The organism is Polynucleobacter wuianus (assembly GCF_001659725.1).
In the GTDB taxonomy this organism is placed as follows: domain Bacteria; phylum Pseudomonadota; class Gammaproteobacteria; order Burkholderiales; family Burkholderiaceae; genus Polynucleobacter; species Polynucleobacter wuianus.
The window spans coordinates 852345-909769 of record NZ_CP015922.1; the positions used below are offsets into that span (position 1 = coordinate 852345).

The 57425-nt window shown below is 45.8% G+C and carries 57 protein-coding genes and 3 tRNA genes (2 of these 60 cut by a window edge); 52 read left to right on the forward strand and 8 right to left on the reverse strand.

The window, feature by feature from the left end:
• Positions 1-757, reverse strand: partial view of an electron transfer flavoprotein-ubiquinone oxidoreductase gene (locus A8O14_RS04510; RefSeq protein ID WP_099092302.1) — the 5' end (the start) only. The gene continues 914 nt to the left of window position 1, outside the view; 757 of the gene's 1671 nt are visible here — the first part of the coding sequence; the start codon lies at positions 755-757; the stop codon falls past the left edge of the window.
• A gap of 160 nt (positions 758-917) precedes the next feature.
• On the opposite strand from A8O14_RS04510, the gene A8O14_RS04515 reads away from it, so the two are divergent.
• From A8O14_RS04515 to A8O14_RS04590, 16 genes are all read left to right on the forward strand, one after another.
• Complete coding sequence (locus A8O14_RS04515) at positions 918-1619, forward strand: CoA transferase subunit A (protein WP_068948438.1); 702 nt, start codon at positions 918-920, stop codon at positions 1617-1619.
• A 16-nt stretch (positions 1620-1635) separates the two neighbouring features.
• Complete coding sequence (locus A8O14_RS04520) at positions 1636-2286, forward strand: CoA transferase subunit B (protein WP_068948439.1); 651 nt, start codon at positions 1636-1638, stop codon at positions 2284-2286.
• 35 nt (positions 2287-2321) lie between these two features.
• Entirely contained in the window at positions 2322-4199 is a 1878-nt protein-coding gene (locus tag A8O14_RS11995; protein WP_068948440.1) for an alpha/beta fold hydrolase, read from the forward strand.
• Positions 4200-4220: 21 nt separating this feature from the next.
• Positions 4221-6248: a RelA/SpoT family protein gene (locus A8O14_RS04530; protein ID WP_068948441.1), complete on the forward strand. Its 2028-nt coding sequence runs from the start codon at positions 4221-4223 to the stop codon at positions 6246-6248.
• A gap of 18 nt (positions 6249-6266) precedes the next feature.
• Positions 6267-6343: transfer RNA gene (locus A8O14_RS04535), tRNA-Val, on the forward strand.
• Between the two features lie 101 nt (positions 6344-6444).
• A complete protein-coding gene (thrS, locus tag A8O14_RS04540; RefSeq protein WP_068948442.1) occupies positions 6445-8367 on the forward strand; it encodes a threonine--tRNA ligase in 1923 nt (640 codons plus the stop codon).
• 33 nt (positions 8368-8400) lie between these two features.
• The gene (infC, locus tag A8O14_RS04545; RefSeq protein ID WP_394371195.1) at positions 8401-8934 is read left to right on the forward strand and encodes a translation initiation factor IF-3; all 534 of its coding nucleotides are present in this window, start codon (positions 8401-8403) and stop codon (positions 8932-8934) included.
• 139 nt (positions 8935-9073) lie between these two features.
• Positions 9074-9271 (forward strand): 50S ribosomal protein L35, encoded by a 198-nt coding sequence (rpmI, locus tag A8O14_RS04550; RefSeq protein WP_011902674.1) that lies wholly within the window; start codon positions 9074-9076, stop codon positions 9269-9271.
• A gap of 25 nt (positions 9272-9296) precedes the next feature.
• A complete protein-coding gene (gene rplT / locus A8O14_RS04555; RefSeq protein WP_068948443.1) occupies positions 9297-9662 on the forward strand; it encodes a 50S ribosomal protein L20 in 366 nt (121 codons plus the stop codon).
• 29 nt (positions 9663-9691) lie between these two features.
• Complete coding sequence (pheS, locus tag A8O14_RS04560) at positions 9692-10738, forward strand: phenylalanine--tRNA ligase subunit alpha (protein WP_068948444.1); 1047 nt, start codon at positions 9692-9694, stop codon at positions 10736-10738.
• A gap of 23 nt (positions 10739-10761) precedes the next feature.
• A complete protein-coding gene (pheT, locus tag A8O14_RS04565) occupies positions 10762-13218 on the forward strand; it encodes a phenylalanine--tRNA ligase subunit beta (protein ID WP_068948445.1) in 2457 nt (818 codons plus the stop codon).
• Between the two features lie 60 nt (positions 13219-13278).
• A complete protein-coding gene (locus A8O14_RS04570) occupies positions 13279-13602 on the forward strand; it encodes an integration host factor subunit alpha (protein ID WP_068948446.1) in 324 nt (107 codons plus the stop codon).
• Positions 13580-13930: a MerR family transcriptional regulator gene (locus A8O14_RS04575; RefSeq protein WP_068948447.1), complete on the forward strand. Its 351-nt coding sequence runs from the start codon at positions 13580-13582 to the stop codon at positions 13928-13930. Before A8O14_RS04570 ends, A8O14_RS04575 begins: the two co-directional genes overlap by 23 nt.
• 25 nt (positions 13931-13955) lie before the next feature.
• Positions 13956-14032: transfer RNA gene (locus A8O14_RS04580), tRNA-Pro, on the forward strand.
• Between the two features lie 28 nt (positions 14033-14060).
• Positions 14061-14480, forward strand: coding sequence for a PaaI family thioesterase (locus A8O14_RS04585; RefSeq protein WP_068948448.1), 420 nt, complete (start codon positions 14061-14063; stop codon positions 14478-14480).
• A 202-nt stretch (positions 14481-14682) separates the two neighbouring features.
• Entirely contained in the window at positions 14683-14967 is a 285-nt protein-coding gene (locus A8O14_RS04590) for an H-NS histone family protein (RefSeq protein ID WP_068948449.1), read from the forward strand.
• Between the two features lie 55 nt (positions 14968-15022).
• On the opposite strand, the gene A8O14_RS04595 is transcribed toward A8O14_RS04590, so the two are convergent.
• Positions 15023-15721 (reverse strand): excisionase family DNA-binding protein, encoded by a 699-nt coding sequence (locus A8O14_RS04595; RefSeq protein ID WP_068948450.1) that lies wholly within the window; start codon positions 15719-15721, stop codon positions 15023-15025.
• A 301-nt stretch (positions 15722-16022) separates the two neighbouring features.
• Between A8O14_RS04595 and A8O14_RS04600 the strand changes: the two genes are divergently transcribed.
• The 9 genes from A8O14_RS04600 (at position 16023) to bamC (ending at position 27448) form a co-directional block, all read left to right on the forward strand.
• Complete coding sequence (locus tag A8O14_RS04600) at positions 16023-18878, forward strand: 2-oxoglutarate dehydrogenase E1 component (protein ID WP_068948451.1); 2856 nt, start codon at positions 16023-16025, stop codon at positions 18876-18878.
• A gap of 44 nt (positions 18879-18922) precedes the next feature.
• Positions 18923-20134 (forward strand): 2-oxoglutarate dehydrogenase complex dihydrolipoyllysine-residue succinyltransferase, encoded by a 1212-nt coding sequence (odhB, locus tag A8O14_RS04605; RefSeq protein WP_068948452.1) that lies wholly within the window; start codon positions 18923-18925, stop codon positions 20132-20134.
• A 12-nt stretch (positions 20135-20146) separates the two neighbouring features.
• Positions 20147-21583, forward strand: coding sequence for a dihydrolipoyl dehydrogenase (gene lpdA / locus A8O14_RS04610; RefSeq protein ID WP_068948453.1), 1437 nt, complete (start codon positions 20147-20149; stop codon positions 21581-21583).
• Positions 21584-22687 carry a cell division protein ZapE gene (zapE, locus tag A8O14_RS04615; protein ID WP_068948454.1) on the forward strand — a complete coding sequence of 368 codons (1104 nt, stop codon included), beginning with the start codon at positions 21584-21586 and terminating at the stop codon, positions 22685-22687.
• A 9-nt stretch (positions 22688-22696) separates the two neighbouring features.
• A complete protein-coding gene (locus tag A8O14_RS04620; RefSeq protein ID WP_068948455.1) occupies positions 22697-23545 on the forward strand; it encodes a 3',5'-nucleoside bisphosphate phosphatase in 849 nt (282 codons plus the stop codon).
• A 31-nt stretch (positions 23546-23576) separates the two neighbouring features.
• Entirely contained in the window at positions 23577-24779 is a 1203-nt protein-coding gene (locus A8O14_RS04625; RefSeq protein WP_068948456.1) for a tryptophan--tRNA ligase, read from the forward strand.
• A 13-nt stretch (positions 24780-24792) separates the two neighbouring features.
• Entirely contained in the window at positions 24793-25320 is a 528-nt protein-coding gene (locus A8O14_RS04630) for a class I SAM-dependent methyltransferase (RefSeq protein WP_228385109.1), read from the forward strand.
• 110 nt (positions 25321-25430) lie between these two features.
• Positions 25431-26303: a 4-hydroxy-tetrahydrodipicolinate synthase gene (gene dapA, locus A8O14_RS04635; protein WP_068948457.1), complete on the forward strand. Its 873-nt coding sequence runs from the start codon at positions 25431-25433 to the stop codon at positions 26301-26303.
• A complete protein-coding gene (bamC, locus tag A8O14_RS04640) occupies positions 26300-27448 on the forward strand; it encodes an outer membrane protein assembly factor BamC (protein ID WP_068948458.1) in 1149 nt (382 codons plus the stop codon). Before dapA ends, bamC begins: the two co-directional genes overlap by 4 nt.
• A gap of 78 nt (positions 27449-27526) precedes the next feature.
• Here bamC and A8O14_RS11860 read toward each other — a convergent pair whose 3' ends face one another.
• Together A8O14_RS11860 and A8O14_RS04645 are read right to left on the reverse strand one after the other, a co-directional pair.
• A complete protein-coding gene (locus A8O14_RS11860; protein WP_191904673.1) occupies positions 27527-27697 on the reverse strand; it encodes a hypothetical protein in 171 nt (56 codons plus the stop codon).
• Between the two features lie 99 nt (positions 27698-27796).
• Positions 27797-29041, reverse strand: a complete 1245-nt coding sequence (locus tag A8O14_RS04645; RefSeq protein WP_068948459.1) for a cupin domain-containing protein — start codon at positions 29039-29041, stop codon at positions 27797-27799.
• Positions 29042-29093: 52 nt separating this feature from the next.
• On the opposite strand from A8O14_RS04645, the gene A8O14_RS04650 reads away from it, so the two are divergent.
• Positions 29094-29717 carry an FKBP-type peptidyl-prolyl cis-trans isomerase gene (locus A8O14_RS04650; protein WP_068949714.1) on the forward strand — a complete coding sequence of 208 codons (624 nt, stop codon included), beginning with the start codon at positions 29094-29096 and terminating at the stop codon, positions 29715-29717.
• 8 nt (positions 29718-29725) lie between these two features.
• On the opposite strand, the gene A8O14_RS04655 is transcribed toward A8O14_RS04650, so the two are convergent.
• Genes A8O14_RS04655 through A8O14_RS04665 form a run of 3 tightly spaced genes read right to left on the reverse strand, consistent with a single transcriptional unit; the run spans position 29726 to position 31384 of the window.
• Positions 29726-30343 (reverse strand): DUF3106 domain-containing protein, encoded by a 618-nt coding sequence (locus tag A8O14_RS04655; protein ID WP_068948460.1) that lies wholly within the window; start codon positions 30341-30343, stop codon positions 29726-29728.
• A gap of 13 nt (positions 30344-30356) precedes the next feature.
• Positions 30357-30818, reverse strand: coding sequence for a DUF3619 family protein (locus tag A8O14_RS04660; RefSeq protein ID WP_068948461.1), 462 nt, complete (start codon positions 30816-30818; stop codon positions 30357-30359).
• Positions 30815-31384, reverse strand: a complete 570-nt coding sequence (locus A8O14_RS04665; protein ID WP_068948462.1) for an RNA polymerase sigma factor — start codon at positions 31382-31384, stop codon at positions 30815-30817. The genes A8O14_RS04660 and A8O14_RS04665 overlap by 4 nt, the downstream gene beginning before the upstream one ends.
• Before the next feature lie 192 nt (positions 31385-31576).
• Between A8O14_RS04665 and A8O14_RS04670 the strand changes: the two genes are divergently transcribed.
• The 6 genes from A8O14_RS04670 to A8O14_RS04695 all read left to right on the forward strand — a co-directional run bounded on the left by A8O14_RS04670 (position 31577) and on the right by A8O14_RS04695 (position 38307).
• Entirely contained in the window at positions 31577-33361 is a 1785-nt protein-coding gene (locus A8O14_RS04670) for an acetolactate synthase 3 catalytic subunit (RefSeq protein ID WP_068948463.1), read from the forward strand.
• Positions 33361-33852: an acetolactate synthase small subunit gene (gene ilvN / locus A8O14_RS04675; protein WP_011902903.1), complete on the forward strand. Its 492-nt coding sequence runs from the start codon at positions 33361-33363 to the stop codon at positions 33850-33852. Before A8O14_RS04670 ends, ilvN begins: the two co-directional genes overlap by 1 nt.
• Before the next feature lie 55 nt (positions 33853-33907).
• Entirely contained in the window at positions 33908-34924 is a 1017-nt protein-coding gene (gene ilvC / locus A8O14_RS04680) for a ketol-acid reductoisomerase (RefSeq protein WP_068948464.1), read from the forward strand.
• Positions 34925-34977: 53 nt separating this feature from the next.
• The gene (locus A8O14_RS04685; protein WP_068948465.1) at positions 34978-35625 is read left to right on the forward strand and encodes a phosphatidylserine decarboxylase; all 648 of its coding nucleotides are present in this window, start codon (positions 34978-34980) and stop codon (positions 35623-35625) included.
• A 25-nt stretch (positions 35626-35650) separates the two neighbouring features.
• The gene (gene pssA / locus A8O14_RS04690; protein ID WP_068948466.1) at positions 35651-36514 is read left to right on the forward strand and encodes a CDP-diacylglycerol--serine O-phosphatidyltransferase; all 864 of its coding nucleotides are present in this window, start codon (positions 35651-35653) and stop codon (positions 36512-36514) included.
• Positions 36515-36759: 245 nt separating this feature from the next.
• Positions 36760-38307: a 2-isopropylmalate synthase gene (locus A8O14_RS04695; protein WP_068948467.1), complete on the forward strand. Its 1548-nt coding sequence runs from the start codon at positions 36760-36762 to the stop codon at positions 38305-38307.
• A gap of 18 nt (positions 38308-38325) precedes the next feature.
• Here the strand turns inward: A8O14_RS04695 and A8O14_RS04700 are convergent, their stop codons facing one another.
• Positions 38326-38922, reverse strand: coding sequence for a lipid-binding SYLF domain-containing protein (locus A8O14_RS04700; RefSeq protein ID WP_068948468.1), 597 nt, complete (start codon positions 38920-38922; stop codon positions 38326-38328).
• A gap of 215 nt (positions 38923-39137) precedes the next feature.
• Between A8O14_RS04700 and rpsO the strand changes: the two genes are divergently transcribed.
• From rpsO to nuoN, 20 genes are all read left to right on the forward strand, one after another.
• Complete coding sequence (gene rpsO / locus A8O14_RS04705; RefSeq protein ID WP_068948469.1) at positions 39138-39407, forward strand: 30S ribosomal protein S15; 270 nt, start codon at positions 39138-39140, stop codon at positions 39405-39407.
• A gap of 263 nt (positions 39408-39670) precedes the next feature.
• A complete protein-coding gene (gene pnp, locus A8O14_RS04710) occupies positions 39671-41830 on the forward strand; it encodes a polyribonucleotide nucleotidyltransferase (protein ID WP_068948470.1) in 2160 nt (719 codons plus the stop codon).
• 30 nt (positions 41831-41860) lie between these two features.
• Positions 41861-42859: an NAD(P)H-quinone oxidoreductase gene (locus tag A8O14_RS04715; RefSeq protein ID WP_068948471.1), complete on the forward strand. Its 999-nt coding sequence runs from the start codon at positions 41861-41863 to the stop codon at positions 42857-42859.
• A gap of 13 nt (positions 42860-42872) precedes the next feature.
• Positions 42873-43631, forward strand: a complete 759-nt coding sequence (gene tpiA, locus A8O14_RS04720) for a triose-phosphate isomerase (RefSeq protein ID WP_071608671.1) — start codon at positions 42873-42875, stop codon at positions 43629-43631.
• 22 nt (positions 43632-43653) lie between these two features.
• Positions 43654-43998: a preprotein translocase subunit SecG gene (secG, locus tag A8O14_RS04725; RefSeq protein WP_068948473.1), complete on the forward strand. Its 345-nt coding sequence runs from the start codon at positions 43654-43656 to the stop codon at positions 43996-43998.
• A gap of 86 nt (positions 43999-44084) precedes the next feature.
• Positions 44085-44169: transfer RNA gene (locus A8O14_RS04730), tRNA-Leu, on the forward strand.
• 110 nt (positions 44170-44279) lie between these two features.
• Complete coding sequence (locus tag A8O14_RS04735) at positions 44280-44639, forward strand: NADH-quinone oxidoreductase subunit A (RefSeq protein ID WP_068948474.1); 360 nt, start codon at positions 44280-44282, stop codon at positions 44637-44639.
• A 5-nt stretch (positions 44640-44644) separates the two neighbouring features.
• Positions 44645-45127, forward strand: a complete 483-nt coding sequence (locus A8O14_RS04740; protein ID WP_011902891.1) for a NuoB/complex I 20 kDa subunit family protein — start codon at positions 44645-44647, stop codon at positions 45125-45127.
• A 3-nt stretch (positions 45128-45130) separates the two neighbouring features.
• Positions 45131-45730 (forward strand): NADH-quinone oxidoreductase subunit C, encoded by a 600-nt coding sequence (locus A8O14_RS04745; protein ID WP_068948475.1) that lies wholly within the window; start codon positions 45131-45133, stop codon positions 45728-45730.
• Positions 45731-45733: 3 nt separating this feature from the next.
• Positions 45734-46987 (forward strand): NADH-quinone oxidoreductase subunit D, encoded by a 1254-nt coding sequence (locus A8O14_RS04750; protein WP_068948476.1) that lies wholly within the window; start codon positions 45734-45736, stop codon positions 46985-46987.
• 23 nt (positions 46988-47010) lie between these two features.
• Positions 47011-47517, forward strand: a complete 507-nt coding sequence (gene nuoE / locus A8O14_RS04755; RefSeq protein ID WP_068948477.1) for an NADH-quinone oxidoreductase subunit NuoE — start codon at positions 47011-47013, stop codon at positions 47515-47517.
• Positions 47514-48812, forward strand: a complete 1299-nt coding sequence (nuoF, locus tag A8O14_RS04760) for an NADH-quinone oxidoreductase subunit NuoF (RefSeq protein ID WP_068948478.1) — start codon at positions 47514-47516, stop codon at positions 48810-48812. The genes nuoE and nuoF overlap by 4 nt, the downstream gene beginning before the upstream one ends.
• A gap of 31 nt (positions 48813-48843) precedes the next feature.
• Positions 48844-51159 carry an NADH-quinone oxidoreductase subunit NuoG gene (nuoG, locus tag A8O14_RS04765; protein ID WP_068948479.1) on the forward strand — a complete coding sequence of 772 codons (2316 nt, stop codon included), beginning with the start codon at positions 48844-48846 and terminating at the stop codon, positions 51157-51159.
• 8 nt (positions 51160-51167) lie between these two features.
• Positions 51168-52241 (forward strand): NADH-quinone oxidoreductase subunit NuoH, encoded by a 1074-nt coding sequence (gene nuoH / locus A8O14_RS04770; protein WP_068948480.1) that lies wholly within the window; start codon positions 51168-51170, stop codon positions 52239-52241.
• A gap of 11 nt (positions 52242-52252) precedes the next feature.
• Positions 52253-52744 carry an NADH-quinone oxidoreductase subunit NuoI gene (gene nuoI / locus A8O14_RS04775; RefSeq protein WP_068948481.1) on the forward strand — a complete coding sequence of 164 codons (492 nt, stop codon included), beginning with the start codon at positions 52253-52255 and terminating at the stop codon, positions 52742-52744.
• A 21-nt stretch (positions 52745-52765) separates the two neighbouring features.
• Positions 52766-53413, forward strand: a complete 648-nt coding sequence (locus tag A8O14_RS04780; protein WP_068948482.1) for an NADH-quinone oxidoreductase subunit J — start codon at positions 52766-52768, stop codon at positions 53411-53413.
• Complete coding sequence (gene nuoK, locus A8O14_RS04785) at positions 53410-53721, forward strand: NADH-quinone oxidoreductase subunit NuoK (RefSeq protein WP_191904674.1); 312 nt, start codon at positions 53410-53412, stop codon at positions 53719-53721. The genes A8O14_RS04780 and nuoK overlap by 4 nt, the downstream gene beginning before the upstream one ends.
• A gap of 2 nt (positions 53722-53723) precedes the next feature.
• A complete protein-coding gene (nuoL, locus tag A8O14_RS04790; RefSeq protein ID WP_068948483.1) occupies positions 53724-55778 on the forward strand; it encodes an NADH-quinone oxidoreductase subunit L in 2055 nt (684 codons plus the stop codon).
• Positions 55779-55802: 24 nt separating this feature from the next.
• Positions 55803-57269 carry an NADH-quinone oxidoreductase subunit M gene (locus A8O14_RS04795; RefSeq protein ID WP_068948484.1) on the forward strand — a complete coding sequence of 489 codons (1467 nt, stop codon included), beginning with the start codon at positions 55803-55805 and terminating at the stop codon, positions 57267-57269.
• A 10-nt stretch (positions 57270-57279) separates the two neighbouring features.
• Positions 57280-57425 carry the 5' portion of an NADH-quinone oxidoreductase subunit NuoN gene (gene nuoN, locus A8O14_RS04800; RefSeq protein ID WP_068948485.1) on the forward strand. 1354 nt of this gene lie beyond the right edge of the window, so the window shows 146 of its 1500 coding nt (coding positions 1-146); its start codon is at positions 57280-57282; its stop codon lies off the right edge, out of view.

Below are 57425 nucleotides of genomic sequence, written 5' to 3' on the forward strand. Positions count from 1 at the left end.
TATCGCTCTCAAGGGGCCAGCCTGCAGTATGCACGACTAAGCCAGGTTTACTCTTCGAAGGCTCTATTTCCCAGAGTTCCTTGATGCCGATGCCATAACTTTGCGGATCGGAATCTTTATCTAAGGCGAACTTCGCAATAAGCTGTTTGCCCAAGTGACCGCGGGCACCTTCGGCAAAGAGGGTGTACTTGCCGCGGAGTTCCATACCGAGCTGGAATTGATCTGTTGGATTACCTTCTTTATCTAAACCCATAGAGCCAGTGATCACACCACTGACTGCACCTTGCTCGTTGTACAAAATTTCAGCTGCAGGAAAGCCTGGGAAAATTTCTACACCTAGTGCTTCAGCTTGCTCGCCCAACCAGCGAGTCACATTTGCTAAGCTGACAATATAGTTGCCTTCATTTTTAAAGCAGTGAGGCAACATCCAATTGGGAACTTGATAGGAATTATCTGAAGTAAGAAATAGAAATTGATCATGCGTTACTTCCGTATTAAGTGGAGCGCCCAACGCTTTCCAATTAGGGAAGAGTTCTGTAAGTGCCTTAGGATCCATCACTGCGCCAGACAGAATATGTGCGCCAATCTCAGAACCTTTTTCTAAAACGCAAACACTAATTTCTTTGCCCGACTCATTGGCAAGTTGCTTGGCTTTGATTGCGGCTGAGAGGCCAGCAGGACCACCCCCAACAATGACCAGGTCGTAATCCATGGATTCCCTGGGTCCGAATTGTTCTAGTAGCTGTGCCTGGTTCATGCAATTTCTCCGAGATTTCTTTAAAAAATAGGGTATTTCAGCCTAGATAGTTTAGATCCAACTGCCAAAAACCAAATTAGTGCCAGGACTGCCTAGGCTAAAGGGGCGGAGGCGTTATGATTGCTTTTTTACCCTTTTTGGCAATATTAGGACAAAAGTTATGAATAAAACTTACCCATCGGCAGTCGATGCCCTGCGGGATATCTTGAAAGATGGACAAAAGCTGGCGGTTGGCGGTTTTGGTCTGTGCGGTATCCCTGAGGCTTTGATCCAAGCAGTCAAGGATCTTGGCGTACAAAATCTCACTGCAATTGCAAATAATGCAGGTGTTGATGGATTTGGGTTGGGCTTGTTATTGAATTCGCGTCAAGTCAAAAAGATGGTTGCATCTTATGTTGGTGAGAACAAAGAATTTGAGCGCCAATATTTGGCGGGTGAGTTGGAATTGGAATTCACACCACAAGGTACCTTGGCAGAAAAATTGCGTGCCGGTGGTTGTGGCATTCCAGCGTTCTATACCAAAACCGGCGTTGGTACATTGGTTGCTGAAGGCAAAGAAGTAAAAGAATTTGATGGAGAGAAGTACATCATGGAGCGTTCGATCGTTTCTGATATCTCTCTCGTAAAAGCATGGAAGGCTGATAAGTCTGGTAATTTGGTTTATCGCTATACCGCACGCAACTTTAATCCAGTGGTTGCAATGGCAGGCAAGATTACGGTTGCAGAAGTGGAAGAAATTGTTGAGAACGGACGGCTACATCCTGACCAGATTCATACCCCAGGTATTTATGTCCACCGCTTGGTACTCCACAAAACCCCAGAGAAGCGCATTGAACAGCGTACTCTGACTGCAAAAGCTTAATTTTAGGAAGATCGATATGCCTTGGACTAGAGACGAGATGGCAGCACGTGCTGCTAAAGAATTAAAAGACGGTTACTACGTAAACCTCGGTATTGGTATGCCAACTTTAGTGGCAAACCACGTACCAAAAGATATGGAAGTATGGCTTCAATCCGAGAATGGACTTCTCGGAATTGGCCCATTCCCAACAGAAGAAACAATTGATGCTGACTTGATTAATGCAGGTAAGCAAACGATTACGACTTTGCCTGGCTCTTCCATCTTTTCATCTGCAGATTCTTTTGGAATGATTCGTGGTGGAAAAATCAACATTGCAATTTTGGGTGCAATGCAAGTGAGTGAGCATGGTGACCTGGCTAACTGGATGATTCCGGGCAAAATGGTTAAGGGTATGGGCGGTGCAATGGATTTGGTTGCTGGCGTAAAACACGTTGTGGTGCTGATGGAGCACGTGGCCAAGAAAAAAGATGGTACTGAAGAACTCAAAATCTTGCCAAAGTGCACCTTGCCTTTGACTGGCGTAGGCGTAATTAGCCAAATCATTACCGACCTTTGCGTTCTTGATATCACGCCAAAAGGTTTGAAGTTGACTGAATTAGCCCCTGGCATCACCAAAGAAGAGGTGATTGCTAAAACTGGTGCCCCTGTTGATACAACAGGTTTCTAACCGCAGTCACTATTTAATGAAATAATGGGATCACCATGTCGGGATCCCATCATTTTCATTCAAAGCCATCCAATCCTCAGATCTCATCTGAGGTAGATCCTTCTCTGCATGCCCATAAAAAAGGGGATGCAAAGCATTCTCATAGCAAACAAGTTTCCAATCAAAATTTACTGCTGATTGCCTTAATCTTAACTTTGGGTTTTTCTGGGGTTGAGGGTGCGGCGGCTTACTTTGCTAACTCCTTAGCGTTGATCTCCGATGCGGGTCACATGGTGACCGATGCGGCCGCCTTAGGTTTGGCACTTTTGGCACAAATTATTTCTCGCAGGCCGCCATCACCAAAACACTCATTTGGTTTTGGTAGGGCAGAGGCCTTAGCAGCATTTGTGAATAGTATTGCAATGCTTGGGTTAGTACTGTGGATTGTGATTGAAGCAGTAAGTCGTTTTGCCAACCCTCATCAGGTTGACGGATTAACGGTTACGGTAGTAGCTGCAATTGGCCTACTGATGAATATTGTTGTGGCCTATGTACTGTCGCGTGATAAGAAGAGTGTGAATACCCGTGCCGCATTGGTTCACGTGATGGGCGACTTGCTTGGATCCATTGCAGCTTTAATAGCAGGTGTCGTGATTCAGTTGACTGGTTGGATGCCGATTGATGCAATCCTCTCCATTTTGGTCTCGCTACTTATTCTCAAGTCGACGATTTCCATTTTGCATGAGTCCTATCATTTCTTGATGGAAGGTGTACCGCTGCATATTGATTATTTAGAGGTGGGCAAGGATCTTAAAAATGTTCCAGGCGTGTTGGCTGTGCATGATTTGCATGTCTGGGAGATGACTCCTAGCTTTCCTGCCCTGATTGGCCATATTGAAATTGCTGACATCAAAGAGTGGCCCTCTATCATGGCGCGCATTAACACCATGCTGTTAGATAAACACGGCATTGATCACGTCACTCTGCAACCAGAAGAGTACAGTGAGTTACATGATCATGATCATGATCACGGAATTGATGATGCTCCAAGACAAGAGCAATCCAGTAATGTGTTTCATGATGGTGATACCTTTTATGTGCAATGCTCTAGTGGAGAGTCTTCACACCGCATGGCTTATCACGCTTGGGGCAATCCGAATAACTCTAAAGTCTTGCTCTGTGTGCACGGCTTAACTAGACGCGGTAGTGATTTCAAGACGCTTGCCCAAGCAATGTGCAAAGACTATTATGTGGTTTGTCCTGATGTCGTTGGGCGTGGTGACTCGGATCGTCTGAGTAATCCGATGCAGTACGCTGTGCCTCAATATGTTGCTGATATTGCTGAGCTCATTAAAAAGTTGGGCGTATCTCAGGTTGATTGGTTTGGTACCTCGATGGGTGGTTTGATTGGTATGGTGTACGCCGCCATGCCAAATTCCCCAATACGCAGAATGCTGATTAACGATGTTGGACCAAAGATTGAGCCTGAAGCAATTAAACGCTTAGGTTCTTACGTAGGTCAACCATTTGCGTTTGCAAATCGCGCTGATGCACTTACTCGCTTAAACCAAATTTGCGCTTCTTTCGGCGAGCACACCCCACAAGAGTGGGAGGTCTATAACGGTCCTATGCTGGTACGGCACAATGGCACTTGGATCATGCACTATGACCCGAATATCTCTGTGCCATTTGCATCGGTAAACCCCATCATGGCTAAAGCTGGCGAGATGGCAATGTGGCACGCCTTTAAGCAAATTCATATTCCGATGTTAATTGTGCGTGGCGGTAATTCTGATTTGCTTTCTGCGGCGACTGTTGCGGAGATGTGCAAAGTCAATCCTTATGCCCGCAGTATTGAGATACCCAATGTCGGTCATGCGCCAGCCTTTGTAAAGCCAGAACAAATCGCTTTAGCAAAAGAATTCTTTAGTTAACCTTTTAATTCATTTTTGCCGATGGCAAATTCGCCTGCTAAATCCGAAAAAGTATCCGTCTTTCAAGATGCTTGGTATGGCGAGCCTGCTGAGTCACACTCTGCAGGTGTCACTCAAATTCTACAGTCTCTCAATCTGGATGAGGCTACCTTAATCGCAGCAAATAATATTGCTCGTACTCACGGCAAAGATGCGCTGAGTAAACTGATCGGGGAAGAGTCAGCCAAACTCTTAATTGGCTATCGTGGTTTGCGCCAAGCCCAAGCGAAGTTAGTGCGCGAAGATGGCGGGCTAAGTGTTTCCGGTCAAGAAGAGATGCTGCGCAAAATGCTCTTGGCGTTTGGCGATGATTTAAGGGTTGTTCTAATTTATCTTGCCTCACGCCTACAAACCCTGCGTTGGGTTACACAAGAAAAAATGGAGATGCCAAGCGCTTGGGCACAAGAGATTCTCAACATTGATGCCTCGTTAGCAAATAGACTAGGTATCTGGCAAATGAAGTGGGAGATGGAGGATCTAGCCTTCCGTGCACTGTCACCAGTGGTCTACCGTGATATTGCCAAGATGCTTGATGCGAAGCGCATTGAACGTCAAGCATTTATTGAACGCATTGTGCGTGAACTGAAAGAGGAATTAAAGAGCGCTCATATTATTGGTGATGTATTGGGTAGACCAAAGCATATTTACAGCATCTGGAAAAAGATGCAGGGCAAGTCTCTTGATTTTGCAAACTTATATGACGTTAGAGCATTTCGAGTCTTGGTGGAGGATGTCAAGACTTGTTATGCCGTATTGGGAATCGTTCATAACGTGTGGCAACCAGTGCCCCGTGAATTCGATGATTACATCGCAAGACCTAAACCCAACGGTTATCAATCTCTCCATACGGTGGTCATGAATGAAGACGGTACTGCCTTTGAGATTCAGGTGCGTACTCATGAGATGCATCAACAAGCTGAGTACGGCTTGGCAGCTCACTGGCGATACAAGGAAGGTGCTTATGCTGGTATGGCTACTCCGCCTAATCTGTCAAAGACCAATAAGCCCAGCACCCATCATCAGCAGGGCACCCATAGCGCCGAGGTTGCTTATGAAAGGCAGATTGCTTGGGCAAGGCAACTCATCTCTTGGAAGGAAGATGCTTGGGATCAACTCAAGCATCACGAGATCGATGATCACATTTATGTGCTCACCCCTTTGGGCAAAGTGATTTCCTTAGAGAAGGGCTCAACGCCCATTGACTTTGCCTATGCCGTGCATACCAACCTTGGCCATCGTTGTCGTGGTGCGCGCGTCGATGGCGCAATGGTTCCTTTGGAAACTGCTTTACAAAATGGGCAGTCGGTAGAAATCATTGCTGTGAAGCATGGCGGCCCATCACGTGATTGGGTAAGTCCAGATAAAAATTACCTTCGTTCTCAAAGAGCACGTCAGCGTGTTCGTGCCTGGTTCAACGCGCTCGATGATGAAGAAGCTGGACAGATTGCAAAAGCGCCTGAGAATAAAACTGAGGCTAACCCAGAAGCAAAACCCATTACACCTGAAATTGTCCTTCGCAATAGCAGCCGCAAAACTGGACAGGGTGGTGATGTCTTAGTGGTGGGTGTGGACTCTTTATTGACGCAACTTGCGCGTTGTTGCAGACCTGTGCCGCCAGATTCCATTGCAGGATTTGTGACTCAAGGTAGGGGCGTGTCGATTCATCGGCGTTCTTGCAAAACATTCAGAGGTCTTTTGGATAGGGCTCCTGAAAGAGTCATTCAGACTGCATGGACAGCGTCGGCAGCTGACCCTGTAGCAAGCTCAGAGCAAAAACGTGTCTTCCCTGCAGATCTAGTGGTGAGTGGCCTAGATCGACCTGAGCTCATGCGGGAGCTATTTGAGATTTTGACGCGCCAAGGTGTGCATGTGACTGATTTACGCAAATCGGCCAAAAAGGGACTAGCGCAGATCCTTTTGACGGTTGAAGTGAAGGATTCTGAAGTCTTGAGGGTGGTTCAAAATAGCCTAGAAGAGGTCAAAGGGGTCACCCAAGTACGTCGCCGGTGATAAACTCTAGGGCTGTATAGGCTCGTAGCTCAGCTGGTTAGAGCACCACCTTGACATGGTGGGGGTCGTTGGTTCGAGTCCAATCGAGCCTACCAACGAATAATGACCCAAGATGCGCGGTTGGCCACAAGCTACCGCGCTTTCTTTTTAGGTTGATGTAGTTAAGCTGAGGTTCAGTTAATAAGATGGAGTTGTCATGCCAGTAGTTACTCTGCCCGATGGATCAAAACGTGAGTTTGATGCTCCCGTTCGTGTAGCGGATGTTGCCCAAAGCATCGGCAGCGGTCTTGCTAAAGCCGCACTTGGCGGCATCGTGGATGGCAAGATGGTTGATACCAGCTTTGTCATCGATCACGATAGTCAGCTCGCCATCATTACCGATAAGAGTCCTGAGGCGCTGGAAATTGTGCGCCACTCTACAGCGCACTTATTAGCATACGCAGTGAAAGAATTGTTTCCTGAAGCGCAGGTAACTATCGGTCCAGTAGTGGAAAATGGTTTTTACTATGACTTCTCTTATCACCGTCCATTCACGCCGGGTGACTTGGAGGCGCTTGAAAAGAAAATGACTGAGCTCGCTAAAAAAGATGAGCCAGTGGTACGAAGCGTTTTACCGCGTGATGAAGCAGTGAAATTCTTCAAAGATCAAGGCGAGCATTACAAAGCAGAAATCATTGCTAGCATCCCTCAAAATGAAGATGTATCGCTTTATGCAGAAGGCAAGTTCACTGACCTGTGCCGTGGGCCGCACGTACCGTCAACCGGTAAATTAAAAGTATTTAAGCTGATGAAGCTTGCTGGCGCTTATTGGCGTGGCGATAGTAAGAATGAGATGTTGCAGCGTATTTACGGTACTGCTTGGTTGCGCAAAGAAGATCAAGATGCGTATTTGCATATGCTCGAAGAGTCTGAAAAGCGCGACCACCGCCGTTTAGGTAAGCAGCTCGACTTATTCCATTTCCAAGAAGAGGCACCAGGCCTCATTTTCTGGCATCCAAAGGGTTGGTCCATTTGGCAAGAGGTTGAGCAATACATGCGTCGCGTGTATCAACAAGAAGGCTATCAAGAAGTTAAAGCGCCACAGATTTTGGATCGTGCACTCTGGGAAAAATCTGGTCACTGGGAAAACTATAAAGAAAACATGTTCACCACTGAGTCAGAGAATCGTGCTTATGCATTAAAGCCGATGAACTGTCCTGGCCATGTGCAAATTTATAACTCTGGTTTGCACAGCTATCGTGAATTGCCTTTGCGCTTTGGTGAGTTTGGTCAATGCCACCGCAACGAACCATCAGGTGCATTGCATGGCTTAATGCGTGTGCGTGGCTTTACACAAGATGATGGCCATATTTTCTGTACTGAAGATCAGATTCAGTCTGAGGTTGCCCAGTTTGATAAAGCAGTGCGCGCTGTGTACCAAGACTTTGGCTTTACTGAAGTGGCCGTTAAATTGGCTTTACGTCCCGCTAAGCGCGTTGGCGATGATGCGATTTGGGACAAAGCCGAAGAGGCGTTACGTGGTGCATTGAAGGCTTCTGGCCAAGAATGGGAAGAATTACCAGGAGAGGGTGCTTTTTACGGTCCAAAGATCGAATATCACCTTAAAGACTCTATTGGTCGCACATGGCAGTGTGGCACGATTCAGGTGGATTTCTCGATGCCAGCCCGTTTGGGAGCTGAATATGTGGCTGAAGACAACAGCCGCAAGACTCCAGTCATGCTCCACAGGGCAATTGTGGGCTCTTTAGAGCGTTTTATTGGCATTTTGATCGAAAATCACGCTGGAAACATGCCAGTTTGGCTTGCTCCAACCCAGGCCATAGTCCTTAATATCTCGGGAAATTCTGCTGCATATGCACAACAAGTGCAGCAAATGCTGAAAAAACAAGGGTTTAGAGTCGAATCGGATTTGCGGAACGAGAAAATTACGTATAAAATACGCGAGCACGCATTACAGAAGATCCCATTTTTGCTTGTTGTAGGGGATAAGGAATCAGAAAGTAATACGGTGGCCGTTCGTGCCCGTGGCGGAGTGGATTTGGGTGTAATGCCTATTGATGCCTTCGTTGCCCGACTCCAGCAGGATATATCCCAGAAAGTCGGACCCGAGCCTAGCTAGGGTTAGAACGGTTTTTATTGTTTTTTTAAAGGAATTAAGAAGATCGCTACTGAAAAATTGCAGCGCATTAACCGGGAAATTACTGCTCCTGAAGTGCGTTTGATTGGAATTGATGGAGAGCCCATCGGTGTAGTTAAGTTGAGTGAAGCCTTGGCTGCAGCAGAAGAGAAAGAGACCGACCTGGTTGAAATTGCTCCAACAGCTGTTCCACCTGTAGTCCGTATCATGGACTTTGGCAAATTCAAGTACCAAGAAGCGAAGCGGATGCATGAAGCTAAGCTAAAGCAAAAAGTGATTCAGGTGAAGGAAGTGAAATTCCGTCCTGGCACTGATGATGGTGACTACGGTGTAAAGCTACGCAATTTAATCCGCTTTTTGGAAGATGGCGATAAGACAAAGATTACGCTACGTTTTCGGGGTCGTGAAATGGCCCACCAAGAAATCGGAGCAAGAATGTTGGAACGTTTGAAATTGGACTTACAAGAGTTTGGCCAAGTTGAACAGTTTCCAAAAATGGAAGGCCGCCAGATGGTGATGGTATTGGCCCCCATTCGTAAGGCTAAGTAACTTGGTTCCACCTGGTTCTTATGTAGGGAGGCACCTGAGGTAATAACAAAGGGTGCTGGCAGTTTGAAGTGCTTCTGGGTACAGGAAGAGTGACCGTCGGTTACCACCTATGTTGCACAAGTAGAAGAAGGGGTGCTTTATGCCCAAGATGAAGAGCAAGAGTAGCGCTAAAAAGCGCTTCACGGTTCGCGCAGGCGGAACGATCAAACGAGGTCAGGCTTTCAAACGCCACATCCTCACCAAGAAGACCACAAAGAACAAGCGTCATTTGCGTGGTTCCACAGAAGTTGCGAAAGCTGACGTTAAGTCAATTCGCTCCATGCTTCCATACGCTTAACCTCAGACTAGATTAGGAGAATTCAATGCCAAGAGTCAAACGTGGGGTTACAGCAAGAGCCCGTCATAAGAAAATTACTGATGCCGCAACAGGTTACCGCGGTCGTCGTAAAAACGTATTCCGTATTGCTAAGCAAGCGGTTATGCGTGCTGGTCAATATGCATACCGTGACCGTCGCAACAAGAAACGTGTATTTCGCGCTTTGTGGATTGCCCGTATTAATGCGGCAGTGCGTGAGCACAACATGACCTATAGCGTATTCATGAATGGCATGAAGAAGGCCGCGATCGAACTCGATCGCAAAGTGCTTTCTGATATGGCCATTGCTGACAAAGCGGCTTTCGCTGCTTTGGTTACTCGGATTAAATCCGTAGTAAACGCTGCAGCTTAATTCTTAGTTTCTTAACAAACTAAGCTGCAATGGTTTCTCTCGACCAAATTGTCGAGGATGCCAAACGTGATTTCTCAAGGGCTCCCGATTCGGCGGCTCTTGAGGACGCGAAAGCCAGGTATCTCGGTAAATCAGGTGTTCTCACTGAGCGTTTAAAAGCGCTTGGTGGAATGTCGCCTGAGGAGCGTAAGACTGCTGGCGCCCAAATTAATCAAATCAAGACTCAAGTTGAAGCTGCATTACAAGAGCGTCGCCAAGCTTTGGCTGATGCTGTATTGCTACAGCGCTTGGCTGCTGAATCTATTGATGTGTCCCTACCAGGGCGCGGTCAAGCGGTTGGCAGTTTGCATCCGGTGATGCGTACTTGGGAGCGTGTCGAAGAGATCTTTCGCTCCATTGGTTTTGATGTGGCTGATGGCCCTGAAATTGAAACTGATTGGTTTAATTTCACCGCCCTCAATAGCCCAGAGAATCACCCCGCACGCTCAATGCAGGATACGTTTTATATCGACGGCAAAGACTCTTTAGAAAAGCCCTTGTTGTTGCGTACGCATACTAGCCCCATTCAGGTTCGTTATGCCAGTGAACATGTTAAGAAGTATGCAAACGCAGATGTAATGCCGCCAATCAAGGTGATTGCTCCAGGCAGAACGTATCGCGTTGATAGTGATGCTACCCATTCACCAATGTTCCATCAGGTAGAGGGTTTGTGGATTGCAGAGAGTATTTCATTTGCAGACCTCAAAGGTGTTTACACCGACTTCTTGAGAACTTTCTTTGAAACGAACGAATTGCAAGTGCGTTTCCGCCCATCCTATTTCCCATTCACTGAGCCATCTGCTGAGATTGATATGGCCTTTGGTGGTGGCAAACTTGCCGGCCGTTGGTTGGAGATCTCCGGAGCGGGGCAGGTTCATCCAAATGTATTGCGCAATATGGGTATTGATCCAGAACGCTATACCGGCTTTGCCTTTGGTTCCGGTTTAGAGCGCTTGACCATGTTGCGCTACGGTGTAGATGATCTACGCCTCTTCTTTGAAAACGATCTGCGCTTTTTGGCGCAATTCCCTGCATAACAACACTATCAATAGAAATCGCTATGCAATTTTCTGAATCTTGGCTCCGTCAGTATGTGAACTCATCACTTGATAGTGATGCATTAGGTCATGCGATGACAATGGCTGGTTTAGAAGTTGAAGAACAACACTCAGTAGCACCTGCATTTACCAAGATTGTGATTGCCCAGATTCTGTCTGCTGAGCAACATCCCGATGCCGATCGCTTACGCGTTTGTAAAGTCGATGCAGGTACTGGTCAAGAATTGCAAATTGTTTGTGGCGCACCTAATGCGCGTGCAGGCATCAAGATTCCTTGCGCTATGGTTGGCGCAGAATTACCTCCTGCAGAAGCAGGTGGTAAGCCATTCATGATCAAGGTGGGCAAGCTCCGGGGTGTTGAAAGCCAAGGGATGTTGTGCTCTGGTCGTGAGCTAGGCCTTGGTGATGACCACGAAGGCATCTTAGAGTTGCCTGCTGATGCTCCTATCGGTGAAGATATTCGCAAGTATCTAGACTTGGATGACCAAGTTTTTGTCATCAAGTTAACGCCAAATAAAGCGGACTGCTTATCTTTGATGGGAGTGGCTAGGGAAATCTCTGCTATTACTGGTGCAGCACTGTGTGCTCCTAAATGGAATACGCCAGTAGCATCGATTGATGACAAACGCAAAGTAAAGGTTGAGAACAAAGAACTTTGTGGACGTTTTGCGGGCCGCGTAATTCGTGGAGTCAATCCACAAGCTAAAACACCAGACTGGATCGTGCAGCGTTTATCACGCGCTGGACAAAGAAGTATTTCTGCCTTGGTGGATCTCTCTAATTACGTCATGTTAGAAATGGGACAACCAACCCATGTGTTTGATATTGATAAGTTAGAGGGCGATATCACTGTACGCTGGGCAAAAGCCGGTGAAACCCTCGAGCTTCTCAATGGGCAAACAGTGACACTGCTGGGTCCAGACTCTGCAGGAAAGATGCAAGAAGCCGGCGTTGTTGCCGATCAAAAAGGCCCAGTCGCATTAGCGGGAATCATGGGTGGTAATCATTGCGCTGTGAGCGATGACACCAAAAATATTTATGTAGAGGCTGCTTACTGGCTACCTTCAGCCATTCAGGGCCGCGCACGACGTTTTAATTTCAGTACAGACGCTGCGCACCGCTTTGAGCGCGGCGTAGATCCCCAAAATACAGTTCATTGCCTTGAGTATCTGACTGCACTCATTCTTGAGGTTTGCGGGGGCCAAGCTGGTCCTATAGATGATCAGGTACTGAACGTACCAGAGCGTAAGGTAGTCAAGATGCGCTTGGCTAGAGCAGAAAAAGTGATTGGCATTCCACTAACCAATGAAATTATTGCTGACGTGTTTAAGCGCCTTGGTTTTGAATTCAAGCAAGAGAGTGATGTATTTGTTGTTACTCCACCAAGCTATCGCTTTGATATCGAAATTGAAGAAGATTTAATTGAAGAAGTCGCACGTATGTACGGCTTTGAAAATATTCCTGATACGCCACCGGTAGCTTCCCTCAAAATGAGCGCTAAAGCAGAGGCAAGGCGTGGCATTCACTTGCTTCGTCAGCGTTTGGCTTTGCAGGGTTACCAAGAAGCCGTCAATTTTGGCTTTACTGATCTCGAAAGCGAACAGCGACTTGCTGGCGCCCAAGAACAAGACTTCATTAAAGTACTCAATCCGATTGCGAATCAGTACGGCGTAATGCGTAGCAATCTGTGGGGTGGATTGCTTGGTAATCTAAAGGCTAATTTAAACCGCGGAGCAGGGCGCGTACGCCTGTTTGAGACGGGTCGTGTATTTAAGCGTGACGCCAGTGTTCAAGAGGCGGATGGCAAAGTAGCTGGATTTCATCAGCCACAAAAGATTGGCGGTCTTGCTTATGGTTCCTTTGTGCCAGAACAGTGGGCAAATGCAACAAGACCCGTAGATTTCTTTGATGTGAAGGGGGATCTAGAGCGCGTCATAGATCCTTTGCATTTCATTACCGAATCTGCACAACATACTGCTTTGCATCCTGGCCGTAGCGCCAAGGTGTTTTTGATAGCAGGCAAGAATCGTATTGAAGTAGGTTGGATTGGTGAATTGCATCCAGGCTTGCAGCAAGCATATGAACTTCCTCAAGCCCCAGTCTTGTTTGAGTTGGATTTAGAGCCGATTCGCAATCTGGGTTTACCTGTTCCGGAAGAGTTGAGTAAGTTTCCTGCAGTACAACGCGATCTTGCAGTTGTTGTAAAGCAAAGCGTACCTGCACAATCATTACTAGATGCGATGGTAGCCACAAAACAAAATTTTGTGCGCACCATTGAGCTGTTTGATGAATTCAAGCCTAAGTTAGGCTCAAGCAGTATGGCTGATGATGAAAAGAGCTTGGCTTTCCGGGTGACCTTGTTAAATCCCCAGGAAACATTGCAGGATCCCCAAATTGATGCAGTTATGGCAGCATTATTGGGTGCATTAGAAAAAAATTGCGCGGCACGTCTGCGCTAGGTTTACTATTACAGCTACAACGAAAAATATCAAAAGACAGAGTTACAAAAGAGACTAACGATGAGCGAAATAATTACTAACGATACCGTTACCAAAAATGAACTTTCAGAGGCGCTCTTTGATCAAGTTGGTTTGAATAAACGCGAAGCCAAAGATATGATCGATGCTTTCTTTGATCGTATTGGACTGTCTCTTGAAGCTGGAACTGAAGTCAAAATTTCTGGTTTTGGCAATTTTCAGTTGCGCAATAAATCGGCTCGTCCTGGCCGAAATCCAAAGACAGGCCAAATGATTCCAATTGCTGCAAGACGTGTAGTGACGTTTCATGCAAGTCAAAAGCTGAAAGATGTAGTGGAGTCACATGCTCGAGAAAACCGAGTTTGATGAGAGCTCGGCACTTACGAGCTCTCAACTTCCCCCCATTCCTGCTAAGCGCTACTTCACTATTGGTGAGGTAGCCGATCTTTGTGGCGTGCGTTCACATGTCCTTCGCTATTGGGAACAAGAGTTCTCTCAGCTTAGTCCGCAGAAGCGTCGTGGCAATCGCCGCTACTATCAGCATCATGAAGTGGTGCTAATACGTAAAATCCGTGCGCTACTGTACGAAGAAGGATTTACCATCAGCGGCGCTAGAAATCGACTGGAGGAGGCGCGTGGAGAGCTCCGTTTGCGTGATGAACTGCAAGCGGTTCTGCAAATTCTGTCCAAATAGTTACTGATACAATTTTGTCTTTCGTCGGGGCGTAGCGCAGCCTGGTAGCGTACATGCATGGGGTGCATGTGGTCGGAGGTTCAAATCCTCTCGCCCCGACCATTTGTTTTAGTGTTTTAATTTATTCAATATGAATACTTCAAACCTGAACTCTCAAAAACACAATAGAACCCTGTACTTCGGTTTGGACATTCCATTTTTGGATCATCTAGGCGTAGTGCCTGAATTTGCTGAAGCTGGCAAAGTCAGAATTAGCTATACCGTAAAGCCAGAGCACACCAATAGCTTCCATGTAGCCCAAGGAGGAGTCATCATGACTCTCCTAGATTTTGCAATGGGTGCTGCAGCACGGACAGCCTCAAACCATCAATTAGGTGCCATTACGATCGATATGACCACCAGCTTTTTACGTCCCAGCACTGGCAAGATAGTGGTTCAGGGCACTTTATTGAAGTCTGGAAAGTCGATTAATTACTGCGAAGCCGTGGCGCTAAATGAGGCGGGTGAGATCACCGCTAAGGCCAGCGGTACATTTATCCTGAGGAGATAATTCTCTTAAAATATTAATAATAGTATTTATAGTGATTATGCGTATTTAATCATTATAAGCAATATAAACCCTTGATAAATAAAGGTTTATATTTGTAAATAATGAATATTAGGTTATTCAATGATTAATCTATATAATACTCAATTGAAATACATTAATTAATTGATATTTCTTATAACCTATTATTCGGAGAAACCAATAGATGTCTTCTTATAAAGAACTTTTAGCTCAGCGCGAGCAACTAGATAAACAGATTAAAGAAGCGATTGCCCGTGAAAAAGCTGACGGCATCGCCAAGGCCAAGCTCATTATTGAGCAGTACGACCTCAATGCTTCGGACTTATTTAGTCGTAAAGCAGGCGGTAAGAGTGCCGTTGGTAAGGTCGCCCCTAAGTATCGCAATCCATCAACTGGTGAAACTTGGACGGGTCGTGGTAAGGCTCCTAAGTGGATTGAGGGTAGAGATCGTAGCAACTACCTGATCTAGAGTCCTGAATTTAAGCTAAAAAGGCCGCATCTGCGGCCTTTTCTCATTTAGCCTATCAGGCGCACTTTCTTGAGAGGGCCTCCAAAAAGAGAGTTTCTAGAAGTTCATGGCGGTTGCCTTGAGCTAAAGCAGCATCTAAATCAGAGTTAGTTCCGGGATAGCCAATAATCATTGGATTGAGGTCGATGAGTCCATTTTCGAGCTCTTCTTTGATACTTTCGGTTAATTGGGGTCTATTCCCATTATTTTCGTCTGCCAAGGTCACAACACCGGGGTGGAGTTTGATAAAACCTTCATCTACCAGTATAGGTATATGCTGCGTGTCCTTGTTTTTACTCAAATAATGGATTAAATGGACTTGCTCTACAGGCGGTATGAGGGCATCCAAAAAAATCAGGTCTGGTGCTATCGATACAGCTTTCATGAGACCTTCTAGGCTATCTACGGCAACTTCCATTTCTACTTTAAGTTGCCAATCAGCAATGGACTGTAATAATTCATCGCTATTTTCACTTCTCCTGAAAATGCCCATTGCAATGCAGTTTTGGGTAGTTTTCTGACGCATGGCCCGTTTTCTGCGTTGAAGTTGCTGCTCGAGCGAGCTAGCCAATATTCGGCGATGCCCTCCACGGGTTTTCCAGGCGATTAGTTCGCCAAGTTCGACCATTTTTTGGACCGTCCCAAGGGAAACCTGCAAAACCTTGGCACTTTGTCTGGTACTGAGATATTCCATTTCTGGCGTAATTGCTTTCATATTTCCCCTTAATTTCATTAATTCACTTGAAGATTTAGAGAATAAAAATCAATTGGATTTGAATCTGTCCGTAAATATTGAAAGGTGAGTAGGAAAGTTCTTATTCAATTTCACCTCATAGGGAAATACCCCCAAATTCCAATAAATCAGGGAAAGCCCTTTATGTGACTATGGTCACTCGTGGTAAATTAATGGGGTAGTAACAGTATTTGCACAGATCAATTTGTCAAACGGTAGAGCCGTGTAGCAAATGGTTATAACCACAGTTTTTATTCGGGAAACCCGATGAAAGGTGAGCATCATGATGCAGGACCAAAGAGATAATTCCTATCTCTTCGGCGGAAACGCCCCATATGTAGAAGAACTCTACGAATCCTACTTGCACGATCCAGCTTCAGTAGCGGATCACTGGCGAGATTATTTTGATAACGTGAAACAAGTCCCAGCAGTCGATGGTTCGTCTCGAACTGACATTGCACACGGACCGATTGTTGCATCATTTGCTGAGCGTGCTAAGCAAGGCCCCATCAGAACGATTTCTGATTCGGCTGACTCAGAAATGGGGCGCAAGCGCGTTGCGGTTCAGCAGTTAATTGCGGCGTATCGTAACGTCGGCAATCGCTGGGCTAATATCGATCCTTTAAAGCGGACAGAGCGTCAGGACATTCCTGAGTTAGATCCAGCTTTCTACGGCTTTACCGATGGCGATATGGATATCGTCTTCAACACTAGCAATACATTCTTCGGTAAATCCGAAATGACTTTGCGCGATTTGTTGCAAGCATTGCGAGAAACATACTGCGGCACGATTGGCGCCGAGTTTATGTTTATTGCTGATCAAAAGATCAAGAAGTGGTGGCAAGAGAAGTTGGAGTCGATTCGCTCAACTCCACGATTCAATGTCGAAGAAAAGCGCCAGATTCTGGACCGCTTGACCGCTGCAGAAGGCCTAGAGCGTTATCTGCAGGCTAAATATGTAGGCCAGAAACGCTTCTCCCTAGAGGGTGGCGAGAGCTTCATTGCTTGTATGGACGAGTTAATTCGGGATGCAGGCAACAAAGGCGTACAAGAAATTGTGATTGGTATGGCCCACCGTGGTCGCCTGAATGTATTGGTAAACACTTTGGGCAAAATGCCAAAAGACTTATTTGCCGAGTTCGAGCACAAAGGTCCTGAGACATTACCTGCGGGCGACGTTAAATATCACCAAGGTTTCTCCAGTGATATTTCTACCCCAGGCGGCCCGGTTCACTTATCCCTGGCATTTAACCCATCCCACTTAGAAATCGTGAACCCAGTAGTGGAAGGTTCCGCGCGTGCTCGTATGGAGCGTCGTGGCGATATGTTGGGTGAACAAGTGATGCCAGTACTGGTACACGGTGATGCTGCGATTGCAGGTCAAGGTGTTATGCAAGAAACCTTAGCCATGTCAGAAGTGCGCGGTTATTCCACTGGTGGCACATTTCACATTGTGATTAATAACCAAATCGGTTTCACCACATCTGACCCACGCGATTTGCGATCTAGCTTGTACTGCACAGACATCATGAAGATTGTGGATGCACCTGTATTACATGTGAATGGCGATGATCCTGAGGCTGTTGTGTTGGCAACTAAGCTAGCACTTGAGTTCCGCATGAAGTTTCATAAAGATGTGGCGATTGATATCGTTTGTTTCCGAAAACTTGGTCATAACGAGCAAGATACGCCTGCAATGACTCAGCCTTTGATGTACAAAATCATTGCTGCCCATCCAGGCACACGTAAGGTCTATGCTGATAAGTTAGAAACTCAAGGCGCATTGCCTGCCGGTACTGGTGACCTCATGGTCAAAGAGTATCGCGCTGCGATGGATGAAGGCAAGCAAACCTCTGATCCAGTTCTGAGCAATTTCAAAGGCAAGTTTGCAGTAGATTGGTCTCCTTTCTTGAATAAGAAATGGACTGATGAAGCGGATACCGCTATTCCACTAACGGAGTGGAAGCGTTTGGCTGAAAAGATTTCGACTATTCCAGAAAACTTCAAAGCCCATCCATTGGTTGCTAAGGTTTACAACGATCGCGCAGCAATGGGTCGTGGTGAAGTCAATATCGACTGGGGTATGGGTGAGCACATGGCTTTTGCATCCCTAGTTGCAAGTGGTTATCCAGTGCGTTTGTCGGGCGAGGATAGTGGTCGCGGTACCTTCACTCACCGTCATGCAGTATTGCATGAGCAAAATCGTGAGAAGTGGGATACCGGTACTTACATCGCTCTTCAGCACGTTACTAAAGATCAAGCACCATTTGTGGTGATTGACTCAATTCTTTCTGAAGAAGCCGTGCTTGGCTTTGAATATGGCTACGCGGCTGCAGAGCCAAATACCCTGACGATCTGGGAAGCTCAGTTTGGCGACTTTGCCAACGGCGCTCAAGTCGTGATCGACCAGTTCATCGCCTCAGGTGAAGTGAAGTGGGGTCGAGCCAACGGTTTGGTCATGATGTTGCCGCATGGTTATGAAGGCCAAGGCCCAGAGCATTCCTCTGCACGTCTTGAGCGCTTTATGCAATTGTGCGCCGATACTAATATGCAAGTGATTCAGCCAACCACTGCATCACAGATCTTCCACGTATTGCGTCGTCAAATGATTCGTCAGTTCCGTAAACCGCTGATCTTGATGACACCAAAATCATTGCTGCGTAATAAAGAAGCCGCTTCACCTTTGTCTGAATTTACAAAGGGTGGCTTCCAAACAGTAATCGGCGAGCGTGATGAGGCTATCGATGCCAAGAAGGTAACTCGCTTGATTATGTGTTCAGGTAAGGTTTACTACGACTTAGTCAAGCAACGCACAGAGAAGAGGATTGATGATGCAGCGATTATTCGCTTAGAGCAGCTCTATCCATTCCCGCACAAAGCATTGACTGCTGAGTTGAAGAAATATCCAAAATTAGAAGAGGTTGTTTGGTGTCAAGATGAGCCACAAAACCAAGGTGCTTGGTTCTTCGTCCAACACAACATCTTGGAAAACATGTCTGACGGTATGAAATTAGCTTATGCAGGACGCCCTGCATCTGCTTCGCCTGCTTGTGGATATGCGCATCTTCACCAAGAACAGCAGAAGTCTCTTCTCAATGCGGCATTTGCCAAATTAAAAGGTTATGTGATCACGAAATAATCGTTTTCATTACTCAATATACATACAAATAAACAGGATTAATCATGGCTATTTTCGAAGTTAAAGTTCCCCAACTCTCTGAATCAGTTGCTGAAGCAACTTTATTGCAATGGAAAAAGAAAGTCGGCGATGCTGTCGGTCAGGATGAGATCTTGATCGAAATCGAAACCGATAAAGTGGTTCTCGAAGTACCAGCGCCTTCAGCTGGCGTATTAACAGAGATCATCGTTGCTGACGGTGGTACTGTTGTTGCTGAACAGTTGATTGCAAAAATTGATAGCACTGCGGTAGCTTCTGCAGCTCCTGCTGCTGCCGCTCCAGCCCCTGCTGCGGCACCAGCCGCCGCTCCTGCTAAAGCTGCGGCTCCTGCAGCCAAAGCTTCTGGCGCAGCCGCATCGCCATCAGCAAGCAAGATCCTAGCTGAGAAGGGTATTGATGCTGGTCAAGTTGCCGGTTCTGGTCGTGATGGTCGTATCACTAAAGGTGATGCATTGAATGCTTCTACTGGCGGCGCTAAATCTGCTGCATTGCCAAGCGCACCAATTCCAACTGGCGATCGTCCAGAAGAGCGCGTTCCAATGAGCCGCTTGCGTGCTCGTATTGCAGAGCGTTTGCTTGAGTCACAAGCTAACAATGCCATCTTGACTACGTTCAATGAAGTTAACATGGGTCCAGTGATCGCATTGCGTAATAAGTACAAGGATCAGTTTGAGAAGACTCATGGCGTCAAGTTAGGCTTTATGTCTTTCTTTGTGAAAGCGGCTACCCATGCTTTAAAGAAATTCCCACTCCTGAACGCTTCTGTTGATGGCAATGACATCGTTTACCACGGTTACTTTGATATCGGTATCGCTGTAAGCTCCCCTCGTGGCCTGGTAGTTCCAATTCTGCGTGACGTTGATCAAATGAACTTGGCTGATATCGAGAAGAAGATTGCTGAGTTTGGTGTCAAGGCTCGTGAAGGTAAGTTGTCGATTGAAGAGTTGACTGGCGGTACGTTCTCCATCTCCAATGGTGGTGTATTTGGTTCCATGCTCTCCACACCAATCATCAACCCACCACAATCTGCCATTTTGGGTATCCATGCTACCAAGGACCGCGCTGTAGTTGAGAACGGTCAGGTAGTTGTTCGCCCAATTAACTACTTAGCTTTGTCTTATGACCATCGCATCATTGACGGTCGCGAGGCGGTACTTGGTTTGGTTGCTATGAAGGATGCTTTGGAAGATCCTTCACGTCTTCTCCTTGATTTGTAAGAAGGGAAGATCATGAGCCAAGCTTTTGATGTACTCGTAATCGGCGGTGGCCCTGGTGGCTACATCGCCGCAATTCGTGCGGCGCAACTCGGTTTTAAAGTTGCCTGTGCTGAATCAAATGCCTATGATGATCCTAAAGGTGAGCCTCGCTTAGGTGGTACTTGCTTAAACGTAGGTTGCATTCCATCTAAAGCCTTATTGGCCTCTTCAGAAGAATTCGAGAAGATTGGTCACCATGCCGCTGATCATGGCATCAAAGTTAGTTCTGTCAGTATTGATTCCAAGAAGATGGTTTCCCGCAAGGATGACATTGTTACCAAGATGACTGGCGGTATTCAGTATTTGTTCCGCAAGAACAAAATCACTTTGTTAAAAGGCCATGCCTCATTTGAAGGTAAGGGCGCTGATGGCTATCAAGTGAAAATTGATGGCAAAGATAAAGAAACTGTTTCTGCAAAGAACGTCATTATTGCCACTGGCTCTAAAGCCCGTCACTTGCCTGGTTTGTCAGTAGACAATGTATTGATCTGCGATAACGAAGGTGCCTTGAAGTTTGATTCAGTACCTAAGAAATTGGGCGTGATCGGTGCTGGTGTTATCGGTTTAGAGCTCGGTTCTGTTTGGCGTCGCCTAGGTTCGGAAGTCACTGTGCTCGAAGCATTGCCTTCATTCTTGGCGGCTTGCGATGTGAGTATTGCTAAAGAAGCCCAAAAACTGTTCGTCAAGCAAGGTCTGAACATCAATATGGGTGTGAAGATCGGTGATGTGAAAGCGGATAAGAAAGGTGTTGTTGTTAACTACACTGATAGCGCTGGCAAAGCTGCCAAATTGGAATGCGATCGCTTGATCGTATCTGTTGGCCGTGTTCCAAATACCGATAAATTAGGTTTAGACAAGATTGGCCTTAAAGTAGATGAGCGTGGCTTTATTCCAATTGATGACCATACTTGCGCCACTTCAGCGCCTGGTGTTTACGCCGTAGGTGACGTTGTGCGCGGACCAATGTTGGCACATAAAGCAGAAGACGAAGGTGTTCTAGCTGCTGAAGTCATTGCTGGTCAAAAACCACATATCGATTACAACTGTATTCCTTGGGTGATCTATACCGATCCTGAAATTGCATGGGTTGGTAAAACAGAGCAAGCACTCAAAGAAGCGGGCGTTGCTTACAAAGCAGGTCAATTCCCTTTTGCAGCCAATGGTCGCGCATTGGGTATGGGACGTGCAGATGGTTTTATCAAAGTGTTGGCTGATGCAAAAACTGATGAGATTCTCGGTGTCCACATCATTGGGCCAAATGCTTCTGACTTAATTGCTGAAGCTGCCGTAGCTATGGAATTCAAAGCAGCAGCAGAAGATATTGCACGTATTTGTCATCCGCATCCAAGTTTGTCTGAAGTGATGCGTGAAGCAGCGTTAGCGACAGATCAACGCGCACTCAATATGTAATTGAAAACCATTGAGTATTACCATCAAGAGTTAGAGGTGCGCGGGTATCAAAGTGATCCCGCGCAGCTTCGTGCTGTAGAGCGTTTACAGCAGTGCGAGGACGAATGGATTGCTTATAAAGAAATCCGCAGTAATACTCTCAAGAAAAAAATCTTTAAACCCAATCTTCCGCGCGGCCTATATTTATGGGGTGGTGTAGGGCGTGGTAAATCATTCTTGATGGACTGCTTTTATGCAGCCTCACCGCTAGAGAAAAAAATCCGTATTCACTTTCATGAGTTTATGCGAGAAGTGCATCGCGAATTACATGAGTTGTCCGGTTTGGCAGATCCGTTAGATGAATTGGCAAAACGTATTTCTAATCGCTATCGCTTGATTTGCTTTGATGAGTTTCACATTAATGACATCGCTGATGCGATGATTCTATATAGGCTATTAAGCGCGCTTTTTGCAGACCGTGTGCAATTTGTGATGACATCGAACTATCGCCCTGACCAGCTTTATCCCAATGGTCTCCATCGTGATCGCTTACTACCAGCAATCAAGTTGCTTGAAGAAAAATTAGATGTTCTGAACGTTGATGCTGGTAATGATTATCGGCGCGTTCAAATGGCCCAGGTTGAGGCCTACCTAACTCCTGTGAATGCAGAAACGCAGGTGACACTGGGGCAAATGTTCCAAACCCTCATTGGCAATCAAAAAGAAACCCGTAATCCCGTTTTGCATATTGAGTCGCGTGAATTAAGACCATTGCATATGGCCGATGGCGTAGTTTGGTTTGATTTTCAAACTTTGTGCTGCGGACCGCGTTCGCAAAATGATTATCTAGAAATCGCCAATCAGTTTCATACGGTAATTTTGTCTGGTGTGCCATATATGCCCCCTAGGATGACCAATGAAGCACGTCGCTTCATTTGGTTAATTGATGTCTTATACGACCACAAAATCAAGCTGATTATGTCGGCTGAGGTCCCGGCACCAGATTTGTATACAGAGGGTCAAATTACCGCTGAATTCTCAAGAACCGTGTCCCGTTTGATCGAGATGCAGTCTCGCGACTATCTTGATGCACCTCGTCGGGTAATTGACACCAGCTTGACCTAAAATAGGGTCATGAGCAGCTTTTCCACCCTAAATGCCGACCTACATTGCCACTCTGTGGTCTCTGACGGCACTTTGACGCCTGAAGCATTGGCAGAACGCGCCAAGGCAAATGGTGTGAACTTGTGGGCACTGACTGATCATGATGAGTTAGGTGGGCAACAGCGTGCTAAAGCTGCAGCAAGTGCACTGAACATTGATTACTTATCTGGCGTAGAAATTTCTGTAACTTGGATGGGTCAAACGATTCACATCGTGGGTCTTGGGATTAATGCAGATCACAGTGGAATTATTGAAGGCTTGCGACGCACCCGTGAAGGTCGCGCTAGTCGTGCCAAGTTCATGGCGGAGCAATTGCTCAAGGTCGGAATTCCAGGCGCTTATGAAGGCGCCTTACATTACGCCGGCAATCATGATTTGATTTCGAGAACACACTTTGCCAGGTACTTGGTAGAGCAGGGTATTTGCAAGGATACGGAGCATGTCTTCAAGAATTATTTAGTCGAAGATAAACCTGGCTACGTACCACATATGTGGGCTAAGCTAGATGATGCTGTGTCATGGATCAAGGCTGCAGGGGGTGTTGCGGTGATTGCGCACCCAGGTCGCTATAACTTTAATGCGATGCAGATGGATGAGCTGTATAAGCACTTTAAAGATATTGGCGGCCTTGGGATTGAAGTTATTACCGGCAGTCATAGCCCTGATCAATACAAAACTTACGGTCAGATCGCCCAGCAATATGGATTCCTAGCTTCGCGGGGATCGGATTTTCATGATCCAGATGAAAGTCATATTGACTTGGGTGCCTTACCCCATTTGCCAGATCATTTAACGCCAGTTTGGTCTGTGTTTCATTAATTTAACTTCATAATAAAGATAAAGAAAAACGATGTTTGCTGAACGTGTTCTATCCGGTATGCGGCCTACGGGCAATTTACATCTTGGTCATTACCACGGTGTATTAAAGAATTGGGTGCGCCTGCAATCTGAATATCCTTGCTTTTTCTTTGTTGCTGACTGGCATGCTTTAACTACGCACTATGAAACACCGGATGTCATTGAGCAATCCGTTTGGGACATGGTGATTGATTGGTTGGCTGCTGGTGTAGATCCCAATCAAGCTACATTATTTATTCAGAGCAAGGTGCCTGAGCATGCGGAACTTTTCCTTTTGCTATCGATGGGAACACCGCTGGGCTGGTTAGAACGTGTTCCTACTTATAAGGATCAGATCGAGAAGCTCAAAGAAAAGGACCTACAAACCTATGGTTTCTTGGGCTACCCATTACTGCAGGCTGCCGATATTTTGATTTACCGTGCACAGCATGTGCCAGTTGGTGAAGACCAGGTGCCTCACGTGGAAATGACGCGTGAAGTAGCGCGTCGTTTCAACTATCTTTATGGCCGTGAGCCTGAATTTGAAGAAAAAGCACTGGAAGCGGTTAAGAAATTAGGCAGCAAGCGCGCCAAGATGTATTTGGAACTTCGTGTAGCATTTCAAGAGCGCGGCAATGAAGAGGCGCTTGAACAAGCAAAAGCGTTATTGCAAGAAGCGCAAAGCTTATCTATGGCAGATCGCGAGAGACTCTTTGGCTTCTTAGAGGGCGCTCGCAAAATAATCTTGCCAGAGCCCCAGGCATTACTGACTTCAGCATCCCGCATGCCAGGAATTGATGGCCAAAAGATGTCTAAGTCCTATGGCAATACGATTAGCGTGCGTGAGCAGCCAGATGAAGTGATTAAAAAGATTCGCACGATGCCAACCGATCCTGCGCGCGTTCGTAGAACCGATGCTGGTGATCCAGCGCGTTGCCCAGTATGGCAATTACATACCGTCTATTCCAATGAGGAAACGAAGCAGTGGGTAGACAAAGGTTGTAAGTCTGCTGGTATTGGTTGTCTTGAATGTAAGCAGCCTGTAATCGATGCGATTCTGGCTGAGCAACAGCCGATGTTTGAGCGGGCACAAAAATATTTAGATGATCCCAGTCTGCTTCGTTCCATCATTGCTGATGGCTGCGATAAAGCTCGTAAAATTGCACAAGAAACCATGCGTGAGGTTCGTGAAGCGATGGGCCTAGCTTACGACTAAGATTTCTTCTAAAGTGAATTTTCATGATGCTCAAGCAGACGCTTCACCCTGGGTGAAGCGCTTTGCTTCCCAAATTCCTAAAGAGGGTTTGGTTTTAGATCTCGCATGTGGTGGAGGGCGTCACGCAAAATATCTTGCTATGTTGGGTTATCCCATTCTCGCTGTTGATCAAGATGTGACGATTGTTGAGCAATTGAAGAACCCTTTAATTACTAGCAAGGCTTGTAATTTAGAGCTAGAGGAATGGCCATTAGCAGGGCTTGAATGCGAGGGTATTGTGGTTACCAATTACCTCTATCGACCCCATTTGGATCTTCTACCCAAAATGCTGTCCAAAGGAGGGGTTTTGATCTATGAAACCTTCGCCCACGGCAATGCCCAATTTGGGAAACCAGCCAATCCAAATTTCCTCTTAAATTCTGGGGAATTGTTGGCTTTAGCGGCTCGCCACGACTTGAAAGTCCTTGCCTACGAGGATATTTACACAGATGAACCCAAACCAGCTATGGTTCAGCGCCTATGTGCCTTAAAAGCAGGGTGAAATAGGCGCATTCCGTTACAATTTCAGGGTTAAGACAGCTATAAATCGGTACATATTCGGTGACAAATACAGCTCATTCCAAAGGTAGTAAAAAGACCATTTCGGGTAGCATGCCCGCTATCGTTACTCCCATGTTTGACGATGGCAGTTTGGATTTCGCCAGCCTGAAATCTTTACTTGATTGGCACGTTTCCGAGGGGACGGATGGAATTGTGATTGTGGGTACTAGCGGTGAGTCACCAACCGTTTCTGTACAAGAGCATTGTGAATTAATCCGCGTTACCGTTGAGCACATCGCGGGAAGAATTCCTGTGATTGCTGGAACTGGTGGGAATTCCACTGCGGAAGCAATTGAACTAACTGAGTTTGCTAAAAAGGTTGGAGCAGACGCAAGCCTTCAGGTAGTTCCCTACTACAACAAGCCTACGCAAGAAGGTATGTATGCACACTTCAAAAAGATTGCTGAGTCTGTCGAACTGCCCGTGATTTTGTATAACGTCCCTGGGCGTACTGTTGCTGATTTGGCAGGCGATACCGTGGTTCGCTTAGCGGCCGTCCCAGGCATTATTGGTATCAAGGATGCAACTGGTAGCTTAGAGCGCGGTACTTTGCTAATCAATGATCTTAAGCGCGCAGGTCATAGTGATTTCTCAGTATTTTCAGGTGATGACTTAACGGCTGCGATGTTGATGCTCATGGGCGGTAAAGGCAATATCTCCGTTACCGCCAACGTTGCACCACGCCTCATGCATGAGTTATGTGTCGCTGCAAGGTCTGATGATGTGAAGCGTACACGTGAAATTCAATATCAATTGATTGCAGTTCATAAAGCCATGTTTACCGAGGCTAATCCAATTCCAGTCAAATGGGCGCTTCATGAAATGGGCAAGATTACCGCTGGCATTCGTCTGCCTCTAACCCCTTTAAGTGCCTCACTAAGAGAGCCTTTGAAGATAGCATTAAAACAGGCCAACTTACTATGATGAATTTTCTTTTGCTATCCCGCCGATTTCTATCGGTATTGGCGCTCTTTGCAACTGCTCTAGTATTGAGCTCTTGCAAGTCTGTCACTAGCAGTGATACGGTTGATTACAAGAGTTCTGGTGCAGTTCGTGGCCCCAATTTGTCATATCCACCAGACTTAATTACTGCCCAAGCCGATCGTCGCTACATCGTTCAAGATGGTACTGCAACTATGTCGGAGTACAACGCAGCGGTAAAGAAATCGGTACAGATGCGAAGCAACGTCATGACCGGTATTCCGGGTATGCGTATTGCCAAAGATGGTGAACGTAGATGGTTGGTGGTAGAAAAGCCAGCCCCTGAACTGTATCCACAGGTTAAAGATTTTTGGCAGGAAAATGGATTCTTGTTAGTTGTTGATTCTCCATCAACCGGCATTATGGAAACTGATTGGGCTGAAAATCGTGCCAAGATTGCGCAGGATTGGATTCGCTCAACTATTGGTGGTGCATTAGATTCAATTTATGACACTGGTGAGCGTGATAAATACAAAACGCGTTTAGAGGCAACTAAACCTGGAGAGACTGAGATATATATCACTCAAAAAGGCGCGATTGAAAAGTGTGTAACTGACAGCACAACAACAGCTTGTAACTCAACAATATGGACATCAAGACCTAATGATCCAGAGTTAGAGGCTGCTTTTTTAGCCCGTTTGATGGAACGTCTTGGTATGACCCAAGAACAGGCTAAAGCAATGGTTGCTGCGCCAATTGGACCTAAGACACCAAAGGCGAAGTTTGTCCAAGAGGGTAATAACAAAGGCTACATTGAGCTGAGCTCTGGCTTTGATCGCTCATGGCGTGACGTTGGATTGGCTTTGGACCGCTCTAACTTTACGGTTGAAGATCGCAATCGTTCTGATGGTGTCTACTTTGTACGCTATGTTAATGCCAAGGATGTAGGCGACTCCAAAGGATTCTTTACCAATCTCTTTAGCAGCAAGGATGACTCCAAGTTGCAGGCTAAAAAATATCAAGTCATTGTGAAGAGTACAGGCGAGAATTCTGCGAATGTTTATGTGCAAGATGCAGATGGCAAACCTGAAAATACACCTGCTGGCTTCCAGTTACTCACAATCTTGACAGATCAGCTAACCAAATAAAGAAGTCAAAAGAGTGTAGTATTTTTGCAGACAATAAAAAAGCCGCTTTTCAGCGGCTTTTTTTCTTCAAGAAGAAGATTACTTCTTAGCATCAGCAGCAGGAGCGGCTGGAGCTGCAGCAGCAGGAGCTTCAGCAGCAGGTGCAGCAGGAGCAGCAGCAGGAGCTTCAGCAGGTTTTGCTTCTTCTTTTTTACCACAAGCGGCCAAAGCGATAGCTAACATTGCAGCGAATACGAGTGACTTCTTCATTTGTAATTTCCTCTTAAAAAAATTAAACACCAATTATCGATAATTGTTGTGGGATATACCGAGGGAAAATCCTTAGGTAGTTTCCTGTAATTATTATAGCTACCTAGATCTTGAATCCTCAAAATCTAGCCAGCCAGCCAGGTAGGCTTCGTACAGGCTTGTTTTGTCGATACTTTTTAGTCTCTGGGTTTTGAGGCGCTTATTTGCAGAAAGCTCTGCCCAGGCTGAATTCACCGCTACGGACTGATTTTTGCTCATATTGTCCCCGTTACAAAAAACCTCATTTCCAAGGCTCAAAATGCGGGTTTGGGGCTTTGGAACAAGAGCCGCGATGGCTAGTTTTTTGAGAAATTTACTTGGACTTAATGGGTTTTTAGGAGCATTAAAAAATGCTTGTTGCTTTGGTTCGGAAAGGTATGCGGTAATTCCAGGGAGTAGGGTGTCAATGCGATTGAGCTGAAGTCGTTCTAGCTGTCTTTTCAGTTGTGTGATCAGTTCTGCTGGTAGTTGTTCGGCACATGCGGTAGCAACTTGTTTAGGATCGGCAAACTTTTTTTCTAAATCAGGAATTTCTTCTAGGGATTCGGCAAGACGCCACAAGCCTTCTTGAAGTAATTCTTTATAACTTGGTGAGCGGAACCCAACAGACCATGTTTGACATCCAGAATCTAGAGCAATTCCATCATGCGCAATATGGGGTGGAAGGTAAAGCATATCTCCGGGCTCAAGTACCCATTCCTGCTCGCATTGAAATTTCTGCAAAATCTTTAGCGGGAGTTTTGGGTTGAGGCTTAAATCTTTTTGTTCCGAAATGCGCCACTGTCTTCTACCCGACATTTGAATCAGGAAAACGTCGTAGGAATCAAAGTGTGGTCCAACGCCACCACCAATTCCAGCAACGCTGATCATTAGATCATCTAAGCGTGCATCGGGAATAAAACGAAACCAAGACAGTATTTTTGCGGCTGCTGGGTGATGCGCTTCCATGCCTTGTAGTAATAAAGCCCAATCAGGCTTGTCTGCATTGGGGATGAATTTTTTCTGAAAGGGTCCATGATCAAAGCGCCATGGTTTGGATTGGATAAGGCGTGATTCCACTTCTTCTTGATCTGCAAATTGGACCAATTCTTCTAAGGAGATTGGGCTTCCCAGGGCTTCGTTTTGCTTTATTGAGAGTCCAAATGCTGGAATCGCTCCTCGAACCAGTAGTGGCTTTTTATGCCAATACCGCTTCATAAACTGATCTGGGCTAATTCCACCAAAGAGTGGCCAAGGCACGTTTAAAGGCAGGTTTTGGGGTGCTTGGGGCGGTTGATAGGGCTTGCTCAAGTAAAATGAAGTCATAAAGTAAAGGCTAGTGTTAACTCATTAAAAACGAATGTACGACAAATTACGCATGAAGATTGAAAAAAATACCATCGTATCCCTTCGATATAAGCTAACTGATGCACAAAACAATGTCATCGAGGAACCTGATTCTCCGATGGTATACCTGCACGGTGGCTACGAGGGCACTTTCCCCAAAATTGAGTCTTTATTAGATGGTCAAGATATCGGTTACGAGGCAACGATTCAGTTAGAGCCAAATGAGGCTTTCGGTGAGTACGACCCTGAGTTGCTAAAGATTGAGCCACGCACACGTTTTCCTGAGCCACTAGAAGTGGGTATGCAATTTGAAGGCGTACCCGACTCTGATGCTGAGGAAAGTTCTGATGGCGTTTCTGCCTCCGCAGATGATTCTGAGGATGTGGACGATGAGCCTTTGATCTATACCGTTACTGATGTGGCTGACAATCAGGTTGTGTTAGATGGTAATCATCCATTAGCTGGAATGGCATTGCGTTTTTGGGTACAGGTTGAAGATGTGCGCGTAGCTACTGAAGATGAAATTGAAAATCGCCACCCAGAAGGTGGTGAGAACTTCACCTTTGGTATGCCCAATGATGATGCTGATGATGAGGAAGATTTTCTCGAGAAGGCTTTAGGATTGCAGGGTCAAGTACCACGAACCCTGCATTAATCTACAACTTACTGCGACTCTGTGCTGGTAGGAACATTAGTAGGCACGGCTTCAGGCACCACTGCTCTAGGTCTTGGGGCGGGGGGTGGTGGAGTGGTTTCCTGTTTAATGTTGTGCTGCTGTAGGGTTGGAGCATTAATTGCATTGGGTTTTTTCTTAGCTTCCATCTCAGCTAATTTTTTCTTTTGTTCATCACTCAGTTTTTGATAAGCACTCCAAGCTTCTGCTTTTTTCTCTGCCGGAAATTTGAGGCTCGCTAAATAATTTTCACGCGCAATACGACGATCTTTTTGTGACAGGTTAGACCAGCTAATCATTCTGGATTGCAAACGATCTTGGTCTTGCGTACTCATTTTTGGATAAAGATTAGCAACGTAAATCCATTTCTTGCGACTATCTGGAAGCATGTAATCCCAATCGCTTTCCAGTGGCGCTAGAATTTTTTGCTGGGCTAGATTTAAACCATCCCATGTACCGTCTGGAGTTTTAGTGGGGATGGCTGCGGTTTTGCCGTGAGCACTACCGTTAGCTATCTGAGCATGACTAAACGACGCACCTAAAAAGAAGGTGCTTGCTACCAGCACCAGAAAGGTGTTGATGATGGGTGTCTTTACTGCTTGAAGCATTGGCTATAACTACTTACTTGCCGGTAGACAAATCAGAGGCGCTATCTTCGGAGTCAGAGAGTGGTCCGTTTTTAAGGAATGCCATAAAGCCACTGTCAGCGTAAGCATCTGGCGGAACATCATCTGTAAGAAGTGCTGCATCGACTTCAGCGATATCAGTAATACGGGAATCGTTTTGCCATTGAGCAATACCAATGAGTCCAAATACAAGAACAACTAAAGGTGCTGCCCAGCCAACTGTGTCCCATAAACCATTTGAGCCTGAGGAAAAGCTTCCCATGACGCCTGCAAAAACAGGTTTTTCAATGTGTACTTTTTCCGCCTTGCGAACGGACAAGGCCTTCATGCGAGCGGCATGTAGGCGGTCTTTGATGCCAGCTGGCAGGCTTTGGGCGCTCTGGGTCAACAGGGCGGCACTGGCTCGACCAAATTGGTCGGCTTGGGTCTGGCTTAGGGCTTCATCAAGGTGTTTCACAAGGTAATTCCTTTTAATTTCAATGCTTTAGCTAAGGTTTGTGTTGCTCTAGAACAATGCGTTTTAACACTGCCCTCGCTACAACTCATCGCTTTGGCAGTCTCAGTAATACTTAGCTCATCCCAATAACGCATCAGGAAGGCTTCTCGTTGACGTACAGGTAATTTAGCTATCTCTGACTCCAAAGCCTGTAAAAGCTGACTTTGCTCAAGCTTTTGCGACCCATCTTGGTGAATTTGACTGTCATCTGGGGCTGAAAGTGACTCTAAGGGGTCAAAATCATCGTTTTCATCTGTTTTCCGGCCCATGCTAGAAAACAGGGTGACCCAAGCATTTCTGACTTTTTGGCGCCTAAACCAGTCGTGAATGCGGTTCTGAAGAATTCTGGTGAAAACCAGGGGTAGTTCTGCAACAGGCCTATCACCGTATTTTTCTGCAAGCTTGATCATGGCATCTTGAACAATATCTAGCGCAGCATCGTCATCACGCACGGCATACACGGCCTGCTTGAAGGCGCGCTGCTCGATGCTACTCAGAAAGTCAGATAGTTCTTGGGCTGATGCCATGCAGTCGATTACACCTGAATCGGTAAGAATTGAGCCATTTTAGGGGATTGCTATAGAATATAGGGCTTACTACCTAGATTCTCATTCAAGAAGTGGTTTTTCCGGTAGCAGCGCCGTTCGAACTCAGGCCATAAGCAGGAGATAGAACAGACCAAACAATTTTTTGCCGAAAATTGCAAAGGACGAAAGAAAATGAATACAAGCAGCGCCGAATTTTTAGCTACTAAAGCTAACAAAGACTCAAATACAAATCCCGTAGTAGCGCCTCCAGAAATGATTGGTGCTGAAATGCTTGTGCATGCACTGCACAAAGAGGGTGTTGAATACGTCTGGGGATACCCAGGAGGTTCAGTTCTCTTTATCTACGACGAAATTTTTAAACAAGATAAGTTTGAGCACATTTTGGTTCGCCATGAACAAGCGGCTGTTCATGCTGCTGATGGTTATGCTCGCGCAACCGGTAAGGTTGGTGTTGCATTAGTGACGTCGGGCCCAGGTGTGACCAATGCAGTTACAGGTATTGCTACTGCTTATACCGATTCGATCCCAATGGTGATCATCAGCGGTAACGTGCCAACCTACGCAATTGGTGAAGATGCTTTCCAAGAGGCCGATACGGTTGGTATTACACGTCCAATTGTTAAACACAACTTCCTTGTGAAGGATGTGAAAGATTTGCCTTTGGTACTGAAGAAGGCATTTCATATTGCGCAGACTGGGCGCCCAGGTCCTGTGTTGATTGATATTCCAAAAGATGTATCTGCCGCTAAAGGTCCTTTTGTCTATCCGGAAACTTTAGAGATGCGCTCTTATAATCCAGTGGTAAAGGGTCATAGTGGCCAGATTCGTAAGGCAATTGCTTTATTACAAGAAGCAGAGCGCCCCTATATCTATACCGGTGGCGGCATCATTCTTGCCGATGCGGCACCTGAGCTTAAAGAGTTTGCAGACCTGTTGGGTTACCCCGTTACCAATACCTTAATGGGTCTTGGTGGCTTCCCAGGTACCAGCCCACAGTTTTTGGGCATGCTCGGTATGCATGGAACTTACGAAGCCAATATGGCGATGCAACACAGCGATGTGTTGATTGCCATTGGCGCACGTTTTGATGACCGAGTGATCGGCAATACGCAACACTTTGCAAGTCATCCACGCAAGATCATCCACATTGATATCGATCCTTCCGTTATTTCTAAGCGCGTGAAGGTAGATGTTCCAATCGTTGGCAATCTTAAGGAAGTATTGGTTGAGATGACTGCGCAATTGAAGGCTGCTGGTCCACGCAAGAACGGTGACAAGGTTGCTGCTTGGTGGGATCAGATTAACGAATGGCGCAAAAAAGATTGCTTGAAATACGACGAGGCATCTCAAATTGTGAAGCCACAGTATGTGGTTCAAAAATTGTGGGAGCTTACGGGAGGTGATGCATTCATCACTTCTGATGTTGGCCAGCATCAAATGTGGGCTGCACAGTTTTATAAGTTTGATCAGCCACGTCGCTGGATTAACTCTGGTGGTCTTGGCACCATGGGTGTGGGCTTGCCATACGCAATGGGTATCAAGAAGGCCTTCCCTGATAAAGACGTATTTGCGATTACCGGTGAAGGTTCAATCCAGATGTGCATTCAGGAGCTATCTACTTGTAAGCAATACAACACACCAGTAAAGATCGTGTCATTGAACAACCGTTATTTAGGTATGGTTCGTCAATGGCAGGAACTCACTTATAACAAGCGTTATTCAAGCTCATACATGGATTCTTTGCCTGACTTTGTGAAGTTGGCAGAAGCCTTTGGCCACGTGGGTATGCGCATTGAGAAAAAATCGGATGTTGAGGGCGCACTCAAGGAAGCAATTCGCTTAAAAGATCGCACTGTGTTTATGGATTTCCAAACTGATCCAGAAGAAAACGTTTGGCCTATGGTTCAAGCGGGCAAGGGAATCACTGAAATGCTTTTGGGTAGTGAGGATCTGTAATGCGACACATTATTTCTGTATTAATTGAGAACGAACCAGGTGCTTTGTCGCGTGTAGTGGGTTTATTCTCAGCTCGCGGTTACAACATTGATACTTTAAGCGTGGCGCCAACCGAAGATCCATCTTTATCTCGCATGACCATCGTTACCTTTGGTTCTGATGATGTCATCGAGCAAATCACCAAGCACTTAAACCGTCTGGTTGAAGTGGTGAAAGTATTTGATTTGAGCGAAGGTCCTCATATTGAGCGTGAGCTCATGATGATTAAAGTACGCGCAGTTGGTAAGGAGCGTGAAGAGCTCAAACGTACTACTGATATCTTCCGTGGTCGCATCATTGATGTGACTGATAAGAGTTACACCATCGAATTGACTGGTGATGGCGCTAAGTTAGACGCATTTATTGATTCGATCGATCGCGCATCCATTCTGGAAACAGTTCGCTCTGGCGGATCCGGAATTGGTCGCGGCGAGCGCATCTTGAAAGTTTAATTTTCTAACTGATTTATTAATCTAATAACAATATTTTTCAAAACAAGGAAAGAGCATGAAAGTTTTTTACGATAAAGATGCAGATTTGTCCCTCATTAAGGGCAAGAAAGTCACCATTATTGGTTACGGTTCACAAGGTCATGCTCACGCATTGAATCTTAAAGATTCAGGCTGTAACGTGACTGTTGGTTTGCGTAAGAACGGCGCTTCCTGGAGCAAAGCTGCAAATGCAGGTTTGACTGTAAAAGAAGTTGGCGAAGCAGTTAAAGATGCTGATGTAGTGATGATGTTGTTGCCAGACGAGCAAATTGCTGACGTTTACAACAAAGAAGTGCACGGCAATATTAAGCAGGGTGCAGCTCTTGCATTTGCTCATGGCTTTAATGTTCACTACGGTCAAGTTCAGCCACGTGCTGACTTGGATGTGATCATGATCGCTCCTAAGGCACCTGGTCACACTGTACGTGGCACATACTCACAAGGTGGCGGCGTTCCTCATTTGATCGCTGTATACCAAGATAAATCTGGCTCAGCACGTGATGTTGCGTTGTCATATGCAACTGCAAACGGTGGCGGTCGTGCTGGCATTATCGAAACCAATTTCCGTGAAGAAACTGAAACTGACTTGTTCGGTGAACAGGCTGTTCTGTGCGGTGGTGCTGTTGAGTTGATTAAAGCTGGTTTTGAAACTTTGGTTGAAGCGGGTTACGCTCCTGAGATGGCTTACTTTGAATGCTTGCATGAGCTCAAGTTGATCGTTGACTTGATCTACGAAGGTGGTATTGCGAACATGAACTATTCCATCTCTAACAATGCAGAGTATGGTGAGTACGTAACAGGTCCACGTGTTGTAACTGAAGATACTAAAAATGCAATGCGTCAGTGTCTCAAAGACATTCAGACTGGTGAATATGCTAAGAGCTTCATCCTTGAGAACAAGGCTGGTGCTCCAACATTGATTTCACGTCGTCGTTTGAATGCAGAGCATGACATCGAAGTTGTTGGTGCAAAACTCCGCGCGATGATGCCTTGGATTGCGAAGAACAAATTAGTTGATCAAACGAAAAACTAAGCTAAGAATTCAGCATCCATAAATAGAAGTACTTAAAAAGGCTCAGAACAAAGATGATGTATCCACACCCCATTATTGCGAAAGAAGGTTGGCCCTATTTAGCGCTAGTGGGGGTAGTGACTTTGTTGGTTCACCACTTTGGTGGGATTGCATGGTCATGGCCTTTGTGGATCATTTTTGTCTTTGTTCTGCAGTTCTTTCGTGATCCACAGCGTATTCCTGCCTTAGGTCGTGATCTCGTTTTATCCCCTGCTGATGGACGTATTGTGGTTGTTGAAACTACAAATGATCCGTATGCTGGACGTGAAGCGCTTAAAATTAGCGTTTTCATGAATGTTTTTAATGTGCATTCCAATCGTAGTGCGGTCAATGGCTTAGTTAGGGAGATTCAATATTTCCCAGGGAAGTTCGTGAATGCCGATTTGGATAAAGCATCTACTGAAAATGAACGCAACGCTGTAGTCATTGATGCTAACGGTCAAACTGTGACCTTAGTTCAAGTGGCCGGCCTGATTGCACGTCGCATTCTTTGTTATATCCATGTGGGTGATCGCCTAAAAGCAGGTGAGCGCTACGGATTTATTCGCTTTGGTTCTCGTGTGGATGTGTATTTACCCCTAAGCGCAGAGCCATTGGTTTCTGTTGGTGATAAAGTATTTGCAACCAATACTGCTTTGGCCCGTGTGCCAGGCTTAGATTGATTCAAATCTTTTCTCGGGAAATGCTTTGACTACTTTTCGCCGTCGTGGCCGCATTGATCGCAGTCGTTTAACTCATAGACGCACTGAGCCTACTCAAGCAGAGTGGGCCGATGCTTTGGGTGATGGCGTTGATTATGAAGTAGAGGAATTGCATCCGCCAAAACCGCGTCTGCGCAGTAAAGGTATTTACCTGTTGCCTAATGCTTTTACTACGGCAGCATTGTTCAGTGGCTTCTTTGCCATTGTGAATGCAATGAATCATCAATTCGAAATAGCAGCAATTGCTATTTTTGCCTCATTAGTCTTAGATGGCATGGATGGTCGTGTTGCGCGGATGACCAATACGCAAAGCGCGTTTGGCGAGCAATATGATTCTCTAGCTGATATGGTGTCCTTCGGCGTTGCTCCTGCCTTAGTTGCCTATGAATGGGCGCTAAAAGATTTAGGTAAGTGGGGCTGGTTAGCAGCCTTTACTTATTGTGCGGGCGCTGCTTTGCGTTTAGCGCGTTTTAACGTAAATACTGGTGTAGTAGATAAGAAATTCTTTCAGGGTTTGCCAAGTCCAGCGGCCGGCTCTTTAATTGCAGGTTTTATCTGGTTAGCTGACGACAATAAGATTCCAGTACGTGACACAGCAATTCCTTGGATTACCTTTTTAATTGCCGTTTACGCTGGCCTCACAATGGTCTCGAACGCCCGTTTTTACAGCGGTAAAGCCTTAGATGTTCGTTACCGCGTGCCTTTTGGTGTCATGGTTCTATTGATTTTGACCTTCGTCCTAATCTCCTCCAATCCGCCGTTAACACTGTTTGGCTTGTTTGTGGTGTATTCTATCTCGGGTTATGTCATTTGGGCCTGGGAACATCTCAGCGGCAAACGTTTTAGCTAATTCCGTATTTTTGGGGTATATTAATCCCATGTTGATGAATTTCTCACCTTTATCTGGCCTCCTTCTACTGGCACTAAGCACCAAGCTTGGGGCGGGTAAGGCCTGAGTTGATGAGATAAACAAAATCCATTAACCACCAATACCAGCCCCAGCAATTTGCTGGGGTTTTTGTTTTTAGGATGGCAATACAGAATTATTAAATAGCGGTTAACGAATCAATAAGTAATTCAAACTGGAGAGTAGTGATGAGTGACAAAGTAATCATTTTTGACACCACCTTGCGTGATGGCGAGCAATCCCCTGGCGCATCGATGACCAAGGATGAAAAGGTTCGCATTGCTCGTCAACTCGAGCGGCTCAAAGTGGATGTAATTGAAGCTGGTTTCGCTGCCAGTTCTGAAGGTGACTTTCAGGCCATCTCAGCTGTGGCAGCTGCTGTCAAAGATTCGATTGTCTGTTCATTAGCGAGAGCAAATGATAAGGACATCACTCGAGCCGCCGATGCGTTGAAGGCCGCAACCGCTAAACGGATTCATGCTTTCTTGGCGACTAGCCCATTGCACATGGCAGTGAAATTGCGCATGTCTCCAGAGGAAGTCTTGGAGCAGGCGAAACGCTCAATCCGCTTTGCCAGAAACTTAGCGGCTGATATTGAGTTCTCTGCAGAAGATGGTTATCGCTCAGAAATGGATTTTTTGTGCAGAGTGGTAGAGGCCGTTATTAATGAAGGCGCATCTACCATCAATATTCCCGACACTGTAGGTTATGCAACCCCAGAGTTGTATGGTGAGTTTATTAAGACTTTGCGTACCCGCGTACCAAACTCTGATAAGGCTGTTTGGTCTGTCCATTGCCATAATGATTTAGGTATGGCTGTTGCGAACTCCCTGGCTGGCGTAAAAATTGGTGGCGCTCGCCAAATCGAGTGCACCATCAATGGCTTAGGTGAGCGTGCCGGTAATACGGCCTTGGAAGAGATTGTGATGTCCTTGCGTACTCGCAAGGATTACTTCGATATGGTTTGCGGTATCGATGCAAGTCAAATTGTTCCAGCCTCTAAGTTGGTTTCCCAGATCACTGGCTTTGTGGTGCAGCCTAATAAAGCAGTTGTCGGTGCAAATGCGTTTGCTCATGCATCAGGTATTCACCAAGATGGGATTTTAAAAAACCGGGAAACCTATGAAATCATGCGCGCAGAAGATGTAGGTTGGTCTACTAACAAAATTGTGTTGGGTAAATTGTCTGGCCGAAACGCATTTAAGCAGCGTTTGCAGGAGTTGGGCATTACTGTTGAAGCAGAGGCTGATGTTAATGAGGCGTTTGCAAGGTTCAAAGCATTGGCAGATCAAAAAGCCGAAATCTTTGATGAAGACATCATCGCCATCATGTCGGACTCAGCAGCGGCAGAGGAGGGTGAGTACTACCACTTCATTTCCCTGAGCCAGCATTCTGAAACAGGTGAGCGTCCTAAATCACGTGTGACATTCCGTATGGGTGATAAAGAAGTAAGCTCAGAGGCTGAAGGTAACGGCCCTGTAGATGCCAGCTTGAACGCGATTGAAGAGATTGCCAGAAGTGGTGCAGAGCAGTTACTTTATTCGGTCAATGCAATTACTTCTGGCACACAGTCTCAGGGCGAGGTAACGGTGCGCTTATCTAAGGGTGGTCGCATTGTGAATGGCGTTGGAACTGACCCCGACATCATTGCTGCCTCAGCAAAGGCCTATTTATCTGCCTTAAATAAGCTCCATGATCCAAGCCAAGCGAAACTTAATGCACAAATGACTCCTTAAGAGAGCTGCTCGAGAGTGTTATTTATTTAGATCAGAGTCTTTGTAATACTTGGTTCCCTTGCCGGTGATTTCAGCGGCAAGGCCTGTGTCGGTTAACTGGTACATCAAAACTCCAGGTGCAACAACTGTAGCGTCTTGGTATGAGGCGCCATCTTTGTCGTATTTTGCTGCTGCAGTGACCTGTCCACCAAAAGTCCATCCTGAATTTACAAAGTCATTCAGTGCAGCTTCTGTTTGAAAGATAAAAATATTCTGAAAAGATTTAATACCAAGACCCAGTCCTGCCTGCACCTCAGCCATATCCATGTAGACCGGCCTCTTGGAGGATTTATTAATTACCACGCCAGTGCCCGTCCCGCCACCAGCAATCAAGATCTTCATTCCAAAATTACTGAAGGTTGCATACCCGATCGATTTTTCGATCAAGTCCTTCGCCTTAGGTTGAACTTGATACAGATGCTTCAAGATCTCACCATTCTTTTTGAGAATATCTTCTTTCTGCTGGGCAATGGTTTTGCTTGGGCCAAATGGGTTTGAAAATTGGGCTAAAACAGCGTTGTTCAAGCAAAAGCTGAGAGTAAAAAGGACTGCAAATAAGCGAAGAATTGAGTTCATATTTTGTAAGTTATTGATTAATATAGATATATTTTATTAATGTAGTTTATTTATTCCATAAGAATACCAAGATCTGAAGGGCAATTCCCTCTTTTAAGGGCCTATCTGCTACAATTCGAGGGCTTTGATTTGTAAAGCTTTTTTAGTTTTTTGTTAATAACGCACGACACGAATTGGGTGAAAGCTCATGTGTTCGCAAGTAAGGAGTATTAAAAATGGCAGTTGCTGATATCAAAACGGCGGAAATCGTCAAAGAAAACGCGCGTAGCGCAAACGATACGGGTAGTCCTGAAGTGCAAGTTTCTTTGCTCACAGCCCGCATCAATGAATTAACCCCCCATTTCAAGGCTAACGCCAAAGACCATCACAGCCGTCGCGGTTTGTTGAAGATGGTTTCACGTCGCCGTCGCCTCTTGGATTACCTCAAAGGCAAAGATCTGGATCGCTATCGCGCATTGATCGACAAATTAGGTCTCCGTAAGTAATTCTTATCGGTATTGCAATGCCATCTCACTTAGGGTTGTTTCTACGCAGAATCAGTCTTAAGAAGGTGGCATGTTTTTTGAGCGCTTTTAGATTATTTGTGTAGGGGATCGTGTCATTCCAATGAGCTTCTGAAGTCAGAGCCTCCCTGGAATGGCATCCCTTGTAATCCTAAATCGCTCCAGTGTTGTCGTGACACTGCTTTATCCCACGACAAGCGTAATGCTCATGTGAGTTTTACGTGAACAATTTGGAGAAGATCAGAATGACAATGTTTAAAAAAGCAGTAAAAAGTTTTCAATGGGGCAATCATCAAGTAACGATGGAAACTGGTGAGATCGCTCGCCAATCTGGTGGTGCCGTTATCGTTAACGTAGATGACACCGTAGTGATGGGTACAGTAGTTGCCTCTAAGTCTGCAAAGCCAGGCCAATCCTTTTTCCCATTAACGGTTGATTATTTAGAAAAAACATACGCAGCAGGCAAGATCCCTGGTGGTTTCTTCCGTCGCGAAGGACGCCCATCAGAAGGTGAGACATTAATCTCCCGTTTGATCGACCGTCCATTACGCCCTTTGTTCCCAGAAGGTTTCTTGAATGAAGTTCAGGTTGTAGTGCACGTGTTGTCTATCAATCCTGACGTTCCTGCAGATATTCCTGCTTTGATTGCTGCTTCTGCGGCTTTGGCAGTTTCGGGTATTCCATTTGCTGGTCCAGTTGGCGCTGCGCGCGTTGGTTACGCTAATGGTCAATATTTATTGAACCCAACTCGCACAGAACAAGCTACTAGCGAACTCGATTTGATCGTCGCTGGCACTCAAGCTGCTGTGTTGATGGTTGAGTCTGAAGCAAATCAATTGTCTGAAGATGTCATGCTTGGGGCGGTTGTATATGGTCATGACCAAATGCAAACTGCAATCAACGCTATTAATGATTTGGTGCGTGAAGCTGGCAAGCCAGAATGGGATTGGGCTGCTGCACCTAAAGATGAACCATTTATCGCTAAAGTGACCGCTTTGGCTGAAGCGCCATTGCGTGAGGCATATCAGATTCGTCAAAAAGGTGCACGTTCAGACAAGCTCAAAGAAATTTCAAAAGAAGTATTGGCCAAATTGTCTGAAGAAGGTGATGTTGATGCCGTTGCTGTGAGCGACATCATGTTCGAAATCGAAGCGAAGATTGTTCGCAGCCAGATTTTGAATGGCGAGCCACGTATTGATGGTCGTGATACACGTACTGTTCGTCCAATTGAAATTCGTAACGGCGTATTACCACGTACACACGGTTCAGCTTTGTTTACTCGTGGTGAAACACAGGCTCTCGTAGTTGCTACTTTGGGTACTGCACGTGACGAGCAAATTATTGACGCGCTCGAAGGTGAATACCGCGATCGTTTCATGTTCCACTACAACATGCCTCCGTTTGCTACTGGCGAAACAGGACGCGTAGGCAGCCCTAAGCGTCGTGAAATTGGTCACGGACGTTTGGCTAAGCGCGCATTGATTCCAGTGTTGCCTAACCCAGAAGATTTTGCATACAGCATTCGTGTTGTTTCAGAAATCACTGAATCCAATGGTTCTTCATCTATGGCGTCGGTTTGCGGTGGCTGCCTGGCCATGATGGATGCTGGTGTTCCTGTTAAAGCGCACGTTGCTGGTGTAGCAATGGGCTTGATTCTTGATGGCAACCGCTTTGCAGTATTGACAGATATCTTGGGTGACGAAGATCATCTAGGCGATATGGACTTCAAGGTGGCAGGTACTGCAAACGGTATTACTGCACTCCAGATGGACATCAAGGTACAAGGTATTACTAAAGAAATTATGCAAGTTGCTTTGGCACAAGCCAAAGAAGGTCGTTTGCACATCTTGAGCAAAATGCAAGAGGCAATGGGTTCAGTTCGTACAGAATTGTCTGCTCATGCCCCACGCATGGTTTCATTCAAGATTCATCCAGACAAGATTCGTGAAGTGATCGGTAAAGGCGGCGCAACAATTCAAGCCTTGACTAAAGAAACTGGTTGCAGCATCGATATTAAAGATGATGGAACAGTAACGATTGCTTCAACCTCTGCTGAAGGTATGGCTGAAGCTAAGGCACGTATCGAAGGCATTACCGCTGAGGCTGAAGTAGGCAAGATCTACGAAGGTCCAGTTGTCAAGCTGCTCGAATTCGGCGCTTTGGTAAACATTCTTCCTGGTAAAGATGGACTCTTGCACATCTCTGAGATTTCAAATGAGCGTGTAAAAGAAGTGAAAGATTATTTGGCAGAAGGCCAAGTGGTACGCGTGAAGTTGTTAGCTGCTGATGAACGTGGCCGTTTGCGTTTATCTCTCAAAGCTGCAATGGCTGACGAAGGTGGCACGATCGCTCCTTTGGCTGGCGCTAATGCTGAAGCCGCTCCTGCAACTGACGAAACAGCCTAAGCTACTTCTATAGATCTTTCGGAGCTTTCAATGCGTGTAATTGAGATCAAAGAATTCGGTGCGCCAGAGGTGCTGGTACCTGCCACTCGTCCAGATCCGGCGGTACCAACCGCTGGATCTGGCGAGGTATTGATTAAGGTTTTAGCTGCGGGGATTAACCGTCCTGATGTTTTGCAACGCAAAGGTCATTACCCTGTACCGGCAGGTGCATCTGACATTCCTGGCCTTGAAGTTGCAGGTGAAATTATTGGTGGTGACTTAGCGCATGCAGATAACGCATTTGGTTTGAAGATTGGCGATAAAGTTTGTGCTTTGGTGCAAGGTGGCGGCTATGCTGATCTTTGCACTGCGCCGATTGCCCAATGTTTACCTTATCCAACCGGTTTTACCGATCAAGAAGCAGCAGCGTTACCTGAAACTTTCTATACCGTATGGAGCAATGTCTTCATGCGTGGCGAATTATCTGATGGCGAAACACTCTTAGTGCAAGGTGGTTCAAGCGGCATCGGCGTTACTGCCATTTTGCTTGCTAAGGCCATGGGTCATCAGGTGTTTGTTACAGCTGGTACTGATGAGAAGTGCAAAGCATGTTTAAAGTTAGGCGCAGATCTTGCCATTAATTACAAGACACAAGACTTTGTCGAAGAAGTGAAAAAGGCTACTGATGGTAAGGGTGTAAACGTCATTCTCGATATGGTGACTGGCGCTTACGTTCAACGAGAAATTGATTGCTTGGCAGATGATGGTCGTATTGTGATCATTGCGATACAAGGCGGATCAAAAGCGGAAGTGAGTACCAATCAAATTTTGCGCCGCCGCTTAACCATTACTGGATCGACATTGCGTCCACGGCCAGTGTCATTTAAGAAGCAAATTACCAAACAGCTCTATGACAATGTTTGGCCATTATTAAATGCTGGCAAATTGAAACCTGCGATTTATCAAACCTTTACGCTGGATCAAGCGGCAGATGCTCATCGCTTGATGGAGTCATCTGAGCACGTCGGCAAAATTGTTCTGACGGTTTAACAGTTAACAAGCTATGCGTCCACTTATCGTCATCGGCAACTGGAAAATGAATGGTAGTCTTGTAAGTAATCAAGATTGGATTAAAACCGTTGCCCGCGGCATGGAAAGTGGTATGCCCGCTGGTCGTCAATTTGCTGTATGTCCACCGTTTCCCTATTTGGCTCAATGCGCCAATTTGATTAAAGAGCATTCATTGGCTTTTTTAAGCTTAGGCGCTCAAGATGCCTCCGCGCAAGCTTGCGGCGCTTATACCGGTGAAGCTAGTGCAGCCATGCTTAAGGAGATGGGCTGTCAGTATGTCATCGTTGGCCACTCAGAGCGCCGTCAAATGCATCATGAAGTTGATGAGGTCGTAGCTGCCAAAGCTCTACAGGTTTTGGATAACGGCATGACACCTGTAATTTGCGTTGGCGAGACTGCTGATGAGCGGAATTCTGGTAGGGCTGAAGAAGTTGTTTGTGGACAGATTGCAAAGCAAGTTTCTGTTCTGCAAGATCGTTTGGCTGATTGCCTGATTGCCTATGAGCCAGTGTGGGCTATTGGTACCGGCAAGGTAGCAAGCGCTCAAGTTGCACAAGATATGCATCGTCATATTCGTCTGCAGTTAGCAGAGTTTGATGAGGATGTGGCTTCTCATGTGGGAATTTTGTATGGCGGCAGCGTCAAGCCTGATAATGCCGTTGAATTGTTTGCCATGCCCGATATTGATGGTGGATTAGTTGGAGGGGCCTCATTAAACCCTGAAGATTTTCTAGCCATCTGCCAGGCATAGATTTTTTATTTGGAGATAAGCTGTGGAATGGTTTAAGACTTTATTGATCGTATTGCAGGTGATTTCAGCTTTGGCTGTGATCTTATTAGTGCTATTGCAACAAGGTAAGGGCGCTGATATGGGTGCTGCCTTTGGTTCTGGCGCATCAGGTAGCTTATTCGGTGCTAGCGGATCTGCGAACTTTTTATCTCATACAACTGCCATTTTTGCAGCAGTATTTTTTATTTGTACTTTGGGTATTACTTGGATTGGTAATAAGAAGGAAGTGAGTCCGGGCGTTCTTTCCGGAACCGTGGCTCCAACAGCGGCGCCGGCTGCACCTGTTGCACCAACTCAGGACCCGACTAAACCAGCAGTTCCTAAGTAAAAAAGTCGGTTTTTACGGATTTTTCTGCCCTTATTTTTGGGTTGTTCAGTGGTGCAATGCAGTAGAATTGACTGGTTTTGGAAGATGCCGACGTGGTGAAATTGGTAGACACGCTATCTTGAGGGGGTAGTGGCTTAGGCTGTGCGAGTTCGAGTCTCGCCGTCGGCACCAAAAAAATGAAGTTTAGCTAGGGTTTTTGCTCTAAATCAATAGAGTATGTAGTGGAATAATTAATAATTTGCTGTTTTGAAGATTTACCAGACGAACGACTCAGGACCATTTTGAATCTCGCTAATTACTTTCCTGTTCTGCTTTTTATCCTCGTAGGCATTGGGGTGGGATTAGTCCCCATGTTCCTCGGAAAAATTCTGGCCCCTTCGAAGCCTGACGCTGAAAAACTCTCTCCATATGAGTGTGGTTTTGAAGCCTTCGAAGATGCGCGTATGAAGTTTGATGTGCGCTACTACTTAATTGCCATTCTCTTTATTTTGTTTGACCTTGAGACTGCATTCTTATTCCCTTGGGGAGTTGCTTTGCGCGATCTCGGTTGGTTTGGCTACGCCTCTATGGTGATCTTCCTCCTGGAATTCATTGTGGGATTTGTTTATATCTGGAAAAAGGGCGCTCTCGACTGGGAGTGATCGATATGGCATTAGAAGGCGTTCTGAAAGAAGGATTTGTTACCACTACTGCAGACCAGTTAATTAACTGGACTCGTAATGGTTCTTTATGGCCAATGACTTTTGGTTTGGCCTGCTGTGCAGTTGAAATGATGCATGCGGGAGCTTCCCGTTATGACTTAGACCGTTTTGGTGTGGTCTTCCGTCCATCCCCGCGTCAATCTGATTTGATGATTGTGGCCGGTACTCTGTGCAACAAGATGGCTCCTGCCTTGCGTAAGGTCTATGACCAAATGCCAGAACCACGTTGGGTTATTTCCATGGGTTCCTGTGCTAATGGCGGTGGTTATTACCATAACTCCTATTCAGTTGTTCGCGGTTGTGACCGCATCGTGCCAGTAGATATTTACGTTCCTGGTTGTCCTCCTACTGCGGAAGCGTTGATCTACGGAATTATTCAGCTGCAATCCAAGATTGCTCGCACCAGCACTATCGCGCGGAAGGCCTAAGCAATGTCAGATCGTTTAGTTCAACTAGCCGCTAACCTCGAGAAGGTTCTCGGTAAGCGCATTCAGTCCGTTGAGATTGCTTTAGGGGAGGTGACTGTTGTTGTCAATGCAGATACTTATCTCGAATCAGCTTTGTTGTTGCGTGATGATCCATCGCTTGCCTTTGAACAGTTGATTGATTTGTGTGGCGTTGACTATCAAGACTTCCGTGAAGGCGCTTGGAGTGGTCAGCGCTTTGGTGTTGTAAGCCATTTGCTCTCACTTGAGCATAACTGGCGTTTGCGTGTGCGGGTATTTGCACCAGACAATAGCTATCCATTGGTAGCCTCTATTACTCCCGTCTGGAATTCTGCTAACTGGTTTGAACGCGAAGCGTTTGACCTTTACGGCATTATTTTTGAAGGCCATGAAGACTTACGTCGTATCTTGACCGACTACGGCTTTATTGGTCATCCATTCAGAAAAGATTTCCCAATCAGCGGCAATGTAGAGATGCGCTATGACCCAGAGCTCAAGCGCGTTGTCTACCAGCCTGTCACGATTGAGGCGCGTGAGATTACTCCACGTATCGTTCGCGAAGAACAGTACGGAGGCCCAGTTTAAGTCATGGCACAAATTAAGAACTACACCCTCAATTTCGGTCCTCAGCATCCTGCGGCACACGGCGTATTGCGCTTAGTGCTGGAGTTGGATGGTGAAGTTATACAGCGCGCTGATCCGCATATTGGTCTGTTGCATCGTGCAACTGAGAAGCTGGCCGAGACTCGTACTTGGATTCAAAACGTTCCTTATATGGATCGCTTGGACTATGTGTCCATGATGTCCAATGAGCATGCTTATGTCATGGCTATTGAAAAGTTATTACAAGTCGATGTTCCATTGCGCGCTCAATACATCCGTGTCATGTACGATGAGCTCACGCGTTTATTGAATCACTTGCTTTGGATTGGTTGTCACGGTCTTGACGTTGGTGCGATGGCAGTTTTCCTGTACGCCTTCCGCGATCGTGAAGATATTTTTGATATGTACGAAGCGGTATCAGGCGCTCGTATGCACGCAGCTTACTATCGCCCAGGTGGTGTGTATCGTGACTTGCCTGATCAAATGGCTCAGTACGATAAGTCTAAGATTCGCAGCGCTTCCGCTGTGAAGCGTTTGAATGAAAACCGTAGCGGGACATTGCTAGATTTCATTGAGCAATTTACGAATGGCTTTGATGCAAACGTTGATGAATATTGCAACTTACTTACCGACAACCGTATTTGGAAGCAACGTTTAGTCAATATCGGTATCGTGACTCCCGAGCGCGCCTTGCAACTCGGCTTTACTGGCCCAATGTTACGTGGTTCAGGTATCGAGTGGGATTTGCGTAAGAAACAGCCATACGAAGTCTATGACCGACTCGACTTTGATATTCCAGTAGGCGTTAATGGCGATTCATACGATCGTTATTTAGTGCGCATGGAAGAGATGCGTCAATCCAATCGCATTATCAAGCAATGTGTTGCTTGGTTAAAGGCAAATCCAGGCCCTGTCATGAGTGACAACCATAAGGTTGCTCCACCGAAGCGTGTGGATATGAAGACTAATATGGAAGAATTGATTCATCACTTCAAATTATTTACAGAAGGTATTCACGTTCCCGATGGGGAGGCTTACTCAGCCGTTGAGCATCCAAAAGGTGAGTTTGGCATTTACTTAATTTCTGATGGTGCTAACAAGCCATACCGCATGAAGATTCGTGCTCCAGGATTTGTGCATCTTTCCGCAATGGATGAGATGTCACGTGGCCATATGTTGGCTGATGCCGTAACCATTATTGGTACACAGGATATTGTGTTCGGGGAGATTGACCGCTAATTAAGCGTGCCAAGGATTATTTAATGACAACAACTCTTCAACTATCCGACAAAACGCTGGCTGATATTGCCCGTAACGTCGCTAAGTATCCACCAGAGCAAAAGCAGTCTGCTGTGATGGCTTCATTGATTGCCGCTCAGACTGAAGTCGGTTGGGTTTCACCAGAAGTGATCGCTACCGTAGCGCAAATTTTAGAAATGCCTACGATCGCAGTTGAGGAAGTAGCAACTTTCTACAACATGTACAACACCAAACCCATCGGTAAGTATAAGTTAGTCATCTGCACAAACTTGCCATGCCAATTAACTCATGGCGAAACTGCAGCAACTTACTTAAAAGAAACCTTGGGTATAGGCTACAACGAAACTACTCCATGTGGCACCTTTACTTTAAAAGAGGGTGAGTGCATGGGTGCATGCGGCGATTCACCAGTAATGCTGGTGAATGACAAGCGCATGTGTAGCTTTATGAGTAAAGAAAAGATTGACGCTCTATTAAATGAGCTACGTGCAGAAGGGAAAGTAGCATGACCAGCTTGCACGATCGCCACATTAAGCCTTTGATCCTTGCAGGATTGAATGGTGATAACTGGCGTTTAAAAGATTACGAGAGCCGTGGTGGTTATCAACAGTTACGTCGTTTGATTAATGACAAGGTTGCGCCAGATGCCATCATCGCTGAATTAAAGGCTTCATCACTGCGTGGTCGTGGTGGTGCAGGCTTCCCAACGGGATTGAAGTGGAGCTTCATGCCACGCCAATTTCCAGGTCAAAAATATTTAGTTTGTAATAGTGACGAAGGTGAGCCTGGTACGTTTAAAGACCGTGACATCATGCGTTACAACCCACATGCTTTGATTGAAGGCATGATCATTGGTGCATACACCATGGGTATTACGACAGGCTATAACTACATTCACGGCGAAATATGGGAAGTGTATTCTCGCTTTGAAGAAGCCCTGGAAGAAGCACGTGCTTCTGGTTACTTGGGCGACAAAATTTTAGGCAGTGATTTCTCATTCCAATTGCATGCAGCTCCAGGCTGGGGTGCATATATCTGTGGTGAAGAAACTGCTTTGCTTGAATCTTTAGAGGGCAAAAAAGGTCAGCCACGCTTTAAGCCACCTTTTCCCGCAAGTTTTGGTTTGTATGGCAAACCAACCACGATTAATAACACTGAAACATTTGCTGCTGTGCCATTTGTATTGGCAATTGGCGGTCAAGCCTATTTAGATCTTGGCAAGCCAAACAATGGCGGTACTAAGATTTTCTCAGTATCCGGTGACGTAGTGCATCCAGGAAACTATGAGATTCCATTAGGTACACCATTTGCTGAGCTCTTAAAGCTTGCTGGTGGAATGCGTGATGGTAAGTCGATTAAGGCTGTTATACCTGGCGGTTCATCTGCTCCTGTTATTCCTGGTGCACAGATGATGGATCTGACCATGGATTACGACAGTATCGCTAAAGCAGGTTCGATGTTAGGTTCTGGTGCGGTCATCGTCATGAATGAAACCCGCTGTATGGTTCGCGCACTCGAGCGCCTTTCTTATTTCTATCACGAAGAATCTTGTGGTCAATGTACCCCATGCCGCGAAGGTACTGGCTGGCTATGGCGCATTGTTCACCGCATTGAACACGGTCAAGGTCGCCCTGAAGATTTAGATTTGCTCAACGATGTAGCGGCCAATATTCAAGGTCGCACGATTTGTGCATTGGGTGATGCAGCTGCGATGCCAGTACGTGGCATGTTGAAGCATTACATGGATGAATTTGCGTATCACGTAGAACATAAGCGCTGCTTAGATTCTGCAAAACCTTTATAAGTTATTGAGCACGGGACATCTTAAAGTGAGCATGGTAGAAATCGAATTAGATGGTAAGACGGTAGAAGTTCCGCAAGGTTCGATGGTGATGCACGCCGCGAACAAGTTGGGCACTTACGTTCCGCATTTCTGCTATCACAAGAAGTTATCCATCGCAGCAAACTGTCGTATGTGTCTGGTTGAGGTGGAAAAGGCGCCCAAACCTTTGCCAGCCTGTGCAACACCAGTAACCCAAGGTATGAAGGTGTTTACGCATTCGGCTAAAGCGGTTGAAGCACAGCGCTCAGTCATGGAGTTCTTGCTGATTAACCACCCATTGGATTGCCCAATTTGCGACCAAGGCGGCGAGTGCCAATTACAGGACTTAGCAGTGGGTTACGGAAAATCGAATTCACGCTACGACGAAGAGAAGCGTGTTGTCTTCCATAAAAATGTGGGTCCACTCATCTCAATGCAAGAGATGAGTCGTTGTATTCACTGCACTCGCTGTGTCCGTTTCGGTCAAGAAGTTGCTGGTGTTATGGAGCTTGGCATGATTAACCGTGGCGAGCATTCTGAAATCACCACATTCGTTGGTCAAACCGTGGATTCAGAGTTATCTGGAAATATGATTGATTTATGTCCAGTGGGTGCATTAACAAGCAAGCCATTCCGTTACGAAGCTCGAACATGGGAATTGGGACGCAAGCGTTCCGTAAGTCCGCACGACAGCTTAGGTGCAAATACAACTGTACAAACTAAAGCTAACAAAGTAATGCGTGTAGTTGCTTTGGACAATGAAGAGATCAACGAGTGTTGGATTAGCGATCGTGATCGCTTTGCATATGAAGGCTTGAATAGTAAAGACCGCATCACTACACCAATGGTGAAGCAGGGCGGCCAATGGCTGGAAACGGATTGGCAATCGGCCTTGGATTATGTTGCCCACTCATTGAAGACTATTTCCTCTGAGAGTGGTCCGCAGTCTATTGGTGCATTAGCTCATCCAATCTCTAGCACTGAAGAATTACACCTCTTACAAAAGATCGTTCGTGGCTTAGGCTCAAACCAGGTAGAGACCCGTTTACGTCAAACTGATATTGCTGGTGCAGCAACTGCTCCTTGGTTGGGCATGCCTATTGCTAAGTTGAGTACTTTGGATCGCGCACTAGTCATCGGTAGCTTCTTGCGTAAGGATCAACCAGTCCTGGCAGCGCGCTTGCGCACTGCCACCAAACGTGGTCTCCAAGTTTCTCGTGTTGATGCAGGTGGTGATGATTGGTTAATTACAGCTACTGGAATTGCTGCTGCTCCTAGTGCATGGCTCAATGCTTTGAGTGAAGTTGCTTTGGCAATAGCAAAAGCGAAATCTGTTTCTGCTCCTGTCGGAACTTTTAATTTACCTGTGTCTGCACCAGCACAAAAGATTGCGGACAGCTTGCTCTCAGGCTCTACTGCAGCAGTATTGATTGGTTCAGCCGCTATTGCGCATCCCCATTCATCTGATTTGCATGTCTTGGCACAATTTATTGCTGAGCAAACTGGTGCAACCTTAGGCTTCTTACCAGTAGGTGGCAATGCAGTTGGTGCATCTTTAGTAAATGCCAATGGCGCTGGTATTGAATCAGTATTGTCGGGCGATCGTCGTGCCGTCCTATTGATGAACATCGAGCCAGATTCTGATCTGCCTAATCCAGAGCAAGCACGCGCCGCTTTGGCAATGGCAAATACGGTAATTGCTTTGAGTGCGTACAAGTCAGCTGACTTGCTTGAAGTTGCAGATGTTATTCTGCCCATCACACCGTTTACTGAGACAGTATCTACATTTGTCAATGCTGAAGGTAGGGCGCAAACTATCCAGCCAGCAGTGAAGCCTTTGGCTGATTCACGTCCAGCGTGGAAAGTCTTGCGGGTACTTGGTGGGCTGTTGAATTTGGATGGTTTCCTCTATAACTTACCAGAAGAAGTGCTTGGTGAGGCTTTGGGTGATAACTACTGCACACGATTGAACAATCAATCTGCTGCTAATTCTGTAGCCAATGGAACCGTGGCCCCATTAAATGGTCTCGAGCGTTTGTCTGATGTGAATATCTATGCTGGTGATCAAATTGTGCGCCGCTCATCTGCATTGCAATTAACTCGTGATGCAAAACGGGGTAATCAAGTCGGACTAGGTCAGAAACTCTTTAATGCGCTTGGCTTGAAAGAGGGCGATGCTGTGCAAGTAAGTCAGGGCAATCATTCTGTTGCTTTACCAGCCACTCTTGAAGTGAATTTAGCAGAAGGTGCCGTGAGAATTTCTGCAGGCACTGTGGCCAGTGCCAAACTAGGATCTATGTTTGGTCCTGTAACTGTTATCAAGACATAAGGGGCGAGATGGATAATTTCTTGAACCTCATTACGACTCAAGGCGAGGCTATCTTTGGCTCCCTGTGGCCGCTTGTTTGGGCTTTAGTCCGTATTGTCATTATTGTGCTGCCAATGTTTGGTTGTGTGGCTTACTTGACGCTCTGGGAGCGGAAGTTAATTGGTTGGATGCACATTCGTCTTGGACCAAACCGTGTTGGTCCTTTGGGCTTGCTTCAACCCATTGCTGATGCATTAAAGCTCTTGATGAAGGAGATCATCTCCCCAGCGCAAGCAAGCAAAGTGCTGTATTTCATTGCGCCGATTATGGTGATCATGCCTGCATTTGCAGCATGGGCAGTAATTCCATTCCAGGCAAAAATGGTGTTGGCTGATGTTAATGCTGGCCTTTTGTACATCATGGCGATTTCATCGATTGGTGTGTACGGCGTAATTCTTGCGGGATGGTCGTCCAACTCTAAATATCCATTTCTTGGCGCAATGCGCGCATCGGCTCAAATGATTTCTTATGAAATCGCTATGGGCTTTGCATTGGTCACCGTATTGATAACTTCAGGCTCTTTGAACTTAAGCGCGATTGTGGCTTCTCAGGAGCATGGTTATTTCGCACATATGGGTTTGAACTTCCTATCCTGGAATTGGTTACCACTGCTACCAATGTTCTTGATCTATTTCATTTCAGGTGTTGCTGAGACAAACCGTCATCCATTTGATGTGGTGGAAGGCGAGTCTGAGATTGTTGCAGGACACATGGTTGAGTATTCAGGAATGTCGTTTGCAATGTTCTTCTTGGCTGAATACGCCAACATGATTTTGATCGCTGCTGTTGCCTCCATCATGTTCTTGGGTGGATGGTTGCCCATTGTCGATTTGCCTATCTTTCGCGACATTCCAGGTTTCTTCTGGCTATTTGGCAAAACATTCTTCCTGTTATCTTGTGTGATCTGGTTGCGTGCTACATTGCCACGCTACCGTTACGACCAGATTATGCGCTTGGGCTGGAAGATCTTTATCCCCATCTCAGTCTTCTGGGTGGTTGTTATCGGCGCTTGGGTCGTATCCCCATGGAATATCTGGAAATAAGTTGATCAATCATGTTTAAGAAAATTTCCCAATTCCTCGATAGCTTGATGCTTAAAGACATCTTGACAGGTATGTCGATTACTGGTCGATATCTCTTTAAGCCAAAAATCACCGTTCAATACCCTGATGAGAAGACGCCGTTATCAAGTCGATTCCGCGGCTTGCACGCTTTGCGCCGCTATGAAAATGGTGAAGAGCGTTGCATCGGTTGCAAATTATGTGAGGCAGTATGCCCAGCATATGCAATCACCATTGAGACAGCAGAGCGTGATGACGGTACGCGTCGTACATCCCGTTATGACATCGACTTAACGAAGTGTATTTTCTGTGGTTTCTGTGAAGAAGCTTGTCCGGTTGATGCTATCGTTGAAACGAATATTTTTGAGTATTTCGGTGATAAGCGTGGCGATCTGTACTTTACTAAAGAAATGCTTTTGGCTGTTGGCGATAAGTACGAAAAAGATATTGCCGCTAATCGTGCTGCTGACGCACCTTATCGTTAATCGAATAGAGCACAAATTATTATGACATTCGATCCATCTACATTATTCGCTGTTTTCTTCTACGGCTTTGCAGGCTTGTTAGTGATTTCTGCATTGCGCGTGATAACGGCTCGCAATCCTGTGCATGCAGCACTATTCTTGGTTCTAGCTTTCTTCTGCGCCTCTGGCTTGTGGATGTTGCTCAAAGCAGAATTCTTAAGCCTCGCATTGATTTTGGTTTATGTTGGCGCTGTGATGGTTCTATTCTTATTCGTAGTGATGATGCTCGACTTAGATCTTGAGCATCTTCGCCGTGATTTCAAGAAATTTCTGCCTGTCGCCTTCTTAATGGGTGCTGTGATTGTTCTTGAATTATCGATCGTGATTATTCGTAGTTTTATCGGAACTAACGCGCCAGTACAACCGATGCCAGAAGAAGTAATGGCAAATAATACCCAAGCTTTGGGCATGTTAATTTTTGGTGAATATGTTTATGCCTTTGAAGTTGCCGGTGTGATCTTGTTAGTAGCGATCATTGCTGCAGTCGCTTTGACACTGCGTAATCGCAAAGACTCAAAATCACAGAATATTCATGAGCAAGTAAATGTGGTAGCGGCTGATCGGATGCGTATCGTGAAGATGGGCTCTGATATGGCTGCAAAGCAAGATGCTAGGGGAGAAAAGAAATGATGAACATCACTCTAGCTCACTACTTAGTGCTTAGCGCGATCTTGTTCGCAACGAGCGTTATCGGTATTTTCTTGAATCGTAAGAATGTCATCGTGCTTTTAATGGCAATCGAATTGATGCTTCTCTCAGTCAATATGAACTTTGTTGCCTTTTCACATTATTTGGGTGACATGGCAGGTCAAGTATTCGTATTCTTTATTTTGACTGTGGCAGCTGCTGAAGCGGCTATCGGCTTGGCAATCTTAGTTGTGCTCTTCCGTAAGGTTGACACGATTAACGCCGAAGATCTTGACCACCTTAAAGGCTAGTCATGCAATTGACCTTAAATATTCCTGTTCTCTGTGCCATTCCATTGGCGCCATTGGTGGGCTCAATCATTGCTGGCTTCTTTGGCACCAAATTAGGTGGTAACCGCATTGGTCATGGAGCAAGCCAATTTGTGACCATCTTGGGTGTAACTATTGCCTTCGTTTTATCTTGCAATGTGTTATCCCAGGTAATGGATGGCTTCTATTTCAACGGTACCGTATATCGTTGGATGCAACTAGGTGAGCTCAATTTAGATATTGGCTTCTTAATTGATCCATTAACAGCAACCATGATGTGTGTAGTGACCTTTGTGTCGCTAATGGTTCATATTTACACGATTGGCTATATGCATGGTGAAGAAGGCTATAACCGCTTCTTCTCATACATCTCATTGTTTACTTTTGCCATGTTGATGTTGGTAATGAGTAACAACCTTTTGCAGCTTTTCTTTGGTTGGGAAGCGGTGGGTGTGGTGTCCTATTTATTGATTGGCTTCTACTTCGAGCGTCAATCGGCAGTGTTTGCCAATATGAAAGCCTTCTTAGTTAACCGTGTTGGTGACTTTGGCTTCATCCTAGGTATTGGTCTATTGCTAGCAAGCACAGGGTCTATGCAATATGACGTGATCTTCTCGCAAAATGCTGCGTTGGCAGCACAAACTTTGCCAGGGACAAGTTGGAACCTGGTAACAGTGGCATGCATTTGTTTGTTTATTGGCGCCATGGGTAAATCAGCGCAATTCCCATTGCATGTATGGCTTCCAGATTCCATGGAAGGTCCAACCCCTATTTCTGCATTGATTCACGCAGCAACCATGGTTACAGCTGGCATCTTTATGGTGTCACGGATGTCACCGCTATTTGAGCTCTCAGATGTTGCTTTGAGCTTTATCTTGGTAATTGGCTCAATTACAGCCTTATTCATGGGTTTCTTGGGCATCGTACAAAACGATATCAAGCGTGTAGTTGCTTATTCAACATTGTCTCAATTGGGTTACATGACTGTTGCCTTGGGTGTATCCGCTTACCCAGTAGCAATTTTTCACTTGATGACGCATGCATTCTTTAAGGCACTCTTGTTCCTTGCTGCCGGTAGCGTTATTTTGGGTATGCACCACGAGCAAGATATGCGCAAGATGGGTGGCTTGTGGAAATACATGCCAATAACTTGCCTAATGATGCTCTTGGGTAACTTGGCGTTAATTGGTACACCGTTCTTCTCCGGCTTTTACTCAAAAGATTCCATCATTGAGGCTGTTGCAGCAAGTCATATTCCTGGCTCAGGATTTGCTTACTTTGCAGTAATGGCAAGTGTATTTGTGACGGCTTTGTATTCTTTCCGACTGTATTTCTGGGTATTCCACGGCAAGGCCCGTTGGGGTCATGCAGATTCACATGATCACCATCATGATCATGCAGAGCAGGGCGATGATCACGCCCACCATGGTTTAGCTCCCGGAGAGAAGCCACACGAGTCCCCATTGGTAGTGACTTTGCCATTGATTCTCTTAGCTATTCCCTCTGTGATTATTGGTTTCTACACAATTTCACCACTCTTGTTTGGTACTTACTTTGGGGATTCAATCTTTATCGATTTAGCTCGTCATCCCGTCATGAAGGAGCTTGAAGAAGAGTTTCATGGCCCAATAGCGATGGCAATTCATGCATTTACTTCGCCAGTATTAGGTCTCGTTTTACTTGGCGTGTTGACAGCGGCAATTGGTTATTTATGGGCTCCCAAATTACCAGCAAAATTTGCTGAGGCTTTTGCCCCTATTAAGAAACTTTTTGATAACAAGTACTACTTAGATGACTTAAACCAAGCAGTGTTTGCCAAGGGTCTGATCTGGATTGGAAGCTTCTTGTGGCATCGCGGCGATCAAAAAGTGATCGACGGTTTCTTTGTTAACGGCAGCGCACATTCAGTTGGACGCTTTGCTGGTGTCATTCGCCATTTGCAATCCGGTTATGTGTATCACTATGCTTTTGCAATGATTGCAGGCTTAGCGGTATTGTTGGCCTGGGTTTTGTATGCTTACCTGCCTTTTGTTAGATAGGCCTTTGTTACTTAAGAAGCCACTATGACTCTTTCTTACGCCATTTGGACCCCGATTATTTTTGGACTCATTATTTTGTTTTATGGGTCTGAAAAGCCATCTGCTGGAGTGCGCTGGTTGGCCCTAATCGGTGCTGTTATTGGCTTTATCGCAACTTTGCCTTTGGTGATCAACTTTGATATTGCTAATGCGGGTATGCAGTTTGTTGAAAAGTTTAGTTGGATTCCTCGTTACGACATTAATTACTACCTTGGTATTGATGGTATTTCAGTTTGGTTCATTGTTTTAACAGCATTTATTAACATCTTTGTTGTGATTGCCGCCTGGGAAGTGATTGATACCAAGGTTTCCCAGTACATGGCTTCATTCATGATTCTTTCGGGACTAATGATTGGTGTTTTCTGTGCTTTAGACGCCTTGTTGTTCTATGTATTCTTCGAGGCAACGTTGATCCCGATGTACATCATCATTGGTGTATGGGGTGGTCATAACCGTATTTATGCCGCCTTTAAGTTTTTCTTGTATACCTTGCTTGGCTCATTGCTAACCTTGGTTGCAATGCTGTACCTCTACAACGTTACAAATACTTTTGATATCTTGGCTTGGCAAAACGCCCGTCTAGATATTGTTGAACAGATTTTGTTGTTTGCCGCTTTCTTTATGGCCTTTGCTGTGAAGGTTCCAATGTGGCCTCTCCATACTTGGTTGCCAGATGTTCACGTTGAAGCGCCTACCGGTGGATCGGTTGTGTTGGCTGCAATTATGTTAAAGCTTGGCGCATATGGTTTCCTGCGCTTCTCTTTGCCAATTGCTCCAGATGCCAGCCAATATCTTGGCCCATTTGTCATTTTCTTATCTTTAGTTGCCGTCATTTATGTTGGCGCTGTTGCGCTGGTTCAAAAAGATATGAAAAAGCTTGTAGCGTATTCATCTGTAGCGCATATGGGATTTGTAACCTTAGGATTCTTCCTCTTTAGTCCACTAGGTATTGAGGGCGGCATAGTTCAGATGATTTCTCACGGCTTTGTTGCCGGTGCAATGTTCTTGTCTATCGGCGTTCTATATGACCGTATGCATACTCGTCAAATTGCAGATTACGGTGGTGTAGTGCATCGTATGCCAGCCTTTACTGCTTTTGCAGTGTTGATGGCGATGGCGAACTGCGGATTACCGGCTACCTCAGGATTCGTTGGCGAATTCATGGTGATTTTGGCGGCAGTTGATTATGACTTTGTGATCGGTATCCTAGCTGCTACGGCATTAATTCTTGGTGCTGCGTATTCTCTATGGATGGTTAAGCGGGTATTCTTTGGTGCGATGAATAATGCCCATGTACAAGAGCTCAAAGACCTCAACGCCCGTGAATATTTCATGATGGCTGTCTTAACGATCTGCGTAATTGGAATGGGTGTGTATCCAAAACCATTTACAGACATTATTCATCCAGCGGTAATTAATCTGCTACAGCATGTTGCTGTTAGCAAACTCTGAGTAAAAGCAAATGCAAGCATTCGACCTATACGCCATCCTGCCGGAACTCGTTTTACTCCTTGCCACTTGCTTCTTATTGGTAGCAAGTGTTTATGTTCGCGAAAGAGTACCTACTACACTAGGTATTGAGCAAGATATTTTTCATACTCCACGCGG

Bases quoted from the DNA above. Each gene is read 5' to 3' on its own strand.
- A8O14_RS04745 (WP_068948475.1), top strand. From the start codon at position 45,131: ATGTCAGATCGTTTAGTTCAACTAGCCGCTAACCTCGAGAAGGTTCTC.
- A8O14_RS04570 (WP_068948446.1), top strand. From the start codon at position 13,279: ATGAGCGAAATAATTACTAACGATACCGTTACCAAAAATGAACTTTCA.
- rpsO (WP_068948469.1), top strand. From the start codon at position 39,138: ATGGCAGTTGCTGATATCAAAACGGCGGAAATCGTCAAAGAAAACGCG.
- A8O14_RS04575 (WP_068948447.1), top strand. From the start codon at position 13,580: ATGCTCGAGAAAACCGAGTTTGATGAGAGCTCGGCACTTACGAGCTCT.
- A8O14_RS04685 (WP_068948465.1), top strand. From the start codon at position 34,978: ATGATGTATCCACACCCCATTATTGCGAAAGAAGGTTGGCCCTATTTA.
- A8O14_RS04515 (WP_068948438.1), top strand. From the start codon at position 918: ATGAATAAAACTTACCCATCGGCAGTCGATGCCCTGCGGGATATCTTG.
- A8O14_RS04670 (WP_068948463.1), top strand. From the start codon at position 31,577: ATGAATACAAGCAGCGCCGAATTTTTAGCTACTAAAGCTAACAAAGAC.
- A8O14_RS04585 (WP_068948448.1), top strand. From the start codon at position 14,061: ATGAATACTTCAAACCTGAACTCTCAAAAACACAATAGAACCCTGTAC.
- nuoH (WP_068948480.1), top strand. From the start codon at position 51,168: ATGGATAATTTCTTGAACCTCATTACGACTCAAGGCGAGGCTATCTTT.
- pheT (WP_068948445.1), top strand. From the start codon at position 10,762: ATGCAATTTTCTGAATCTTGGCTCCGTCAGTATGTGAACTCATCACTT.
- A8O14_RS04625 (WP_068948456.1), top strand. From the start codon at position 23,577: ATGTTTGCTGAACGTGTTCTATCCGGTATGCGGCCTACGGGCAATTTA.
- nuoK (WP_191904674.1), top strand. From the start codon at position 53,410: ATGATGAACATCACTCTAGCTCACTACTTAGTGCTTAGCGCGATCTTG.
- pheS (WP_068948444.1), top strand. From the start codon at position 9,692: ATGGTTTCTCTCGACCAAATTGTCGAGGATGCCAAACGTGATTTCTCA.
- A8O14_RS04740 (WP_011902891.1), top strand. From the start codon at position 44,645: ATGGCATTAGAAGGCGTTCTGAAAGAAGGATTTGTTACCACTACTGCA.
- A8O14_RS04650 (WP_068949714.1), top strand. From the start codon at position 29,094: ATGAAGATTGAAAAAAATACCATCGTATCCCTTCGATATAAGCTAACT.
- A8O14_RS04780 (WP_068948482.1), top strand. From the start codon at position 52,766: ATGACATTCGATCCATCTACATTATTCGCTGTTTTCTTCTACGGCTTT.
- nuoE (WP_068948477.1), top strand. From the start codon at position 47,011: ATGACAACAACTCTTCAACTATCCGACAAAACGCTGGCTGATATTGCC.
- nuoG (WP_068948479.1), top strand. From the start codon at position 48,844: ATGGTAGAAATCGAATTAGATGGTAAGACGGTAGAAGTTCCGCAAGGT.
- nuoF (WP_068948478.1), top strand. From the start codon at position 47,514: ATGACCAGCTTGCACGATCGCCACATTAAGCCTTTGATCCTTGCAGGA.
- A8O14_RS11860 (WP_191904673.1), bottom strand. From the start codon at position 27,697: ATGAAGAAGTCACTCGTATTCGCTGCAATGTTAGCTATCGCTTTGGCC.
- lpdA (WP_068948453.1), top strand. From the start codon at position 20,147: ATGAGCCAAGCTTTTGATGTACTCGTAATCGGCGGTGGCCCTGGTGGC.
- ilvN (WP_011902903.1), top strand. From the start codon at position 33,361: ATGCGACACATTATTTCTGTATTAATTGAGAACGAACCAGGTGCTTTG.
- odhB (WP_068948452.1), top strand. From the start codon at position 18,923: ATGGCTATTTTCGAAGTTAAAGTTCCCCAACTCTCTGAATCAGTTGCT.
- bamC (WP_068948458.1), top strand. From the start codon at position 26,300: ATGATGAATTTTCTTTTGCTATCCCGCCGATTTCTATCGGTATTGGCG.
- A8O14_RS04700 (WP_068948468.1), bottom strand. From the start codon at position 38,922: ATGAACTCAATTCTTCGCTTATTTGCAGTCCTTTTTACTCTCAGCTTT.
- A8O14_RS04520 (WP_068948439.1), top strand. From the start codon at position 1,636: ATGCCTTGGACTAGAGACGAGATGGCAGCACGTGCTGCTAAAGAATTA.
- A8O14_RS04595 (WP_068948450.1), bottom strand. From the start codon at position 15,721: ATGAAAGCAATTACGCCAGAAATGGAATATCTCAGTACCAGACAAAGT.
- pnp (WP_068948470.1), top strand. From the start codon at position 39,671: ATGACAATGTTTAAAAAAGCAGTAAAAAGTTTTCAATGGGGCAATCAT.
- rpmI (WP_011902674.1), top strand. From the start codon at position 9,074: ATGCCCAAGATGAAGAGCAAGAGTAGCGCTAAAAAGCGCTTCACGGTT.
- ilvC (WP_068948464.1), top strand. From the start codon at position 33,908: ATGAAAGTTTTTTACGATAAAGATGCAGATTTGTCCCTCATTAAGGGC.
- A8O14_RS04600 (WP_068948451.1), top strand. From the start codon at position 16,023: ATGATGCAGGACCAAAGAGATAATTCCTATCTCTTCGGCGGAAACGCC.
- dapA (WP_068948457.1), top strand. From the start codon at position 25,431: ATGCCCGCTATCGTTACTCCCATGTTTGACGATGGCAGTTTGGATTTC.
- A8O14_RS04590 (WP_068948449.1), top strand. From the start codon at position 14,683: ATGTCTTCTTATAAAGAACTTTTAGCTCAGCGCGAGCAACTAGATAAA.
- A8O14_RS04530 (WP_068948441.1), top strand. From the start codon at position 4,221: ATGGCAAATTCGCCTGCTAAATCCGAAAAAGTATCCGTCTTTCAAGAT.
- A8O14_RS04715 (WP_068948471.1), top strand. From the start codon at position 41,861: ATGCGTGTAATTGAGATCAAAGAATTCGGTGCGCCAGAGGTGCTGGTA.
- A8O14_RS04695 (WP_068948467.1), top strand. From the start codon at position 36,760: ATGAGTGACAAAGTAATCATTTTTGACACCACCTTGCGTGATGGCGAG.
- rplT (WP_068948443.1), top strand. From the start codon at position 9,297: ATGCCAAGAGTCAAACGTGGGGTTACAGCAAGAGCCCGTCATAAGAAA.
- A8O14_RS04795 (WP_068948484.1), top strand. From the start codon at position 55,803: ATGACTCTTTCTTACGCCATTTGGACCCCGATTATTTTTGGACTCATT.
- A8O14_RS04655 (WP_068948460.1), bottom strand. From the start codon at position 30,343: ATGCTTCAAGCAGTAAAGACACCCATCATCAACACCTTTCTGGTGCTG.
- A8O14_RS04665 (WP_068948462.1), bottom strand. From the start codon at position 31,384: ATGGCATCAGCCCAAGAACTATCTGACTTTCTGAGTAGCATCGAGCAG.
- A8O14_RS04645 (WP_068948459.1), bottom strand. From the start codon at position 29,041: ATGACTTCATTTTACTTGAGCAAGCCCTATCAACCGCCCCAAGCACCC.
- tpiA (WP_071608671.1), top strand. From the start codon at position 42,873: ATGCGTCCACTTATCGTCATCGGCAACTGGAAAATGAATGGTAGTCTT.
- A8O14_RS04750 (WP_068948476.1), top strand. From the start codon at position 45,734: ATGGCACAAATTAAGAACTACACCCTCAATTTCGGTCCTCAGCATCCT.
- nuoI (WP_068948481.1), top strand. From the start codon at position 52,253: ATGTTTAAGAAAATTTCCCAATTCCTCGATAGCTTGATGCTTAAAGAC.
- A8O14_RS04620 (WP_068948455.1), top strand. From the start codon at position 22,697: ATGAGCAGCTTTTCCACCCTAAATGCCGACCTACATTGCCACTCTGTG.
- A8O14_RS11995 (WP_068948440.1), top strand. From the start codon at position 2,322: ATGTCGGGATCCCATCATTTTCATTCAAAGCCATCCAATCCTCAGATC.
- nuoL (WP_068948483.1), top strand. From the start codon at position 53,724: ATGCAATTGACCTTAAATATTCCTGTTCTCTGTGCCATTCCATTGGCG.
- thrS (WP_068948442.1), top strand. From the start codon at position 6,445: ATGCCAGTAGTTACTCTGCCCGATGGATCAAAACGTGAGTTTGATGCT.